This is a genomic window from Rhodococcus sp. B50, from assembly GCF_013602415.1.
Lineage (GTDB): Bacteria > Actinomycetota > Actinomycetes > Mycobacteriales > Mycobacteriaceae > Rhodococcus.
On sequence record NZ_WPAG02000002.1, the window covers coordinates 3848331 to 3905072 of the forward strand.

54 protein-coding genes and 2 pseudogenes (2 of these 56 running past the window's edge) are annotated in these 56742 nt (G+C 66.8%); 29 read left to right on the forward strand and 27 right to left on the reverse strand.

All coding sequences use genetic code 11. The annotated features are described in order from the left end of the window. From GON09_RS18120 to GON09_RS18135, 4 genes are all read right to left on the reverse strand, one after another. A protein-coding gene (locus tag GON09_RS18120; RefSeq protein WP_213933001.1) for an SRPBCC family protein crosses the window boundary here: on the reverse strand, positions 1-1265 show its 5' portion. 76 nt of this gene lie to the left of the window's left edge; the window shows 1265 of its 1341 coding nt (coding positions 1-1265); the start codon lies at positions 1263-1265; its stop codon lies beyond the left edge, outside the window. A gap of 5 nt (positions 1266-1270) precedes the next feature. Then, a complete protein-coding gene (locus tag GON09_RS18125; RefSeq protein WP_213933002.1) occupies positions 1271-1966 on the reverse strand; it encodes a hypothetical protein in 696 nt (231 codons plus the stop codon). 296 nt (positions 1967-2262) lie between these two features. Continuing rightward, positions 2263-2790 (reverse strand): TIGR04338 family metallohydrolase, encoded by a 528-nt coding sequence (locus GON09_RS18130; protein ID WP_213933003.1) that lies wholly within the window; start codon positions 2788-2790, stop codon positions 2263-2265. Then, a complete protein-coding gene (locus GON09_RS18135) occupies positions 2787-3596 on the reverse strand; it encodes a DUF2786 domain-containing protein (RefSeq protein WP_213933004.1) in 810 nt (269 codons plus the stop codon). Before GON09_RS18135 ends, GON09_RS18130 begins: the two co-directional genes overlap by 4 nt. Positions 3597-3693: 97 nt before the next feature. Here GON09_RS18135 and GON09_RS18140 point away from each other — a divergent pair, with 97 nt between their 5' ends. From GON09_RS18140 to GON09_RS18170, 7 genes are all read left to right on the forward strand, one after another. Further along, positions 3694-5145 carry an alanine/glycine:cation symporter family protein gene (locus GON09_RS18140; RefSeq protein WP_213933005.1) on the forward strand — a complete coding sequence of 484 codons (1452 nt, stop codon included), beginning with the start codon at positions 3694-3696 and terminating at the stop codon, positions 5143-5145. 47 nt (positions 5146-5192) lie between these two features. Beyond that, positions 5193-6266, forward strand: a complete 1074-nt coding sequence (locus tag GON09_RS18145; RefSeq protein WP_213933006.1) for an ABC transporter ATP-binding protein — start codon at positions 5193-5195, stop codon at positions 6264-6266. 157 nt (positions 6267-6423) lie between these two features. Further along, positions 6424-7707, forward strand: coding sequence for an ABC transporter substrate-binding protein (locus GON09_RS18150; RefSeq protein WP_213933007.1), 1284 nt, complete (start codon positions 6424-6426; stop codon positions 7705-7707). Positions 7708-7724: 17 nt separating this feature from the next. Then, entirely contained in the window at positions 7725-8798 is a 1074-nt protein-coding gene (locus tag GON09_RS18155; RefSeq protein WP_213933008.1) for a carbohydrate ABC transporter permease, read from the forward strand. Further along, on the forward strand, positions 8795-9703 hold the full coding sequence (locus tag GON09_RS18160) for a carbohydrate ABC transporter permease (RefSeq protein WP_244865554.1): 909 nt from the start codon (positions 8795-8797) through the stop codon (positions 9701-9703). The genes GON09_RS18155 and GON09_RS18160 overlap by 4 nt, the downstream gene beginning before the upstream one ends. Further along, a complete protein-coding gene (locus GON09_RS18165; RefSeq protein WP_213933009.1) occupies positions 9700-9891 on the forward strand; it encodes a hypothetical protein in 192 nt (63 codons plus the stop codon). The genes GON09_RS18160 and GON09_RS18165 overlap by 4 nt, the downstream gene beginning before the upstream one ends. Positions 9892-9990: 99 nt before the next feature. Further along, positions 9991-12147 carry a transglycosylase domain-containing protein gene (locus tag GON09_RS18170; RefSeq protein ID WP_244865555.1) on the forward strand — a complete coding sequence of 719 codons (2157 nt, stop codon included), beginning with the start codon at positions 9991-9993 and terminating at the stop codon, positions 12145-12147. A 99-nt stretch (positions 12148-12246) separates the two neighbouring features. Here the strand turns inward: GON09_RS18170 and GON09_RS18175 are convergent, their stop codons facing one another. Continuing rightward, positions 12247-12834 (reverse strand): TetR/AcrR family transcriptional regulator, encoded by a 588-nt coding sequence (locus GON09_RS18175; protein ID WP_307854408.1) that lies wholly within the window; start codon positions 12832-12834, stop codon positions 12247-12249. Between the two features lie 79 nt (positions 12835-12913). Between GON09_RS18175 and GON09_RS18180 the strand changes: the two genes are divergently transcribed. From GON09_RS18180 to GON09_RS18190, 3 genes are read left to right on the forward strand one after another with little or no spacing between them, the layout of a single operon-like run. Then, the gene (locus GON09_RS18180; RefSeq protein ID WP_213933011.1) at positions 12914-14146 is read left to right on the forward strand and encodes an acyl-CoA dehydrogenase family protein; all 1233 of its coding nucleotides are present in this window, start codon (positions 12914-12916) and stop codon (positions 14144-14146) included. 17 nt (positions 14147-14163) lie between these two features. Next, positions 14164-15237 carry a phosphotransferase family protein gene (locus GON09_RS18185; RefSeq protein ID WP_213933012.1) on the forward strand — a complete coding sequence of 358 codons (1074 nt, stop codon included), beginning with the start codon at positions 14164-14166 and terminating at the stop codon, positions 15235-15237. Continuing rightward, complete coding sequence (locus GON09_RS18190; RefSeq protein WP_213933013.1) at positions 15234-15992, forward strand: SDR family oxidoreductase; 759 nt, start codon at positions 15234-15236, stop codon at positions 15990-15992. The genes GON09_RS18185 and GON09_RS18190 overlap by 4 nt, the downstream gene beginning before the upstream one ends. 86 nt (positions 15993-16078) lie before the next feature. Here GON09_RS18190 and GON09_RS18195 read toward each other — a convergent pair whose 3' ends face one another. Together GON09_RS18195 and GON09_RS18200 are read right to left on the reverse strand one after the other, a co-directional pair. Beyond that, on the reverse strand, positions 16079-17179 hold the full coding sequence (locus GON09_RS18195) for an inositol-3-phosphate synthase (RefSeq protein ID WP_213933014.1): 1101 nt from the start codon (positions 17177-17179) through the stop codon (positions 16079-16081). Then, a complete protein-coding gene (locus GON09_RS18200) occupies positions 17172-17729 on the reverse strand; it encodes a PadR family transcriptional regulator (RefSeq protein WP_016932952.1) in 558 nt (185 codons plus the stop codon). Before GON09_RS18200 ends, GON09_RS18195 begins: the two co-directional genes overlap by 8 nt. Positions 17730-17937: 208 nt before the next feature. Here GON09_RS18200 and GON09_RS18205 point away from each other — a divergent pair, with 208 nt between their 5' ends. The 4 genes from GON09_RS18205 to GON09_RS18220 all read left to right on the forward strand — a co-directional run bounded on the left by GON09_RS18205 (position 17938) and on the right by GON09_RS18220 (position 23741). Continuing rightward, positions 17938-18360: a DUF5318 domain-containing protein gene (locus GON09_RS18205; protein WP_213933015.1), complete on the forward strand. Its 423-nt coding sequence runs from the start codon at positions 17938-17940 to the stop codon at positions 18358-18360. 607 nt (positions 18361-18967) lie between these two features. Then, complete coding sequence (locus GON09_RS18210; protein ID WP_213933016.1) at positions 18968-21628, forward strand: transglycosylase domain-containing protein; 2661 nt, start codon at positions 18968-18970, stop codon at positions 21626-21628. A gap of 9 nt (positions 21629-21637) precedes the next feature. Continuing rightward, positions 21638-23230: a glycosyltransferase family 87 protein gene (locus GON09_RS18215; protein ID WP_213933017.1), complete on the forward strand. Its 1593-nt coding sequence runs from the start codon at positions 21638-21640 to the stop codon at positions 23228-23230. 28 nt (positions 23231-23258) lie between these two features. Continuing rightward, positions 23259-23741, forward strand: coding sequence for an RNA polymerase subunit sigma-24 (locus tag GON09_RS18220; protein WP_213933018.1), 483 nt, complete (start codon positions 23259-23261; stop codon positions 23739-23741). A gap of 155 nt (positions 23742-23896) precedes the next feature. Here GON09_RS18220 and GON09_RS18225 read toward each other — a convergent pair whose 3' ends face one another. After that, positions 23897-24178: a LuxR C-terminal-related transcriptional regulator gene (locus GON09_RS18225; protein WP_213933019.1), complete on the reverse strand. Its 282-nt coding sequence runs from the start codon at positions 24176-24178 to the stop codon at positions 23897-23899. Positions 24179-24352: 174 nt separating this feature from the next. Here GON09_RS18225 and GON09_RS18230 point away from each other — a divergent pair, with 174 nt between their 5' ends. Together GON09_RS18230 and GON09_RS18235 are read left to right on the forward strand one after the other, a co-directional pair. Beyond that, entirely contained in the window at positions 24353-28177 is a 3825-nt protein-coding gene (locus tag GON09_RS18230; protein ID WP_244865556.1) for an nSTAND1 domain-containing NTPase, read from the forward strand. Between the two features lie 126 nt (positions 28178-28303). Continuing rightward, positions 28304-28840 (forward strand): hypothetical protein, encoded by a 537-nt coding sequence (locus tag GON09_RS18235; protein WP_213933020.1) that lies wholly within the window; start codon positions 28304-28306, stop codon positions 28838-28840. 3 nt (positions 28841-28843) lie between these two features. Here GON09_RS18235 and GON09_RS18240 read toward each other — a convergent pair whose 3' ends face one another. The 3 genes from GON09_RS18240 to GON09_RS18250 are packed head-to-tail and all read right to left on the reverse strand — an operon-like array spanning position 28844 to position 31178. Beyond that, complete coding sequence (locus GON09_RS18240) at positions 28844-29224, reverse strand: DUF2752 domain-containing protein (protein ID WP_374195398.1); 381 nt, start codon at positions 29222-29224, stop codon at positions 28844-28846. Between the two features lie 26 nt (positions 29225-29250). Next, positions 29251-29838, reverse strand: coding sequence for a GNAT family N-acetyltransferase (locus GON09_RS18245; protein WP_213933022.1), 588 nt, complete (start codon positions 29836-29838; stop codon positions 29251-29253). Beyond that, entirely contained in the window at positions 29835-31178 is a 1344-nt protein-coding gene (locus GON09_RS18250; protein WP_213933023.1) for a glycosyltransferase 87 family protein, read from the reverse strand. Before GON09_RS18250 ends, GON09_RS18245 begins: the two co-directional genes overlap by 4 nt. Positions 31179-31332: 154 nt before the next feature. On the opposite strand from GON09_RS18250, the gene rpsF reads away from it, so the two are divergent. From rpsF to GON09_RS18280, 6 genes are all read left to right on the forward strand, one after another. Then, positions 31333-31620, forward strand: a complete 288-nt coding sequence (gene rpsF / locus GON09_RS18255; RefSeq protein ID WP_016931707.1) for a 30S ribosomal protein S6 — start codon at positions 31333-31335, stop codon at positions 31618-31620. 64 nt (positions 31621-31684) lie between these two features. Continuing rightward, a complete protein-coding gene (locus GON09_RS18260) occupies positions 31685-32203 on the forward strand; it encodes a single-stranded DNA-binding protein (protein ID WP_064062336.1) in 519 nt (172 codons plus the stop codon). Positions 32204-32244: 41 nt separating this feature from the next. Beyond that, the gene (gene rpsR / locus GON09_RS18265) at positions 32245-32487 is read left to right on the forward strand and encodes a 30S ribosomal protein S18 (protein ID WP_006550800.1); all 243 of its coding nucleotides are present in this window, start codon (positions 32245-32247) and stop codon (positions 32485-32487) included. 17 nt (positions 32488-32504) lie between these two features. Next, a complete protein-coding gene (gene rplI / locus GON09_RS18270) occupies positions 32505-32960 on the forward strand; it encodes a 50S ribosomal protein L9 (RefSeq protein WP_213933024.1) in 456 nt (151 codons plus the stop codon). A 491-nt stretch (positions 32961-33451) separates the two neighbouring features. Then, a complete protein-coding gene (dnaB, locus tag GON09_RS18275; RefSeq protein ID WP_213933025.1) occupies positions 33452-36652 on the forward strand; it encodes a replicative DNA helicase in 3201 nt (1066 codons plus the stop codon). A 43-nt stretch (positions 36653-36695) separates the two neighbouring features. Further along, positions 36696-37301 carry a phosphoribosylanthranilate isomerase gene (locus GON09_RS18280; RefSeq protein ID WP_213933026.1) on the forward strand — a complete coding sequence of 202 codons (606 nt, stop codon included), beginning with the start codon at positions 36696-36698 and terminating at the stop codon, positions 37299-37301. Between the two features lie 24 nt (positions 37302-37325). On the opposite strand, the gene GON09_RS18285 is transcribed toward GON09_RS18280, so the two are convergent. The 3 genes from GON09_RS18285 to GON09_RS18295 all read right to left on the reverse strand — a co-directional run bounded on the left by GON09_RS18285 (position 37326) and on the right by GON09_RS18295 (position 39592). After that, entirely contained in the window at positions 37326-38276 is a 951-nt protein-coding gene (locus tag GON09_RS18285; protein WP_213933027.1) for a DUF808 domain-containing protein, read from the reverse strand. A 163-nt stretch (positions 38277-38439) separates the two neighbouring features. Further along, entirely contained in the window at positions 38440-39006 is a 567-nt protein-coding gene (locus GON09_RS18290; protein ID WP_213933028.1) for an NADPH-dependent FMN reductase, read from the reverse strand. Positions 39007-39235: 229 nt separating this feature from the next. Then, positions 39236-39592: an Rv2640c family ArsR-like transcriptional regulator gene (locus GON09_RS18295; protein ID WP_213933029.1), complete on the reverse strand. Its 357-nt coding sequence runs from the start codon at positions 39590-39592 to the stop codon at positions 39236-39238. 95 nt (positions 39593-39687) lie between these two features. On the opposite strand from GON09_RS18295, the gene GON09_RS18300 reads away from it, so the two are divergent. After that, positions 39688-40173: an ArsI/CadI family heavy metal resistance metalloenzyme gene (locus tag GON09_RS18300; RefSeq protein WP_213933030.1), complete on the forward strand. Its 486-nt coding sequence runs from the start codon at positions 39688-39690 to the stop codon at positions 40171-40173. 89 nt (positions 40174-40262) lie between these two features. Here the strand turns inward: GON09_RS18300 and GON09_RS18305 are convergent. The 3 genes and pseudogenes from GON09_RS18305 to GON09_RS18315 all read right to left on the reverse strand — a co-directional run. Next, positions 40263-40466: pseudogene (locus GON09_RS18305) on the reverse strand (heat-shock protein HtpX); the annotation flags it as partial. A 56-nt stretch (positions 40467-40522) separates the two neighbouring features. Further along, positions 40523-41605 (reverse strand): ACR3 family arsenite efflux transporter, encoded by a 1083-nt coding sequence (arsB, locus tag GON09_RS18310; protein ID WP_280521632.1) that lies wholly within the window; start codon positions 41603-41605, stop codon positions 40523-40525. After that, positions 41602-41955, reverse strand: a pseudogene (locus GON09_RS18315) (ArsR/SmtB family transcription factor). Before GON09_RS18315 ends, arsB begins: the two are co-directional and overlap by 4 nt. Positions 41956-42061: 106 nt before the next feature. Between GON09_RS18315 and GON09_RS18320 the strand changes: the two are divergent. Together GON09_RS18320 and GON09_RS18325 are read left to right on the forward strand one after the other, a co-directional pair. Next, positions 42062-42820, forward strand: a complete 759-nt coding sequence (locus tag GON09_RS18320; RefSeq protein ID WP_213933032.1) for an IclR family transcriptional regulator — start codon at positions 42062-42064, stop codon at positions 42818-42820. 103 nt (positions 42821-42923) lie between these two features. After that, positions 42924-44120, forward strand: coding sequence for a 4-hydroxybenzoate 3-monooxygenase (locus GON09_RS18325; RefSeq protein WP_213933033.1), 1197 nt, complete (start codon positions 42924-42926; stop codon positions 44118-44120). Between the two features lie 3 nt (positions 44121-44123). Here the strand turns inward: GON09_RS18325 and GON09_RS18330 are convergent, their stop codons facing one another. Both GON09_RS18330 and GON09_RS18335 read right to left on the reverse strand, forming a co-directional pair. Beyond that, the gene (locus GON09_RS18330) at positions 44124-45341 is read right to left on the reverse strand and encodes an alpha/beta hydrolase (RefSeq protein ID WP_213933034.1); all 1218 of its coding nucleotides are present in this window, start codon (positions 45339-45341) and stop codon (positions 44124-44126) included. A 134-nt stretch (positions 45342-45475) separates the two neighbouring features. Further along, positions 45476-46465 carry a bile acid:sodium symporter family protein gene (locus GON09_RS18335; RefSeq protein WP_213933035.1) on the reverse strand — a complete coding sequence of 330 codons (990 nt, stop codon included), beginning with the start codon at positions 46463-46465 and terminating at the stop codon, positions 45476-45478. 84 nt (positions 46466-46549) lie between these two features. Between GON09_RS18335 and GON09_RS18340 the strand changes: the two genes are divergently transcribed. Further along, complete coding sequence (locus GON09_RS18340) at positions 46550-47407, forward strand: LysR family transcriptional regulator (protein ID WP_213933036.1); 858 nt, start codon at positions 46550-46552, stop codon at positions 47405-47407. A 70-nt stretch (positions 47408-47477) separates the two neighbouring features. Further along, positions 47478-47972: a hemerythrin domain-containing protein gene (locus GON09_RS18345; protein WP_213933037.1), complete on the forward strand. Its 495-nt coding sequence runs from the start codon at positions 47478-47480 to the stop codon at positions 47970-47972. On the opposite strand, the gene GON09_RS18350 is transcribed toward GON09_RS18345, so the two are convergent. Further along, positions 47965-48648 (reverse strand): phosphodiesterase, encoded by a 684-nt coding sequence (locus tag GON09_RS18350; protein ID WP_213933038.1) that lies wholly within the window; start codon positions 48646-48648, stop codon positions 47965-47967. The two genes, GON09_RS18345 and GON09_RS18350, sit on opposite strands and share 8 nt — an antisense overlap. Before the next feature lie 87 nt (positions 48649-48735). Between GON09_RS18350 and GON09_RS18355 the strand changes: the two genes are divergently transcribed. Continuing rightward, complete coding sequence (locus GON09_RS18355; protein WP_213933039.1) at positions 48736-50004, forward strand: glutaminase; 1269 nt, start codon at positions 48736-48738, stop codon at positions 50002-50004. A gap of 217 nt (positions 50005-50221) precedes the next feature. Further along, positions 50222-51088, forward strand: a complete 867-nt coding sequence (locus GON09_RS18360; RefSeq protein WP_244865557.1) for an alpha/beta fold hydrolase — start codon at positions 50222-50224, stop codon at positions 51086-51088. A gap of 239 nt (positions 51089-51327) precedes the next feature. On the opposite strand, the gene GON09_RS18365 is transcribed toward GON09_RS18360, so the two are convergent. The 7 genes from GON09_RS18365 to GON09_RS18395 all read right to left on the reverse strand — a co-directional run. Beyond that, positions 51328-51792: a hypothetical protein gene (locus tag GON09_RS18365; protein ID WP_213933041.1), complete on the reverse strand. Its 465-nt coding sequence runs from the start codon at positions 51790-51792 to the stop codon at positions 51328-51330. 105 nt (positions 51793-51897) lie between these two features. Continuing rightward, positions 51898-52572: an ABC transporter permease gene (locus tag GON09_RS18370; RefSeq protein ID WP_213933042.1), complete on the reverse strand. Its 675-nt coding sequence runs from the start codon at positions 52570-52572 to the stop codon at positions 51898-51900. Continuing rightward, on the reverse strand, positions 52569-53213 hold the full coding sequence (locus GON09_RS18375) for an ABC transporter permease (protein WP_213933043.1): 645 nt from the start codon (positions 53211-53213) through the stop codon (positions 52569-52571). Before GON09_RS18375 ends, GON09_RS18370 begins: the two co-directional genes overlap by 4 nt. After that, a complete protein-coding gene (locus GON09_RS18380) occupies positions 53210-54337 on the reverse strand; it encodes an ABC transporter ATP-binding protein (RefSeq protein WP_213933044.1) in 1128 nt (375 codons plus the stop codon). The genes GON09_RS18375 and GON09_RS18380 overlap by 4 nt, the downstream gene beginning before the upstream one ends. Before the next feature lie 16 nt (positions 54338-54353). Next, entirely contained in the window at positions 54354-55265 is a 912-nt protein-coding gene (locus GON09_RS18385) for an ABC transporter substrate-binding protein (RefSeq protein ID WP_213933045.1), read from the reverse strand. Between the two features lie 85 nt (positions 55266-55350). Then, positions 55351-55848, reverse strand: a complete 498-nt coding sequence (locus GON09_RS18390; RefSeq protein ID WP_213933046.1) for a cysteine dioxygenase — start codon at positions 55846-55848, stop codon at positions 55351-55353. Between the two features lie 207 nt (positions 55849-56055). Continuing rightward, positions 56056-56742, reverse strand: partial view of an amidohydrolase family protein gene (locus GON09_RS18395; protein WP_213933047.1) — the 3' portion only. The gene runs 216 nt beyond the window's last position; only the last 687 of its 903 coding nucleotides appear in the window; its start codon lies off the right edge, out of view; its stop codon occupies positions 56056-56058.

The following is a 56742-nucleotide window of genomic DNA, read 5'->3' on the forward strand; positions in this document are numbered from 1 at the left end:
CGTTTCCGAGGCGGCTCGGGTTCGTCCTCTTCTTCGTCGGGCTCTTCGTCGGTCGCCTCGTCCTCCTCATCGGGATATTCGTCCTCGAGGTCCTCCTCGTCCTCCTCCTCGTCCCGGAGGTCCTCGTCGTCCGGTGACTCCTCGTCCTCTTCCTCGCCTTCACCCTCCTCGAAATCTTCGTCCTCGTCGCGCATTCCGTCCTCGTCGCCGGAGGTGTCGGCGTCCTCTTCTTCACCGGTTCCGGCGGTGTCCTCCTCGGTGTCCTCGCCGAAGTCCTCCTCGGTGTCCTCGCCGGTCTCCTCCTGTTCCCGTTCCTCTTCCTCTCTGCGTGCCGTCTCGTCGTCCTTGACGACTTCGCTGTCGCGAATCTCTCCGTGCCAGCCCATGATGTCGTCGGGATGCAGCACGGCTTCGGTCATGACGTGGCGCCGGAAGTGCTTCAGTTCCAGGCGGGACCGGCGACCCACCGCCCGCCACAGGTTCGCGGTGCGCTCGAACAGGCCCCTTGGGTGATACTCGAGCACCAGGAGGATCCGGGTGAGATCCGGTGTGAGTTCGTGGAAGGTCACCGCGCCGTCGATGTAACCCTTGCCGCCCTTGGAACGCCACACGATCCGTTCGAACGGCACCTGCTCGAGGATTGTGGATTCCCAGTTGCGACGCGACCAGAAGACCTTGCCGGTCCATTGGAGTTTCTCGTCCTGGACCTGTTCGACCTGTTCGACCTTCTTCATGAACTTCGGCCAGTCGGCGAACTGGGTCCACAGATCGTAGGCGAGGTCGATCGGCACTCCCACGTCGATGCTCTCGACGATGTTGGTGAGCTTGAGCTTCTTGCCGCCCCCGCCCTTGCCTCCGCCCCCGCCGGTGACGGCCTCCTTCACGTCCTGGAACTTGTCCTTCGCGGTGTTCTTCAGGTTCTCGAACCCCGAACTCGCCGCCGCCTTCAGCGGCGAATCGCCCTGAGCAAGCTTGTCGACACCCGTCAGCGCACTGGCCAGATTTCCGCCCTTGCCCTCGGAGTAATCCTGTAATCGTCCCGCCGTGCCGGTGACCCTGTCCGACAGACTCGACAACGCATTCTGCGCGACGGTTCCCGCGAGGCCCTGCAACGATTGCTGCAGACCACCGGTCAGTCCGCCCGTGGCCTTCCCCGCCGTGTCCGTGGCGGTGCGGCCGGCCTTACCGGCGGTATCGGTCGCGGTCTTCCCGGCCTTGCCTACCGCGTCGGTGATTCCGCCGGACACATCACTCAACCTGGCCATCGCTCTCACCGCTTCGTTCGACGTACGGGCGCACGACCGGAGGACGACGCACTGCTACGCGCTGCGCGTTTGCGCGGCTTGGGGGTGGCCTCTTCCGAATCGTCCGACTCTTCGCTGTCGGATGTCTTCTTACTGCGAGAGGCCCGCGGACGGGATGTGGCGCGGCGCCGCGGAGCGGGGCGCTCGGGTTCCGATTCCTCCTCGTCGCCCGAATCCTCCGCATCCTCCGCGCCCGAGTCCTCCTCGTCGGCACCCTCTTCGTCCGTCTCGTCGTAATCCGGTTCCTCGTCGCGAGTTCTGCTGCGGCGACTCCTGCCGCCGCGACTTTCTTCCCCATCGCGTGATTCGTCGTATTCGTCTTCGTATTCCGCGTCCTCGGGTTCCTCGTCCGCTCCGCCCCCGGCGCCGCTGGAGCGCGCCTGCAGACGCTCGTTGAGGGCATCGATGCGGTGGCTGGCCGCGGTCACGGCTGCGGCACGCGCGGCGTGCATGAGTTCTCCGCGAACGGATTCGGTGATCTTGTTGATCTCGGGAGACGAACCGAGCATCGAGGCGCTTCGCTGCAGGAGTTCCTGCGGGTTGCTGGGTAGTTTGCCGGTGACTCCGGCACCAGCGAGCATCATGGCCAACCGCATCTTCTTGGTTCGGCCCAGGAAATATCCGATGCCCACACCGAGGGCGACTCGTGCTCCGGGTTTCATCACCGTTCTCCTTCATCTGCCGCGCGTCGTGTAGGCGTGCTCGGAAGGTGGCCGGAAGGTCTCGGTACGGTACGCAGCCGACGCGTGTATTTATGTGATGCAAACCACAGTACGTCACTCGGGACCGTGATTCGCACGCTTCACCGCCATGTGGATCCGGGCAGGTGACGAGGGCCGGTAAAGTACCAATCAGTATGTTCTGCAGCAGGATACGACTGTTGCTACATATTCGGCTCGCGCAGTGTGCTGTTCCAAAAGAACAGTTCTCGTACCGGCAATGAATTCGGAAACGGGATCTATCGGCCCGGCCCGGCCGGAGCGGTGATTCCCGTGGCCTGTAACGCGAATGCCGCTTCCGGGCCGATGATTTCGCCGACGAGGGTGAGGAAGCGGTCGACGAAGGCCGGACCGTGGGCGCCCTCGGTGGCGTCGTCCGGATCCTGTGGATCGAGATGGTGCGCGAGTTCGTGCAGCACGACCATCTCGCGGAACGCCCACGCGGTGTTCACGCGGTGCTCGGGAAGGGCGATCGTCGCGCAATCGCGTTCGTAGTGCGCCGCCGCGTTGCCGGCCCGGGCCCGCACGCGCACGGGCACGGCGGCGCGCTCCCACCGCATGCGCACCCAGTCGAGGCCGAGCACGGCATCGATGTAGTCCTGGACCGAGGCGATGGAGGCGAATCGTCTCTCGACCGGAAGTGTGACGTGGGAGCCGGCGATCTCGACGGTCCTCAGGCCTCGTTCGTCGGCGCGATCGAGCATCTTTCGTACGATCGACTCCGATTCGTACACAGCGGTTCTGCGGGTATCGCGCACCTTGGTCACCGTTCCAGTTTCCTCGAAGCCGACGGCAGTTCGGGTGCCGTTCCCAGTCGTGCCGCCCGTCCGGCGCGGTCGCCCGCGCGCTGAGCGTCGGCCGAGCGCGCCGACGGTGCCCGGTTGCCCCGCCAACTGCCCCGCGCCTGCGACGTGCTGCTGTAGAAGTCGTGGAGTTCCAGACTCTTCCCACGCAACACCAACGCCGTGCCCGGCGCGGATGTTTCCGCCTCGCGTTCGATCTCCTGCTTCGCCTCGGTCAGCCTGGCGCCGATCCGGGCAGCGAACGCCGACTGGAAGTTCAGCCGGGCGGTCACCGCGGCAACGGGTTTGCGCACGCGTGTGCGCACACGTCGGCCGCCGCGCTCCTCGACGACGGTGCGCACCGTGCTCTCCGCCCGGTAGGTGCCCTCACGCAGATACGCGTCGGACGCCCGGACCATCTGCACCAGGAGGGAGGAGTACAGGGCCTCGCAGACGTCGATGTCGTCGGCGAAGCCGTAGGCGTAGATGACAGTGGAGTTCGCGGTGATGTCGCACTGCACATCGTTGGCCGCGGCGATCGCGATGAACAACTGTGCGTAGGTACGCAGTCCCTTCTTACCCGTCTCACCGATGGTGATCAGTCGCTGGACGGGGGTTGCACGGCGTTCCTTCGCCGCGGTGTGGCTGCGCGCGACCGCCAGATCGATCGAGGCGGACGTCGCGAGTCGCTGTGCTGCGGCGAGGAAGGCGTCGGCCTCGTGAGGGTTGTCGGTGGACTCCGCCTGGCGGAGCAACCCGCCGATACGGCTCAACATCTTGTCCGAACTCACCCAGCGAGCGTAGAGCCTGGCACCGACTCCGCCCACGAGACCGGGAACACGGGCGAAATTCCTGCGAAACCACCCATGACCGACCAAGATCGTGCAGATGGACTCTGCGGTCGATTTCGTCACCGATGTCAACGACACCTTCTGGTACGCGGTGATCGCACTGCTCGTCGGCTCCGGCCTGTACTACACGGTGCGCTCACGGTTCATCCAGATTCGCCTCGTGCCGGACATGGTGCGCTCCGTGGCCGAGAAACCGACGACGATGCCCGACGGTGAGAAGGGAATCTCGCCCTTCCGGGCGTTCTCGGTGTCTGCGGCCTCGCGTGTGGGCACCGGCAACGTGGCGGGTGTCGCGATCGCCATCAGCCTCGGCGGACCGGGCGCGGTGTTCTGGATGTGGGCGATGGCGTTGATCGGCGCGGCCACCGCATTCCTCGAGTCCACCCTCGCCCAGTTGTACAAGGTGCGCGACAAGGATTCCTTCCGCGGCGGGCCCGCCTACTACATGCAGTACGGGCTCGGGAAGCGATGGATGGGCATGATCTTCGCGGTGATCATCACGATCACCTACGGCTTCGTGTTCAACGCGGTGCAGACCAATTCCATCGTCGATGCGGTGTCGAGTTCCGTGGGAGAGAAGTCCATGGGGTTGCAGGTGGGTGTCGGTCTCGTCGTCGCGGTCCTCGTGGCCGTGGTGATCTTCGGCGGAATCCGCCGCATCTCCGGGGTGTCGCAGGTGCTGGTGCCGATCCTGGCGATCGCCTATCTCGTGATCGGCGTCATCGTCGTGATCCTCAACATCGGAGAGGTTCCCGCGATGTTCCGGTTGATCGTCGAGAACGCGTTCGGTCTCGAGGAGATCGTCGGTGGAGGCTTCGCCGCAGCCTTCATGAACGGCATCCGCCGCGGGTTGTTCTCCAACGAGGCGGGCATGGGTTCGGCGCCGAATGCCGGTGCCACCGCAGCTGTTTCGCACCCGGTGAAGCAGGGTCTGGTCCAGAGCCTCGGTGTCTACTTCGACACCCTGCTCGTGTGTTCGATCACCGCGTTCATCATCCTGCTGTCCGATCCCGAGTTCGGCAGCGGTCTCGAGGGCGCGGCCCTGACGCAGAACGCGCTCGCCCTGCAACTCGGCGACTGGACGGTCCACTTCCTCGCGGTGCTGATCTTCTTCCTCGCGTTCACCTCGGTGATCGGCAACTACTACTACAGCGAATCCAACATGGAGTTCCTCACCGGATCGCGCCGCATCCTCCCCTATCTCCGGTCGGCGGTCGTGGTGTGCGTCTTCCTCGGGGCCATCGGATCGCTCCCCCTCGTGTGGGCACTGGCCGACCTCGCCATGGGGATCATGGCCACCGTGAACCTCATCGCGCTGATCCCGCTGTCGGGTATCGCGTACGCGCTGTTCCACCACTACTCCGCGCAGCGCAAGCAGGGACGCGACCCGGTCTTCCACGCGGGCGACGTACCCGGGGTGCGCGGAATCCAGGTGTGGACGGACGAGGACCTCGCGCCGGTCGACCGTGATGCGGGCAGAACACGGTAGATTCCCCTACCGCACGAGCGTGTTCCGCTTCGGAAAGGATCTGCGAGATGGCGTCGGTGACCTTCGACAAGGCCACATGCCTGTTCCCCGGCTCGAGTACGCCCGCGGTCGACGCGCTCGACCTCGAGATCGAGGACGGTGAGTTCCTCGTCCTGGTCGGGCCGTCGGGCTGCGGCAAGTCGACCTCGCTGCGCATGCTCGCCGGCCTCGAGGAGGTGCACAGCGGGCGCATCCTCATCGGCGACAACGACGTCACCGGGCAGGATCCGAAGGAACGCGACATCGCGATGGTGTTCCAGAACTACGCGCTGTACCCGCACATGTCGGTCGCCGAGAACATGGGCTTCGCGCTCAAGCTCGCCAAGACGCCCAAGAACGAGATCCGCGAGCGGGTCGTCGAGGTCGCGAAGATGCTCGACCTCGAGCAGTTCCTCGACCGCAAGCCCAAGGCGCTGTCCGGTGGTCAGCGTCAGCGCGTGGCGATGGGTCGTGCCATCGTCCGCCAGCCGCAGGTCTTCCTCATGGACGAACCGCTGTCGAACCTCGACGCCAAGCTCCGCGTCCAGACCCGCACGCAGATCGCGCAGCTGCAGCGCCGGCTCGGCACCACCACCGTCTACGTCACCCACGACCAGGTCGAGGCCAAGACGATGGGCGATCGCGTCGCGGTGCTCGAGAAGGGCATCCTGCAGCAGTGCGCGTCACCGCGCGTGCTCTACAACAAGCCCGCGAACGTCTTCGTCGCCGGTTTCATGGGCTCGCCCGCCATGAACCTCTTCCGCCTCCCCGTGTTCGACCGTGGCGCGCTGCTCGGCGACACGCACGTCCCGATCCCGCGCGACGTGGTCGGACAGGTCACCGAGAAGGAGGTCGTGCTCGGCATCCGCCCCGAACACCTCGAGATCTCGAACGAGGGTCTGGCCATGGACGTCGACGTCGTCGAGGAACTCGGCTCGGAGGCCTATGTCTACGGCCGGGCCGACGTCGGCGGAATCGTGCAGCAGATCGTCGCGCGCAGCGACTGGCGTAATCCCCCACAGAAGGGCGACCGGCTGTACCTGCGCTTCGACCCCGAGCAGGTACACGTCTTCGGAACGTCGGACGGGAAGCGGATCGGCTGATCACCGCTCCGGAATCGGTCGATGGAGTCGACACTCGACCGATTCAGGATGGGCGGAATGCCGACTTTTACCGGTGGTGCGTGCCACAGTAGTGGCCGGTGTCGGTGCACCTGGGTCACCGACGTGTGTTTTTCGACCTCGAAATGGGGAGTTGTTGATGGTTCTGAATACGAAGGCGATGCGGAGGGCTGCGATCGCCGCAACGGCCGCGACCGCGCTCGTTCTCGCCGGTTGCTCGTCGGACAACGGTGGCGACGACACCTCGACCGGCGGCGAGGGCACCGCTGCTTCCGGTGAGGGCCGCGGCCCGATCACGATCGTCGAGGGGCAGGATCCCCTGAACACGGCGCTCGAGAGCATCATCGCCGACTGGAACGCCGAGCATCCCGACGAGCAGGTGACGTTCAAGCCGCTCGCCAAGGAGGCCAACGACCAGTACGCCGACATCGCCCAGCGGATGCAGGCCAAGAGCGACGAGTACGACCTCATCGCCGTCGACGTCACCAACACGGCGGAGTTCGCTGCGAACGGCTGGCTGCTCCCCCTCGAGGACGACCTGGCGATCGACACCGAGGGCGTGCTGCCCGCCACCGTCGAGTCGGGCACCTACAACGGCACCCTGTACGCCGCGCCGAAGAACACCAACGGCGCGTTCCTCTACTACCGCACCGATCTTGTCGACCAGGCACCCGCGACCTGGGACGACCTGAAGGCCGAGTGCCCGAAGGCCGAGGAGGCGGGCATCGCCTGCTACATCGGTCAGTTCAAGAACTACGAGGGCCTGACGGTCAACGTCACCGAGATCGTCAATGCCTTCGGCGGCTCCTTCGTCTCCGAGGACGGCCTGACCCCGGCCGTCGACGACAAGACGGCCGAGGGCCTGCAGTTCATCGTCGACAACTTCGAGGACGGCATCATTCCGGCCGCCGCCCAGACCTACACCGAGGGTGAGTCGCAGACCGCCTTCGGTAACGGTGAGGCGCTGTTCCTGCGCACGTGGCCCGGCTTCTACACCGACGGTGAGACGTCGTCGGTCGCCGGTAACTACGGCATCGCCGTCCTGCCCGGCGTCGACGGCCCCGGCGTCTCGACGCTCGGGGGGTACAACGTCGGCATCAGCGCGTTCTCGGATGCTCCCGCCACCGCGCGCGACTTCCTCGAATTCATGCAGACCCGCCAGTCGCAGATGTACTACGCGGAGGCGGGTGGCGCCCCGGTTCTCGCCGAGGTCTACGACGACGCGTCGATCCTCGAGCAGTACCCCTACTTCTCGACGCTGAAGGAAGCCCTCGAGGCGGCCGAGCCGCGTCCGGCGTCGCCGTACTACTCGGCCGTGTCGAAGGCGATCGCCGACAACGCCTACGCTGCGATCCGTGGCGAGAAGACCGTCCAGCAGGCGCTGGACGACACCGAGGCCGGCATCGAGACCGCCGGCAACTGATGCTCTAGGAGCAGTACATGGCTGACCCGCAGGTCGACAATCCCGCGGATCCGCCACACGCCTCCGCGGTCGGGACCGTGTCCGGTCCCGACCGCGGACGTGTCGGCGGACGTCACCGCGTGCCCGCACCTCCCGCCGCGGAGGTGAAGACGCGTCGCAAGATCCCGGTCTGGATGTTCGTCGCACCGTCGATGCTCGTCCTCGCCGTGATCATCCTGTACCCGCTCGGCCGAGCGGTGTGGATGTCGCTGCACGGTGACGCGAAGCGGCTCGATCCCGAAACCGGGCGGTTCGTCACCGGCGGCTTCGTCGGGATCGAGAACTACACGCGCTGGATCACCCAGACCTGCGGTACCGCCACCGGTTCGATTCCCTGCCCTCCGGGCACCCTCGGCTCGCAGTTCTGGCAGTCGATCTTCAACACCTTCTTCTTCACCGTCGTGACGGTCTCGCTCGAGACGGTGATCGGTTTCGCGATGGCGGTCGTGATGGCCAAGTCGTTCCGGGGTCGCGGTCTGCTGCGCGCCTCGGTGCTCGTACCGTGGGCGATCCCCACCGCCGTCACCGCCAAGCTGTGGTTCTTCATCTTCGCCAACGACGGTGCCGCCAACAAGCTGCTCGGCACCGACTACCTGTGGACCGCCGATCCGTGGCCCGCCCGGTTCGCGATCATCGTCGCCGACGTCTGGAAGACGGCGCCCTTCATGGCGCTGCTCATCCTCGCCGGACTGCAGATGATCCCGCAGGACGTCTACGAGGCGGCGAAGGTCGACGGCGCCAACGCCTGGCAGCGGTTCAAGATGATCACCCTTCCGCTGGTGAAGCCCGCCCTCATGGTGGCGATCCTGTTCCGCACCATGGACGCGCTGCGCATGTACGACCTGCCCGCGATCATGATGGGTTCGAATCCCGCGACGTCGACGATCTCGGTGCTCGTCGTCGACCAGATGCGTCAGGGCGCGAACTCCGCTTCCGCCCTGTCCACGATCACCTTCCTGCTCATCTTCGCCGTCGCCTTCGTGCTGGTGCGGTTCCTCGGTGCCAATGCGGTGAGTACGCAGGAGAAGCAGCGCAAGGGGGAAGTCGTATGACCGTCACCACCGAGATACCCCGCAGCCGACCCGAACCGGAGCCGGCGCCGGTACAGACCCGCACGGTGCCGCTCAAGCGCAGGCTGAGCACGGTCGGCACCTATGTGGGTGTCGCGCTGATCGTCGTGTGGGGCCTGGCTCCCTGCTACTGGATGGTCGTCACGGCACTGCGCGACCCGTCGGAGACGTTCAGCACGACCCTGTGGCCGTCGAACCCGACCCTGCAGAACTTCGCCGACGCGCTCGACCCCGACGCGAAGGTCAACTTCTCCCGGGCGCTGCTCAACAGCGTGATCATCGCCGGCGCCACCACGGCGGTCGCGCTGCTGCTGGGCGTGTTCACCGCCTACGCACTGTCGCGGTTCGACTTCCGGGGCAAGTACTTCGTCACCGGCATCATCCTCGGTGCGTCGATGTTCCCCGTCGTCGCGCTCGTGACGCCGCTGTTCCAGTTGTTCACCGACATCGGCTGGATCGGCAAGTACCAGGCGCTGATCATCCCGAACATCTCGTTCGTGCTGCCGCTGACCATCTACACGCTCACCTCGTTCTTCTCGGAACTGCCGTGGGAACTCGAGGAGGCCGCCCGGATGGACGGTGCGACGCGGGGGCAGGCCTTCCGTCTGGTCATGCTGCCGCTCGCCGCCCCCGCCCTGTTCACCACAGCGATCCTCGCCTTCATCGCGACCGTCAACGAGTATCTGCTGATGTCGCAGCTGTCGAGCGAGAGCACGGCTCCGGTGACGGTCGCGATGGCACGATTCACCGGCACCGATCCGTACGTCACCCCGTACGCGTCGATCATGGCCGGCGGCACCCTCGTCATGGTGCCGCTCGTGGTGATGGTGCTGATCTTCCAGCGGCGCATCATCTCGGGTCTGACCGCGGGTGGCGTCAAGTCGTGAGGAAGGTTCCGCGCCGGAACCGACTCGAGATGCTGCTCGGCCTCCTCACGGTGTTCACGGTGATGGCCGTGATCGCAGCAGTCGCCGAGCTGACGTCGCCGCAACCCGGCGTCGTGCCGTCTCTCGTGCTGCTCGCATTCGTCGTGATGTGGGGGTTCGTGTTCCGCGCGTGGCGCCGATCGGGATGATCACTCGGGTGACGTGAGAAGGAGCACCGAACCGGTGTTCCGGAGGCGTCCTGCGGTCGTTTCCGTACCATACGGTGGGCGGGAGACCTTCCCGCTCGGATGTCCGGTACGGAGAAAGTGGAACGAGTGACGAGCCCCAAAAGGTCGACCTCCTCGCGTGCCGCTGCGGCCGCAGCGAAGAAGAGCAGGGGACGCATCGTCCGCTACGCCGTACTCGTCGCGTTCGTTCTCGCCGTGCTCGTACCGCTCGGCGTCTTCGCCGGCGCGTACTACTCGGCGGACGTGCCGACTCCATCGGACATGAAGACGAACCAGCTCGCTCGGGTCTACGCGGCCGACGACGCCACCGAGATCACCCGGGTGGTCCCGCCGGAGGGCAACCGTCTCGAGGTCGGGATCGCGCAGATCCCCGAACATGTCCGCAACGCCGTGCTGTCGGCGGAGGACCGCAACTTCTACAGCAACCCGGGCTTCTCGATCACCGGTTTCGCTCGTGCGGCCCGCGACAACGTCATGGGCAAGGACACCGCCGGTGGTGGTTCCACGATCACCCAGCAGTACGTCAAGAACGTGCTCGTCGGCGCTGATCGCACGCTCGAACGCAAGATGCGCGAACTTGTCATCTCCACCAAGATGGCGCGGCAGTGGTCGAAGGACGAAATCCTCGAGGCGTATCTCAACACCATCTACTTCGGACGCGGCGCCTACGGCATCGGCGCGGCGTCCCAGGCCTACTTCGGCAAACCGGTCGAGGAACTGACGGTCTCCGAGGGTGCCGTCCTGGCCGGGGTCATCCGGACGCCGTCCTCGCTCGACCCCGAGTACAACCTCCCGGCGATCGAAGAGCGCTGGAACTACGTGCTCGACGGCATGGTCGACATGGACGTCCTCGACCCGTCCGAGCGGTCGGCCCAGGTGTTCCCCCCGACGGTGCCGGCGAACACTCTCGTGCTGGCCACCGAGGCGACGGGACCGGAAGGCCACATCCGCACTCAGGTGCTGCGCGAGCTGTCGGCGGCGGGGATCAGCGAACAGACTCTCAACACCGAGGGCCTGCGCATCACCACCACCATCGACCCGAGGGCACAGCAGGCGGCGATCGACGCAGCCCGGTCCACACTGTCCGGGGAACCCGGGGAATTGCGCACCGCGGTGGTCTCGGTCGACCCCCGCTCGGGGGCCGTGCGCGCCTATTACGGCGGTGAGGACGGCGCCGGCTTCGACTTCGCGCAGGCACCCGTCCAGACCGGTTCGGCGTTCAAGGTGTTCGGCCTGCTCGCCGCGCTCGACGACGGGATCGGCCTGAACGCGCGCTTCGACAGTTCGCCGCTGACGGTGGGCAACGTCCGCATCGGCAATGTCGAAGGCGAGTCGTGCGGGCGATGCACGATCGCCGAGGCGCTCAAGCGGTCGCTGAACACGAGCTTCTACCGGCTCATGATGTCGATGTCGAACGGCCCGCAGAAGATCGCCGACGCCGCGCACGCGGCGGGTATTCCGAAGACGATTCCCGGCGTCGAGGGGCAGACCTTGAGCGAGAACGGTGGGTCTCCCGAAGGAGGCATCGTCCTCGGTCAGTACCAGTCCCGGGTGATCGACATGGCGTCGGCGTACGCGACGATCGCCGCGTCCGGTGTCTTCCACGAGCCGTACTTCGTGCAGAAGGTCGTGACGGCCGACGGGGTCGTGCTCCTCGAACGCCCGCCCTCACCCGGTGAGCAGCGTTTCGACGCCGCGGTCGCGGACAACGCGACCCAGGCCATGATGCCGATCGCCGCGTATTCGCGCGGGCATGCGCTCGCCGGTGGCCGGCCGTCGGCCGCGAAGACCGGCACCACGCAGCTCGGCGACACCGGTCTGAACAAGGACGCCTGGATGGTCGGGTACACGCCGTCGCTGTCGACGGCCGTGTGGATGGGCACCCCCGATGCCGGGCCGATCACCAACAGCTGGGGTGGGTCGATCTACGGCTCCGGTCTGCCCTCGGACATCTGGAAGGGAACGATGGACGGCGCCCTCGAGGGCACGCCGGTCGAGAGTTTCCCGTGGCCGGCGCCGATCGGTGGTCAGGCGGGCGTCCCGAAGGACACCGGTGTCGAGATCACCACTCCGCCACCGCCGCCGACCTTCCAGCTCCCCGACCTGTCGAACCTGCCGCCGATCACGATTCCTGCGCCGCCGGTCGATCTCCCCGTCCCGGTGCCGTCGCAGATCGAGGTGTTCCCCGGCGTCACGATCCAGATCCCCGGTTTGTAGACAAGTACTTCACCCGTTCACCGAGGGGGAGGATGTGTGCGCTTTCCCGGCCGGGGACGCACACAACCTCCCCTTCGTTCTCGACGAGCTACTCCGGGACTACGGCCCGGCCAGCACCGTCGGTAACAGCGCGGCCGAATAGTCCACGATCTCGTCGACGCTCGGGGTCCCGTCGCGGAACCGGTCGATCGCCAGCGACTCCACGAGCGCCCACCACGCCCGCAGTCGCATGCGGGTCACGGGGGTGTCGTCGCAGGCCAGCGCCGTGACGACCCGCTCGACCATGGTGTCGCGCATGGAGTCGTGGATATCGCGGATCTGGGGGTCGGATCCGACACCGCTGTGGAAGAAGGCTTGATAGTTGTCGCCGTGGCGGTCGATGAACGAGACGAACGGGTGCAGCACGGCCCGGAGCGGATCCTGCTCGTCCGGGTCGGGATCCGCTGCGCGGAGCAGCCGGCGTGACGCGGCGCCGACGACGGCGACGTAGAAGTCCTGCTTGGTAGGGAAGTAACGGAACAGCAGGCCGCGGGAGATGCCGGCGATCTCGGCGACGCGGTCGATGGACAGGGCGTGGATGGGCCGGGTCGACAGTTCCTGCAGTCCGATCGCCACGAGTTGCCGGCGACGTTCCTCCGGCGGCAGACGACGCCGACCTTTGGGTGCCTCTTGTCGCGGAGTACTCACACCGATAGCCTAACTGAGCATCGCTCAGTTACGACCGCCCGACCGGGCAGTTCCCGGTCGACTCGACGGAAGGCACCCGATGGATTTCGCACAGTCCGAACGCAGTCGCGACTATCTCGACCGCCTGCGGGCGTTCATCGCCACCGAGGTCGCTCCTGTCGAGGAGCGACTGCGGGCAGCGCGACGCGCGGCGGGTGAAGGACGACGTGATATCGACGCCGCCGAGAGGTGGGCCGTCTCACCCGAATTCCGTGAGCTGCAGCGCAAGGCCCGCGCCGAAGGCCTGTGGAACCTTTTCCTGCCCGACGCCGAACTCGGCGCCGGATTGTCGAACGTCGAATACGCCCCGCTCGCCGAGGAAATGGGCCGCTCGCAGTTCGCCTCCGCGGTGTTCAACTGCGACGCGCCCGACACCGGCAACATGGAGGTGCTCTACCACTACGGCAGCGCCGCGCAGAAGGAGCAGTGGCTCCGGCCCCTGCTCGACGGCGAGATCCGCTCGGCCTTCTGCATGACCGAACCGGAGGTCGCCTCGTCGGACGCGACGAACATGGCCGCGACCGCCGTGGTCGAGGGTGACGAGATCGTGCTCGACGGACGCAAGTGGTGGAGCACCGGCGTCGGCCACCCCGACTGCAAGGTCCTCATCTTCATGGGTCTGACCGATCCGGAAGCTCACAAGTACCAACGACATTCGATGGTTCTGGTGCCCATCGACACGCCGGGTGTCAAGGTCGAGCGCATGCTCCCGACAATGGGCTTCTTCGACGAGCCCAGCGGCCACGGCGAGGTGTCCTTCACCGGCGTGCGGTTGCCTGTCGATGCCGTCATCGCCGGTCCCGGAAGGGGATTCGAGATCGCTCAGGGACGGCTCGGACCCGGACGCATCCATCACTGTATGCGCCTGGTCGGACTCGCCGAACACACTCTCGAACTCGCGTGCCGCCGCGGTCTCGAACGCACCGCCTTCGGCAAGCCGATCATCAACCTCGGTGGCAACCGTGAACGCATCGCCGACGCCCGTATCGCGATCAACCAGCTGCGACTGCTGGTCCTGCACGCGGCATGGCTGCTCGACACGAAGGGTCTGGCCGGGGCGCGCTCGGCGGTCTCGGAGATCAAGGTGGCCGCACCGCGCGTCACCCAGCAGATCGTCGATTTCGCCATCCAGATCCACGGCGGCGGCGGGCTCTCCGACGACTTCCCCCTGGCCGGTGCGTGGACGGCGGCGCGAGCGTTGCGTCTCGCCGACGGGCCCGACGAGGTGCACCAGGGGCTCGTCGCCCGGTTCGAGCTCGGCAAGTACGCGTGAGACGGGAGATTCCGACGATGACCGCACTTCCCGACAACGCCCGCGCCGTGCGCGACGAGGACGCCTTCGACGTCGACGCGGTCGCTGCCTGGCTCGATGCGAAGGCCGTCATCCGAGGAGTACCGGAAGTTCGCCAGTTCTCCGGCGGCGCATCCAATCTCACCTATCTGCTGCGTTATCCGGACCGCGATCTCGTGCTGCGTCGCCCGCCGGCGGGGGCGAAGCCGTCGTCGGGGCACGACATGGCACGCGAGTACCGCATCCAGGCGATGCTCGCACCGGTCTACCCGTACGTGCCCACCATGGTGGGCCTGTGCACCGATCACGGTGTGCTCGGCAGCGACTTCTACGTCATGGACCGGGTTCCCGGCACCATCCTGCGGACGAATCCGCCCACGAACCTCGACCTCACCGAAGCGGACACCCGCACACTGTGCCTGCGCATCGTCGACCTGCTCGTCGAACTGCACGGCATCGATCCGGAGTCCGCGGGACTGTCCGAACTGGGTCGCGGTTCCGGTTACGTCGCACGGCAGGTCGCAGGCTGGACCGGCCGTTACGCCAAGGCCCGCACCGACAACGTCCCCGACTTCGCCCGTGTCACCGAATGGTTGGCGGCGCGGCAGCCCGAGGACGTCGCGCAGACCGTGATCCACGGCGACTTCCGGCTCGACAACATCGTTCTCGACGAGAACGACCCGCTGAAGCCGGTCGCGGTGCTCGACTGGGAACTGGCCACCATCGGCGACCCCCTGATGGATCTCGGATCGTCGCTCGCCTACTGGGTGCAGGCCGACGACGACGACATGCTGCTGCTGACGAAGCGGCAGCCGTCCGACCTGCCGGGCATGCTCACCCGGCAGGAGATCGTCGAATATTATTCCGAGCGAACCGGATTGCCGGTGGACGGCTGGGGCTTCTACGAGGTGTTCGGTCTGTTTCGGCTCGCCGTCATCGCCCAGCAGATCTACTACCGCTATCATCACGGCCATACCACCAATCCCGCCTTCAAGGACTTCTGGATCGTGGTCGGCTATCTCGAATCCCGTTGCAGTGCATTGATCGATCGTCACGAAAAGGAGAGCCGATGAGTCGCCCGCAGCGACGGAACATCCTCATCACCGGTGCGAGTTCCGGACTCGGTGCCGGTATGGCGCGTGAATTCGCCGCACGGGGACGCAATCTGGCGCTCGCCGCCCGGCGCGTCGAGCGACTCGCGGAACTACGCTCGGAACTGCTCGCCGCGTATCCGGGTATCACCGTGAGTGTGCGTGCCCTCGACGTCGACCGGCACGACGACGTGTTCACCGTCTTCCGCGAGTTCGACGACGAGCTCGGCGGTCTCGACCGGGTGATCGTCAATGCCGGTCTCGGCAAGGGGCAGCCCCTCGGTACCGGTTACTTCCGTGCCAATGCGCAGACCGCGAACACCAACTTCCTCGGTGCATTGGCGCAAAGCGAAGCGGCCCTCGAGCTCATGCGACCCCGTGGGCGTGGGCACGTCGTCCTCATCTCGTCCATGAGCGCGGTGCGGGGCATGCCGCGCAACCTGACGACCTATGCCGCGTCGAAGGCCGCAGTCGCCTCGCTCGGTGAGGGAATGCGGGCCGATCTCGCGGATACCGACATCTCGGTGAGCACGATCTTCCCGGGATACATCAGGTCGGAGATCAACGAGAAGGTGAAGAAGGTCCCGTTCATCGTCGACACCGAAACCGGTTGCCGTGCACTGACTGCTGCGATCGAGAAGGAGCCCGCCAAGGCATATGTGCCGGGCTGGCCGTGGATTCCGCTCGGCTACGCCATGAAGGTGCTGCCGCTGTCGGTGATCCGGAAGATGGCCTAGACGGGTCGGAACCCGCCCGGCGACAACGACGAAGGCCGCACCCCCGGGGGTGCGGCCTTCGTCGGAAATCGTGCCGGAGAACGGCTTTACGCGTCGGCTCCGATGATGAACGCCTCGAGTTCGGCGCGCGCCGTGTCGTCGGCCATCTGGACCGGCGGGGACTTCATCAGGTAGGCCGAAGCCGGGAGGATCGGGCCACCGATGCCGCGGTCCTTGGCGATCTTCGCTGCGCGGATGGCGTCGATGATGATGCCGGCGGAGTTCGGGGAGTCCCACACCTCGAGCTTGTACTCGAGATTGAGCGGGGCGTCACCGAAGGCGCGACCCTCGAGGCGGACGTACGCCCACTTGCGGTCGTCGAGCCACTGCACGTAGTCGGAGGGACCGATGTGCACGTCGCGGTCGTGGACCTTGCCGGCCAGCGGACCGTTGAGGTTCGAGGTGACGGCCTGGGTCTTGGAAACCTTCTTGGACTCGAGACGCTCGCGTTCGAGCATGTTCTTGAAGTCCATGTTGCCGCCGACGTTGAGCTGGTACGTGCGGTCGAGCACGACGCCGCGATCCTCGAACAGCTTGGCCATCACGCGGTGGGTGATGGTGGCACCGACCTGCGACTTGATGTCGTCGCCGACGATCGGGACACCGGCGTCGGTGAACTTCTGTGCCCACTCGGGGTCGGAGGCGATGAAGACGGGGAGAGCATTGACGAAGGCGACACCGGCGTCGATGCAGCACTGCGCGTAGAACTTGTCGGCCTCTTCGGATCCGACGGGCAGGTAGGAGACGAGAACGTCGACCTGCGCGTCCTTGAGAGCCTGGACGACGTCGACGGGCTCGGCGTCGGAGACCTCGATGGTCTCGGAGTAGTACTTGCCGATGCCGTCGAGCGTGTGACCGCGCTGGACGGGCACGCCGAGCGGCGGCACGTCGGCGATCTTGATGGTGTTGTTCTCGCTCGCAAGGATCGCCTCGGAGAGGTCGAAGCCGACCTTCTTGGCATCCACATCGAACGCGGCGACGAACTTGACGTCGCGCACGTGGTAGCGACCGAATTCGACGTGCATCAGGCCGGGGACGGTGGTCTCGGCGTCCGCATCCTTGTAGTACTCGACGCCCTGGACCAGGGAGGAGGCACAGTTCCCCACGCCCACAATGGCCACGCGCACCGCGGTGCTGTTCTCACCCATGGTCGGGTTCTCCTTCTTTGTTGCGTGCTGCTGACGACTGCTCGGCGGCGATGAGTTCGTTGAGCCAGCGCACTTCGCGCTCACTCGACTCGAGGCCGAGCTGATGGAGCTGACGGGTGTAACGATCGAGAGTGCCGCTGGCCCGTCCGATCGCATCGCGGAGCGCTTCTCTGCGCTCCTCGACCTGGCGGCGCCTGCCTTCGAGAATTCGCATCCGCGCTTCGGCGGGAGTGCGACCGAAGAAGGCGAGGTGCACGCCGAATCCGTCATCGGTGTAGTTCTGCGGTCCCGTGTCGGCGACCAGCTCTGTGAAGCGTTCTCGCCCCTTGGGGGTGAGCTGGTAGACGCGACGTGCACGTCGCTTCACGGGACCGGGAGTTCCCGAATCCTCTTCGATGAGGCCGTCCGCCTGCATCCTCCGCAGGGTCGGATAGAGCGACCCGTAGGAGAAGGCACGGAAGGCACCGAGGAGCCCGGTCAGACGCTTGCGCAGCTCGTAGCCGTGCATGGGCGACTCGAGGAGGAGCCCGAGTATCGCCAGTTCCAGCACGGGTCACCTCCTGTTTCCGTCCGAACCAACCGATTGATACGACGCAGAACTATATCGCGCCGATATATACGACGATACGCCGCGGGCGATATATGTCACGCGCGGTGCCGGAGAACCGGGTATGTGTCGGATCGAACGGGCACATCGTCTGCACCCGGTGGGCCACTCCGCGCCCACCGCCGTGGCACCCGCACGTACTCTGGAAGCCGTGCGAATTCAGCGGCAGGTGGTGGACTACGCGTTGCAGCGACGCTCGCTGCTCGCGGAGGTCTACTCGGGGCGGCGCGGAGTCAGCGAGGTCTGCGACGCGAGCCCCTATCTGCTGCGGGCGGCGAAATTCCACGGACGGGGCAGCGATGTGGTGTGCCCCATCTGCCGTAAGGAGCAGTTGACCCTCGTCTCGTGGGTCTTCGGCGACAAGCTCGGTCCGGTGTCCGGGTCGGCGCGCACTCCCGAGGAGCTGGTGCGTCTGGCCGCCAGCCAGGAGGAATTCTCGGTCCACGTGGTCGAGGTGTGCCGTACCTGTAGCTGGAACCATCTGGTGCAGTCGTACGTCCTGGGCTCGCAACCTGCCCCCAAGAGCCCGCGTCGCCGGTCGACGGGATCGAGCCGTCGTACCGCCAGCGAGTGAAGGGGCACCGGCGACGTGCCCGTACGCTTTCCTGTGGAGTTCGCTCCTGGGTCCGACCCGCACGACCTGATCGTCGCGTCGTCCGCTGCGCACATCGTCGAACGGTTGCCGTCCACCGGCGTCGTCGATCGGCTATCCGTGGAGCAGTGTCGAGGCCGCGGCGTGATGCGTCGCGAGAACAGTTGGAGATGAGTACGTGAGTTCCCCCGACAACGAACCCGAGGACAACAAGGCCGTTCCGCCCCAGCGCGGTGGTCCCGCCGGACCGCAGCCCGGGCAGCAACGTTCCGGTCCTCCTGCCGGTCAGGGACAGCCGGGTCCGGGACAGCAGCGCCCTGCTCCGGGTCCGGTGCAGGGTCGTCCGTTGCCTCCTCAGCCGCGACCGCAGGGTCAGCCGGGAGCGCAGGGTCAGCCGGGAGCGCAGGGTCAGCCGGGAGCGCAGGGTCAGCCGGGTCGGCCGGGGGGTCAAGGGCAGCCGGGCGGACCCGTCGGCCGGCCTCCGTACCCGCCTCGAGCCCCAGGTCAGGGTCCGCGTCCCCAAGGTCCCGGGCAGGGACCGGGTCCCCAGCAGGGCCGGCCGGGACAGCCGTACCCGCCGCGCGGACCGATGCCCGCTCCGGGCGCGAACCAGCCGCGTAACCCCAACCAGCCGATGCCGCCGCGTCCCGGCACGTTGCCGCCCGGTGCGGTGCCCCCCGTCCAACGCTCGCCGCAGGCCGATCCGACCGTCGCGATGCGTCCCGGAGCGGATGCCCCGACACAGCGTCCCGGAGCGGACGCCCCGACACAGCGTCCCGGAGCGGACGCCCCGACACAGCGGGTCGCTGCGTCGACCCCCATCGGCGGTGCGAATCGTGCGGGGGATGCACCCACGACGCGCGTCGCCGGGGGCCCTCCTGCGGGCGGACCTCCCACCGTTCCGCCCGGTGGTGGTTCCGGCGGTGGAGCCGGTGGCGGAAAGGGCGACGGCAAGAGCAACCGCTGGCGCACGATCCGCCGGGTCGGTTACGGCGTCGTCGCCGCGGGCATCCTCGTCCCGATCCTCATGTTCATGCTGGCGTACGTCGTCCAGGACGTGCCGCGTCCGGGTGAGCTGCAGACGAACCAGGCCGCGACCATCTTCAATTCCGACGGTGAGGGCGTCATCACGAAGGTGATCCCGCCGGAGGGCAACCGCACCGAGGTCGAACTCGACGCGATTCCCGTGCACGTCCGCAACGCCGTGCTCGCCGCCGAGGACCGTGATTTCTACAGCAATCCCGGCTTCTCGGTCACCGGTTTCGCGCGTGCCGCCCGCGACAACGTGCTCGGTCGCGACAGCGCCGGTGGTGGTTCGACCATCACCCAGCAGTACGTGAAGGTCGCGGTCGTCGGCTCCGAGCGGACGTTGACGCGAAAGCTCAAGGAGCTGGTGCTGTCGACGAAGATGGCGAACCAGTGGGCCAAGGACGACATCCTCGCGGCCTACCTCAACACCATCTACTTCGGCCGCGGTGCCTACGGCATCGCAGCGGCGTCGAACGCGTACTTCGGCAAGCCTGTCGGTGAGCTCACCGTCGAGGAAGGTGCCGTGCTCGCCTCGTCGATCCAGCTGCCGTCGCTGCTCGATCCCGAGCAGAACCCCGAGGGTGCGGAAGCACGGTGGAACTACGTGCTCGACGGCATGGTCTCCGCCGGCACGCTCGATGCGGCCGAGCGGTCGGGAATGCAGTACCCGGCATATGTGCCGATCGCCGAACTCGACAACGGCGACCAGTCGTCCGGTCCCGAAGGGCTGATCAAGAACCAGGTGCTCGCCGAGTTGTCGCGCGAGGGTATCGACGAGAACCTCCTCAACACGGCCGGTCTGCAGATCACCACGACGATCGATGCGCAGGCCCAGCAGTCGGCGGTCGAGGCAGCGCAGACCAATCTCGAGGGCGAACCCGAGGAATTGCGCACCGCGGTGGTGTCGGTGGATCCCCGATCCGGGGCGATCCGCGCCTACTACGGCGGTGAGAGCGGTGTCGGTTACGACTTCGCCCAGTCCGGTCTGCAGACCGGTTCGTCGTTCAAGGTGTTCGGCCTCGCCGCCAACCTCGATCAGGGTGTGCCGCTGTCGAAGACCTACGACAGCGGTCCGCTGACGGTCAACGGCATCAAGATCGGCAACGTCGAGGGTGAGTCGTGTGGGCAGTGCACCATCGCCGAGGCCCTCAAACGGTCGCTGAACACGAGTTTCTACCGGATGATGCTCGAGATGGACAACGGCCCGCAGGCCATCGCCGACATGGCCCACAAGCTGGGTATTGCGAAGGAACTGCCGGGTGTCGGCGAGACGCTCACCGAGCCGGGTGGCATCGGCCCCAACTACGGCATCGTGCTGGGCCAGTACCAGTCGCGGGTGCTCGACATGGCGTCGGCCTATGCCACGCTCGCGGCGTCCGGCCGGCACCACGATCCGTACTTCGTGCAGAAGGTCGTGACGTCCGACGGTGAGGTCCTCCTCGACCGCGGCACTCCCGCGGGCGAGCAGGTCGTCGATGCGGCGGTGGCCGACAACACCACCTCCGCGATGACCCCGATCGCCGCGTATTCGAACGGCCACGCCTTGGCCGGAGGCCGTCCGTCCGCGTCGAAGACCGGTACCGCCCAGCTCGGCGACACCGGCTCCAACAAGGACGCGTGGATGGTCGGTTACACCCCGTCGCTGTCGACCGCGGTATGGGTCGGCACCGAGGAGGGCCTGCCCCTCGAGAACAGCTGGGGCGGCATGATCTACGGATCGGGCATCCCGTCGGACATCTGGAAGGACACGATGGACGGAGCCCTCGAGGGCACCGACGTCGAATCGTTCCCGAAGCCGGCAGCGATCGCCGGCGTCTCCGGCGTGCCTGCGTGGACCGCGACGACGACGGCCCCGGCCACCCGGGAGGAGACCACCACCTCGCGCGTCGTGCCGAGCCTGCCGGAGGTTCCCGAGATCACCACCCAGAACGTGGAGATCTTCCCCGGTGTCACGATCCCGGTTCCGGGTGTCGCCCCGCAGACGACCACCCAGAGCGTGCCCACCCGCCCCGGTACCGGCGGTCAGCAGGAGGACGGGGAGGACACCGGCGGCGGAACCGGTGGTGGTACGGGCGACGACTCGGGCGATGGCGGATCGCCTCCGCAGAACCGCATCCCGGGACTCGAGAGCCCCGCGATTCCGGGCGCACAGGGAGCCGGGCTCCAGGGTGCGCAGGACGGCAGCCCCCAGGGCGCGTTCGAATACGCTCCGGCCGGGTAGCCTCGCCGCGTGAGCGACGACCGGGAATCCGACGCCCGGCCGGTGGTGTCCGCTGCACCACCGGCCGAGGATCGTCGTTCCCTGGACTGGCGCGACACCCCCGGGCGCACCGATCCGACGGTGTCGCGCCTGACCGCGGTCATCGGCGGTCCGGTGGGCCGGCATGCCGTGCTCGGGCGCACCCGCTTCTTCACTCCACTACGGGCGATGCTGTTGCTCGCGGTCGTTTTCCTCGCCTTCGGCTGGTTCACGAAGGCGGCCTGTGTCCAGCAGGGACCCGTCGGACCCGACGGCGCGCTCGGCCTGGACTGGAGCGGCAACCGACAGTACGTGGCGATGTGTTATTCCGACATCGTTCCGCTCTACGGCGCCGAACGGCTCGCCGAGGGCGCCTTCCCGTACCGGACGTCGTGGGAGGAACCCGGTCCCGACGGGCAGATGCAGACCCGGTACATGGAGTATCCGGTGCTTGCGGGTCTCTATCAGTACGGGTCGATGCGCATCGCGAAGGCGTGGGATGCCACACCGTGGCTTCCTGACGCCCTGCAGGTCGCGATCTACTTCTCGGTCGTCGCGGTCGGTCTCGCGCTCGCCTGGCTCGCCACGGTGTGGGCCACTGCGATGTCGGCGGGCCGAAGGGTCTGGGACGCCGCCCTCGTCGCGGCGTCCCCGCTGGTCGTGGTGCACGCGTTCACGAATTTCGACGCCTTGGCCACGGCGTTCGCTGCCGGAGGCCTGCTGGCGTGGGCCCGACGTCGACCGGTTCTCGCCGGTGTCCTGCTCGGTCTCGGGGCGGCGACGAAGTTGTATCCGTTGCTGTTGCTCGGTCCGCTGCTGGTGCTGTGTCTGCGTACCGGCCACCTGCGGTCGTTCGCCCGCACCGCAGGAGCTGCCGCCGCTGCGTGGCTGGTCGTGAATCTGCCGATCATGGTGCTGTACCCGCGCGGATGGGCGGAGTTCTTCCGCCTCAACTCCGATCGCGGAGCGGATCCGGATTCGATCTACAACGTGCTGCATTCGTTCCTGGGCTGGCCGGCCTGGTCGGCCTCGACCTTCAACGGGGTCTCGCTCGCGTTGTTCGCCGCGGCCTGCGTTGCGATCGGCTGGATCGGGCTCACCGCGCCGCGGCGTCCCCGCCTGGCGCAGTTGTGTTTCCTGCTCGTCGCGGCCTTCCTGCTCACCAACAAGGTGTGGAGTCCGCAGTATTCGTTGTGGCTCGTGCCGCTCGCCGTGCTGGCCGTACCGCACCGCCGCGCGCTGTTCGCCTGGATGACGATCGATGCGCTGGTATGGGTTCCGCGCATGTACTACTACCTGGGTCCTGATCGGAAGGGGCTCCCGGAGCAGTGGTTCACCGGCACGGTCTTCCTGCGTGATGTCGCCGTGGTGGCGTTGTGTGCGGTGGTGCTGTGGCAGATCCGGCGTCCGGTGAGGGATCCCGTGCGATACGGCTTCGTCGATGATCCCGTCGGCGGGGTACTCGATCAGGCGCCCGACCGTCCGCCCCGGTGGCTGCCCCACAGATTGCGGCCCGCTCACCATCGGGTCACAAGAGAAGAATCATCCGAACGATGGATGCCGGAGGCGACGTCCTCACCCTAGGCTCGGAATCGAGCCACGAGGGGGGCGAATGACGAGCGGCGGACGGAGATTCGGCGCGGGGACGGATGTCACCGCATCGCAGTTCACGACGTGCGAGCTGGCGTGGACGGTCGCGGCCGGCGACGCCACCGCGATCCCGCGACTTCTGCGCGACCTGCATCCGCTCGTGACCGGCTACTTCCGGGCCCGCGCGAAAGCCGCCGGAGGCACCTTCGCGGAGGCCGACCGGCTCGCTCCGGCCGCCTGCCGCGCGATCCTCGCCGACCTCGCCGCGCCCACCGGGGCCGACCGACCCTTCCTGCGGCTGGCCTACACGGTGGTCTCCGGCGCGGCCGATGCCGAGTTCGTGAGTCCCGAATCGGTTCCCCTGACGCGTCTTCAGCAGGAGATCCTCATTCTGCGCACCATCGTCGGTCTCGACTCGCGGCAGACCGCGGTGGCGCTCGCCGTCGCGCCGGGGCGGGTCGGTATCGAGCAGCACGCGGCTCTGAGCTCCCTGCGCGCAGCCTGAACCCGGTGGACGAACTGCACACATCCTGGTGATTTGTCGCTAATATCCGATTCGCAACTTTTTCCACGGGACTGTCGGGGACCTGTCGACCGCGCCTTGGAGGTTCGCCGTGCCCTGCACTCCCGACGATCCCTGAGTTCCCGGGTGCCGCCGCGTCACCATTCGTCCAGCGCCGTCAATCCGTCCTGAAGCGCGCGTGCCAGCAGGCTCGCCTTCGTCGAGGCATCCCGCCCGGCTGCCGCGTACTTGAGGCGGATCCGCTGCAGGTGCGTGTTCAGCGTGCCCACCGAGATGAACAACTGCCCGGCCGCGTCGGTCTTGGAATCCGCTGCCAGCCAGGTGAGCAGAACTTCCTTCTCGCGGGCGCTGAGCAGGGGCCGTACGAGGCCTCCGACACGCGTCTCCTGAAACGAGGACGAACGGTGCTGAGCGTTCACGACGAACCGCCTCTCGGCTGACGACAGAGTGTGGGAGCCGGCGCGAATGCGCCACCCCGAATCCTCGTCACCGTCGATGCGAAGTTCTACGCCTGCACGCGATCCCATACGAACTCCGTACAGACATACATCGCTGACCTGCGGAAACGCAGACATTCCCTGAGGGGACCGTAGATGACGGAAACAACCGTGGAGGCGGGCGATCCGACCTCCATCACGTCCCGAGCCGAGTTCGGCCGGGCCTTGACGGCCCTGCGAACCCGAGCAGGCCTGTCCATCCGCGACGTCGTCGAGGCGTCCGGCGCGCTGCACGGCACCGTCGCCGGATGGTTCTCCGGACAGCATCTGCCGACGCGCGCCAGCGAACCGGCCTTCCGGGCCGTGCTGGCGGCCTGCGGGGTGACCGACGAGACCGAGGCGGAGGCGTGGGTCGCGGCCGCGCGTCGTGCCCGGCAGGCACGGACCAGGCGACGGGACACCGGCCCGATCCCCTATCGAGGTCTGTCCTACTTCGAGGAGGAGGACGCCGAGTGGTTCTTCGGTCGCCACGACATCACCGAGGACGTTCTCCGCCGGATTCGTGACGCCGTGGCCGGGCGGGGCCCGCGGGTGCTGCTCGTCGTCGGTCCGTCCGGCGCGGGCAAGTCGTCCCTCCTACGAGCCGGGGTCGCTGCGGCTGTCGGTTCCGACGAGACCGATCTCCGCGAGTGGACGCCCGTCGTGCTGACCCCGGCCTCGGCGGGAGCGGACAAGCTCGGCGGTGCCCTCGAGGTCGATCGACCGACCGTTCTCGTCGTCGACCAGTTCGAGGAACTGTGGACCACCGGGTACGAGGACGACCGCCACGAGTTCATCGAACGTCTCGCTTCGTTGTCCGACGACATCGTCGTGGTCCTCGGACTCCGAGCCGACTTCTACGGGCTCGCGGCGCGGGAACCGCGGCTCGTGCCCGTCCTGGAGTCCGGGCCGGTCGTCGTCGGACCCATGTCGGCCGCCGAACTCGAAGCCGTCATCGTGCAACCCGCGGCCAAGGCGGGGGCGACCGTCCCACCGGAACTGGTCAAGGTGCTGCTGACCGACCTCGCTCCCCGCGCGTCGCGGACGAAGGACGAACCCGGCACGCTCCCTTTGCTCTCCCACACCCTGCTGCGGTTGTGGCAGCGGGCCGAACGCCGGACGCTTACCGTCGCCGATTACACCGCCGTCGGCGGTATCCCCGGCGCGGTCCAGCAGACAGCCGAGGAGTCGTACTCGGAACTGACCCCCGAACAGCAGCGACTCACGCGCCGTGTGTTCCTGCGTCTCGTCGACGTCGACGTCGACGACGAGACCCAGACCAGGCGGCGCACTCCCCGCGGCGAACTGGCATTCGGGGATATCGACGCGGTGGACGAGATAGTCGAGCGTTTCGCCGACGCCCGGCTTCTGACGGTCGACGAGGATTCGGTCCAACTGAGTCACGAGGTTCTCCTCACCGCCTGGGACCGGCTGCGCGGATGGATCGACGCCGACCGGGCCGGACTCGCGGTTCACCGCGAACTCACCCGTGCCGCGCAGATGTGGGAGGACAGCGGTCGCGACGAGACCTCCCTGCTCGGCGGCGGCCGACTCGTCCTCCACGACGAATGGAGCCGTGCCGATGACAACGCGGACGCGCTCAACGACACCGAACGGGAATTCCTTGCTCGAAGCGTCGCGCACAGGGACGCGGCGATCGAGGCGGAGCGTCACCGCACGAGGGTGCTCAGACGGCTGGTGGGCACCCTCACCGCGACGGTGGCCGTGGCGCTCGTGCTCGTGATCGTCGCCACCGCAGCCGGAATCAGTGCGCGCACCGAACGCGCCGACGCCCAGCGGGCACGCGACGACGCCATGTCGCGCCAGATCGCGACCGTCTCGTCGCAACTTTCGTCCACCGAACCCGCAGTCGCCGCGCAGTTCGCCTTGGCCGGTTACCGCATCGCCGACACCGTGGAAGCTCGCTCGGCGCTGCTCGATGCCTCCGGCGTGCGTGCCCCCGTGCGCTCGACAGGTCCGGCCGGCCCCCTCATGGCACGCAGCACGCCGGACGCAAGTGCGGTGGTGAGTGCCGCCTCCGACGGTACGGTGCGGTTGTGGGAAGTGGGTGAGACCGGACCGTCGATCTCACCGACCGCAGAATTCGGTGCGGGAGACGGCGCCGCAGAACTCTATGCGCTCGCGGTGTCACCGGACGGCAACTCCGTCGCGGTCGGTGGGCAGGGTGGAATCTGGCTCTGGGACATCCGCGATCGCAGCGCTCCACGCCGGCGGGCGGTGCTCGCGAACTCCGAGCACACGGCCTACTCGCTCGAATTCTCCTCGGACGGAGAGCAACTCGCAGCAGGAACGGGGTCCGGCGCGGTGTTGCGATGGGGAATGGGCGGCGGCGAGGTGAAAGAACTGCTCCCACTCGATCATCCGGCCGAAGGTGCGGTGTACCCGGTCTTCTCCCCCGACAACCGTCTGCTTCTCGTGGTAGGCAGGCAGATGTCGATGCGCGTGTGGGATGCGCAGGCACAGGATCCCGACACACCTCCCCTGTTCGAGGCGATGCCGGACGACGGCACCGAACATCTGCTGTCCGTGGCGTTCTCCCCCGACGGTCGCACGGTCGCGGCCGGAACCACCGGACGACGTGTATTGCGGTGGAACCTCACCGATCCCGCGTCGCCCGCTTCTCTGGCCGCTTTCGAGGGCTTCACCAGCTACGTCAACACTGTGGCGTTCGCGTCGGACGGTCGTCGCCTGGCCGCGGGCAGTTCCGACAACACGGTCCGTATCTGGTCGGACGGAACCACCCCCGATGCCGCAGAATCGATCACGACCCTGCCCGGTTCGAACCCCGTGACATCGGTCGTCTTCACCGACGACGGTCGTGTACTGCTCACCGCGGCGCTGGACGGAACGGTGCGGTGGTGGCCGCTACCCGGTCCGGTCCTGCCCGCGAACGAAGCCGTCTACGTCACCCCCGTCGACGCGGAGGGCACCCTCGTCCTCTTCGGTCAGGGACGATCGAATGCCCTGCCGTTGTGGGACATCGGTGAACCCGGTGCGGCGGTGGAACTACCGTCCCTGAGTCCGCCGGTCGAGGACCGGCTCAGCGGTGCCGCAGCACTGTCGAAAACCGGATCCCTCGCTGCCGCCGGAACATCCGGTGGATCCGTACACCTATGGGATCTCGCGGATCCTGCGGCGCCGCAGTTCACCGGAACCGCCGAGAGCGTCGTCACCGGGGTCGTCGGAGTGGTCGACTTCGCTGTCGACCGCCCCGTCGCAGCGGTGTCCGCGACGGAGGACACGAAGGTCGCCGTGGTCGACGCATCCGATCCGAGGGCTCCTCGCATCGTCGGCACCTTCGAGGCCGACGACTATCCGTCCATGTTGTCCTGGCATCCGACGGCCGACATCCTGGCAGTGGCGAGCGCCGGCGGTCTCGTCGAACTGTGGGACCTGTCGGATCCCGCCGATCCGACGCGGATCTCCGAACTGTCCGGATTCGAAAGTCAAGCTCAGACGGTGGCTTTCGCTGGAGACGGCGCGATCCTGGCAGCGGCGAGCGCCGATCGCAGTGTGCGCCTGTGGGATGTCGCGGATCCCGCCGCTCCACGCGTGCTGGCGCGGATCACCGGACCGGCGGACGCGGTGTACTCGCTGCACTTCTCCCCCGACGGAGATCGCCTCGCGGCCGGGGTCGGCGACGGGTCGGCGTGGATCTGGGAGGTCACCCGACCGGACTCCCCCATCGCCCATGCTGTGCTCACCGCCTACGGGAGCCGGCTCTACGACGCCACCTTCGCGCACGACGGTGCGGTGCTCGTCGGAGGCGGCCCGGACCGTTCGGTGCGGTTGTGGCAACTGGATCCGGAAGCCGTGGCGGCGACACTGTGTTCCACCGTCGGTACCCCGGTGACCGAGGACGAATGGGAACGGCATCTGCCCGGTGTGCCCTACCGGCCACCGTGCGGTGATACGGCCTGAGTCGAGAGGGCGCCGGAAGATGTTTCGACCGAACCGGATTCATCCGATTGCACGATACGCGCAGGCCCCACCGTGTGAGAGCGTCCAGTCCGGAGGATGTAATGGCGTCGATCATCGGAGGAAACCATGTCTCGTATTCGTAGGTCGGGTCTGCGCGCGGTTCTGACGGCCGCCACGGTGGCGACGGTCGCATTCGTTGCGCCCGTTGCCGCCTCGGCCGCTCCCACCGGCAGTGCCGGCAGCAACGACTTGCCCGGCAGCGTGGCCGAACTGCCCGGCAGCGTGGTGGATCTGGGCGGACGCGCAATCGATCTGGGCAGCGCGATCCTGGGCAACGGGTCGTCGCTGCCGACGACACAGAACTGCAACCAGTCCCGGCAGTCCGGAGGGGAAGGGATCACCAGTACCTACCACCAGCTGGGTCGCAGCGGTCCCACGTCCTTCCTGCTGGAATGGGAGACCTACGACGTCCCCGACCGAATCCAGGTGTTCTACGGTGGTTCCCAGATCTACGACACCGGTCGTATCGGTGACCTCATCAACGAAGGCACCGGATCGGCTGTGGTGAACGTGCCGGCGGGGAGTGCAAACTCGGTTCTCGTCCGAGTGACCGGTGAGCCCGGGACGGCCTGGGACTATCTGGTCAACTGCCCGGTCCTCTGACGCTCAGATCCGTAGGGCGGTGAACGGCGCGACCGGGATGTTGCGCACGACGAACCACACCGCCGTCAGGACCAGCACGATGTGCGGGGCCCACCGGTATCGCGTCCACCGCGGCATCGGTGTGCCCCGCATCCTGCTCCACGTCCACGCTCCGAAGACCACGCCCAGCACCCCCAGCGCGACCAGGCCCATGGCGTTGTAGTGCAGCGCGGCCGGCACGTCGAGATGGACGAGAGAGTAGACCATCCGCGACGAACCGCAACCGGGACACAGGATTCCGAACAGCGAATAGGTGGGGCAGGGTGGAATGACCCCACCCGGCGTGGTCGGATCGGCCCACGCCACTGCTGCGCACACCGCGATCGCCCCCATGGCGACCGCCATGGGGGCTGCGACGGCGCGCCTCGTCCTCATCGCCTCAGACGCTCCTCGAGCCGGACGCGCACTGCCGGCCACTCGTCGTCGGTGAGGGAGAACAACGCGGTGGTCCGCCAACTTCCGTCGCGGCGTCTGCGGTGCTTGCGGAGCAGGCCCTCCTCGGTGGCGCCGAGTCGGCGCAGGGCGTCGCGCGAAGGGGTGTTGTGCTCGTCGGCGTGCCAGGTCACGCGCACGGATCCCAGATCGTCGAACGCGCGTTGCAGCAGAAGCAGTTTCGACTCGCTGTTGACGTGGGTCCGTTGAACACGCGTCGACAACCAGGTGTAGCCGATCACCAGCGTGCGGTAGGCCGGCTCGAGCAGGTAGCAGGACGTCGAGCCGACGACCGTGCCCGTCGCCCTGTCGACGATCGCATAGGGGAGGCGTCCGGGATCGTCCACGGCGTCGCGGACGAAGGCATGTGCGCTCTCGAGGTCGCGGATCTCGGTGGACGACCACCGGAAGATCGAGTCCGGATCGTCGGCGGCCTTCAGCAATCCGTCGGCGTGCGAGTCGCCGAGCGGCTCGAGCCGGATGCGTGCGCCCTCGAGGACGCGATGCTCTGTCCAACTGTCGTTCATCGCGCTCTCCCGGTCGTCGTCGGACGGCGAGCGTAGCCGGTTCGTTCCGTCGGCTGCCACGGTGTTCTGCGTGGGACGCGCAGGAAGACGAAGAACAGCACGACCAGCAGAACGGCGCGTCCCCACACCCCGATGTGGACGAGCACGAGCGGCAGGGTCATGTCCGCTTCGCCGGCGGTCGCGGCGAACCACCGGAAGATGCCGATGCCGATGGCGAGGTCGGCGAGGAGATACGCGGCGACGAGACCCCACGGCACACGCAGCAGGACCAGCAGCGGCAACAGCCACAGGGTGTACTGCGGTGAGTGCACCTTGTGGAAGAGCATGAACCCGCACAGCATCGCGGCACCGGTGCCGAGCCAGGGATAGACGCCGTCGCGGAGGTACCGGCGCCATCCGAGCCACAGCGCGAGCGCGAACGACAGTGCGATCAGCGTCGGCGACAGTTGGGCCACCAGGTCGTTGTATCGGGGGGTGTTCTCGTATCCCTGGTAGCCCCCCATCAGCGGCCGCAGCCCCCAGTACCAGATGGAGTTGCTGGTCCCGTCCGCTTCCCGGTTCTGCTGGAAGGCGAACGACGCGCGCCAGCCCTCGTAGCCGAGGAGGGCGAAGGGCAGGTTGATCGCGGCGACCGTGGCCGCCGCGGTGCCCGCGACGGCGAGGGCACCGGGGACGTCCCGCTTCCGGTCGGGATCCCGGCCGCCGGTGAGGACGTAGGCGACGAGTGGCAGTACGAAGATGCCCGGATAGAGCTTGAGGCAGAAACCCACGGCCAGCAGCACCGCCGCGACCACGCCGCGCGTCTGCAGCGACCAGCGTTCGACCGTCAGCACCGCGACGGCGGCGACGGTGACCGCCACGACCGGCAGGTCCCAGTTGAGGAAGGCGTAGAGCACGAGCGGCGGCGTGAGCGACCACGCGAGCGCCGCCCATCCCGCCATCCGGGCGAGCAACCACGCGGTGATCAGGCCGAACGGAGCGAGCAGGAGAGCCGACTGGAGGAGGAACTCCGCGTCGGTGTGGGCGCCGATCGCCCCGATCCACATGAGCACCCCGCTGAGCACGGGGTATTCGACGGTGCCCCCGGTCAGCGCTCCGGAGGAGGTGATTCCTCCGTCGACGAAGGGGAACAGATGGAGGTTGATGCCGCGGCCGATCCACAACTGCTGGATATCGGAATAGCAGACGTTCGCGTCCTTGATGTCCTCGAACCGCAGCGTGCGGCCCTCGGCGTCGAAGGTGGGGCCGGCGCACCGGGTCTTGTTCAGGTAGCCGAACCACATCATCACCGCGCACGTCAGGACGGCGACGAGCGAGACGGTCCCGGAACTCGTGCGCATGCCCTCACCCTAGGGCAAATCCCCTGCCTGCGAATGCCGGCGATTTCGCTGGTCGCCGGGCCGTCGTGTACCCTTCATGGGTTGCTGACGCAACGACCCTCCTGTCACGGAACGTCCGTGACCGTTCACAGTCCATAGGAGGTGATGAGGTCTTATGCGTCATTACGAATTGATGATCATCCTGGACCCCAGCCTGGACGAGCGCACCGTCGCTCCCTCGCTGGAGACGTTCCTCAACGTCATTCGCCAGGAAGGCGGCAAGGTCGACAAGGTCGACGTGTGGGGTAAGCGCCGTCTCGCCTACGAGATCGCCAAGAACAGCGAAGGCATCTACGCGGTGGTCGACATCAGCGCGACGCCTGCTGCCGTTGCAGAGCTGGATCGCCAGCTCGGCCTGAACGAGTCGGTGCTCCGCACCAAGGTTCTGCGCCACGGCAAGTGAGCCTGTCGGCGCCGGGCCGTAGGCTCTGGCGCATCAGGACTCCCCACACTGCAGGAGGAACCACATGGCAGGCGACACCGTCATCACCGTGGTCGGCAATCTGACCGCCGATCCCGAACTGCGTTTCACCCCCGCGGGTGCTGCGGTTGCGAACTTCACCGTCGCATCCACGCCCCGCGTGTTCGACCGTCAGTCCAATGAATGGAAGGACGGCGAGGCTCTGTTCCTGCGCTGCAACATCTGGCGTGAGGCAGCGGAGAACGTGGCCGAGAGCTTGACCCGCGGCTCGCGTGTGATCGTGCAGGGCCGGCTCAAGCAGCGCAGCTACGAGACGCGTGAAGGCGAGAAGCGCACTGTCGTGGAGCTCGAGGTCGATGAGATCGGCCCCTCGCTCCGTTACGCCACGGCCAAGGTCACCAAGGCCGGTCGCGGTGGCGGCGGCGGAGGCTTCGGTGGTTCCTCCGGTGGATCGGGCGGTGGCCGTCCCGCTCAGAACGCGAACGTCGGCGGAGACGACCCGTGGGGCGATGCCCCGCAGTCGGGTTCCTTCGGCGGTTCCGGGGACGACGAGCCTCCGTTCTGATCCGACCTCGATCGGAACATCCAAAATTACGGAGAACGACCATGCCTAAGTCGCCCGCGCGCGAGAAGGTTTTGAAGAAGAAGGTCTGCACCTTCTGCAAGGAAAAGAACGTGCAGATCGACTACAAGGACACGACGCTGCTGCGCAAGTACGTCAGCGATCGCGGCAAGATCCGCGCTCGCCGCGTCACCGGCAACTGCGTGCAGCACCAGCGCGACGTCGCTGTTGCTGTGAAGAACTCTCGTGAGGTGGCTCTGCTCCCTTACGTCTCGACGACTCGCTGAGGAAAGGGAGGGACACGATGAAGCTCATCCTTACTGCTGATGTGGACAACCTCGGTGCGCCTGGCGACACCGTTGAGGTCAAGGACGGCTACGGCCGCAACTACCTGCTGCCCCGCGGCCTGGCGATCGTTGCCACCCGCGGTGCCCAGAAGCAGGTCGAGGGCATCCGCCGTGCTCAGGAGGCTCGCGCCGTGCGTGGCCTCGAGCACGCCCAGGAGCTCAAGACCGCGATCGAGGGTCTCGAGAACGTCTCGCTGAGCGTCAAGACCTCGAGCGATTCGGGCAAGCTGTTCGGCTCGGTCACCGCTGCCGATGTCGCCGGTGCTCTCAAGGCTGCCGGTGGCCCGGTTGTCGACAAGCGCATCGTCGAGCTGCCCAAGGCTCACATCAAGGCGACCGGTAAGCACCAGATCGTCGTGAAGCTGCACCCGGACGTCACCGCGAAGTTCACTCTGAACGTCGTGGCTGCCTGATTCCGGCCCCCGAGGAGCCCCGCGCCTGCTTGGCGTGGGGCTCCTCGTCGTCTGTGCACAGCCTGGGGATAAACCGGAGGGGAAACCACACCGTTGTGAGTCCTCGGAATGTCGTTCGGGGAACGAATGGATGAACACGCCCGGCCCTGCGACACGCCGAAATTCTTTTCCTCCACAGGTGTGAGCAGCCATTTTTCTTCTCCTACCTGCGGAGATGTGAGATGTGAGATGTGTTGTCCCCAGGTTGTACACATCCGGTGCACAAGCCCGTCCTCCTCTTTCCACAATTCATCCCCAACTGTGTGCACAACCCGAGTTGTGGACGATCATCCAGATCCCTAACGTCGGGCGCACGACTCCACACACAGGATGTCGGTAGGGGCGAGTAGAACCGGACGCGAGGCCCGGGTACCGACACCGGGAGTGCGTGCAGGTATCCGCCGGTGCGCAGCGCACCGAATGGGGACATGTGGAGGAAGGCAGGCACTGCAGTGGCCGTCGTTGACGATCGTGGTAATCCCGAATATTCGGGACCTCCCGAGGAACCGAGTGGAGACTTCGGTCGGCAGCCCCCTCAGGATCTCGTGGCCGAACAATCCGTGCTCGGCGGCATGCTGCTGAGCAAGGACGCCATCGCCGATGTTCTCGAGGTCCTGAGGCCCGGCGACTTCTATCGGCCCGCTCACCAGGCCGTGTACGACGCGATCCTCGATCTCTACAGCCGTGGTGAACCCGCCGACCCGGTCACTGTGTCGGCCGAACTCGACCGGCGCGGCGAACTCAAGCGTCTCGGCGGAGCCGCCTACCTCGTCACGCTCACCCAGACCGTGCCCACCGCGGCCAACGCCGGCTACTACGCCGAGATCGTCGCCGAGAAGGCCGTCCTGCGGCGGCTCGTCGAGGCCGGCACCCGCATCGTCCAGTACGGCTACGCCGGTGCCGAAGGTCAGGATGTCGCCGAGGTCGTCGACCGCGCACAGGCCGAGGTCTTCGAGGTCGCCGAACGACGCACCACCGAAGACTTCGTGCCGCTCGAAGAACTTCTGCAGCCCACGATGGACGAGATCGACTCCATCGCCAGTCGCGGCGGCATCTCCCTCGGTGTGCCCACCGGCTTCGCCGAACTCGACGAGCTCACCAACGGGTTGCACGCGGGCCAGATGATCATCGTCGCCGCCCGACCCGGTGTAGGTAAGGCCCTCGCCCTCGACACTCCCCTGGCCACCCCTACCGGCTGGATCACCATGGGTGAGGTCGAGGTGGGCGACGAACTCCTCGGCGCCGACGGCCGGCCCACGCGCGTCCTCGCCGCAACCGAGGTGATGCACGGCCGTCCGTGCTTCGATGTCGTGTTCGCCGACGGCACCGTGATCGTCGCCGACGAGCAGCACCAGTGGCGCACCGGCGACGGCACGATCCGCACCACCGGCGAGCTCGCCGCCACCATCGAGGCGGGGCACACCGTCGCAAACACCGATGCACTGGCGCTCCCGGTAGCCGAGTTGCCCGTCTCCCCCTTCACTCTCGGTGCGTGGCTGGGCGGACCGTCGTCCGATCCCGAACTGCACATGCGGGTCGACGGCGAAGGTGGCTTCACCAGCGCCCTCGTCTCCCTCGGTGCCCACATCCCGGCCGAGTACCAGCGGGCGTCCGAACAGCAACGTCGCGAGCTCCTCGCGGGTCTGCTCGACGCCGGTGGTGAGATCGACGACGACGGCACCATCCGGTTCGCCGGTTCGTCCGAGCAGTTGGCGCAGAGCGTCGCCGAACTCCTGTCGGGCCTCGGTTACGCGCCCGCTCTCGACGGCACCGAGATCTCCTTCAGTGCCGACGACGACGTCTTCGTCCTGCCCAGTAAGGCCGTGCGGCACAAGGAATACCGTGCCGAGGCGCCGCGCGAACGCCGCATCGTCGCCGTCCGTGCGGTTCCGTCGGTCCCGGTACGGTGCGTCGAGGTCGACGGTGACCACATGTACCTCGCGGGTCGCGCGATGGTGCCCACGCACAACTCCACGCTCAGCATGGACTTCATGCGTTCGTGCTCCATCAAGCACGGCATGGCCTCGGTCATCTTCTCCCTCGAGATGGGCAAGACCGAGATCGTCATGCGTCTGCTGTCCGCGGAGGCCAAGATCAAGCTCGGCGACATGCGATCCGGACGCATGACCGACGACGACTGGACGCGTCTCGCCCGCCGCATGAGCGAGATCAGCGAAGCGCCGTTGTTCATCGACGACTCCCCGAACCTCACGATGATGGAGATCCGCGCAAAAGCGCGGCGGCTCAAGCAGAAACACGACATCCGTCTCATCGTCATCGACTACCTGCAGCTCATGTCGTCCGGCAAGAAGGTCGAGTCACGTCAGCAGGAGGTCTCCGAATTCTCGCGTAGCCTCAAGCTTCTCGCGAAGGAACTCGAGGTTCCGGTCGTCGCGGTGTGCCAGCTCAACCGTGGCCCGGAGCAGCGCACCGACAAGCGTCCGCAGGTCTCCGACCTTCGAGAGTCGGGTTGCCTCCCGGCGTCCACGCGCATCATGCGCGCCGACACCGGTGCCGAGGTCACTCTCGGCGAACTGCTCGAGTCAGGAGAACAGCCCCTCGTGTGGTCGCTCGACGAGCGCATGCGGATGGTCGTCCGGCCGATGGTGAAGGTCTTCCCCAGCGGCCGTAAGGAAGTTCTCCGGTTGGAGCTGGCCTCGGGACGTCGTGTCGAAGCCACGGCGAACCACCCCTTCCTCACCATCGACGGATGGATGCCGCTCGGCGAGCTGATCTCCGGGGAGCGTGTCGCGGTACCGCGTGCGGTGCCCGCACCTCTCGACGTGATGCCCGCGTCCGACGACGAGATCGCCGCTCTCGCAGACACTGCCGTCGCCGGCCGTCTGATCCCGACCCGGGCGTTCTCGCTCCCCAAGGAGCAGGTCGCCGCGCTTGTCTGCCACATCTGGGAGGACAGCGGCGAGGTCGCATGGGACGCAGGTGCTGCTCGCGCCGTCGTCCGCTTCCGGTCGGCGGATCGTCGCCTCGCCGACGACCTCGCGCGCCTGCTCCTGCGCATCGGCGTGTTCGCTCGGATCACCGACGCGGGCGACGGTTGGGACGTGGCGGTGACCGGAGCGGAGAACCAAGCGGTCTTCCTCCACGATGTGGGCAAGCACGGAACCGCGGCACAGTGGGTGCTCGCGCAGCTCGGGCCGAAGCTCGTCAAGCACAGCCCCGATACCGTCACGCCCGAGATCGAAGCCGAGCTCGGTGAGCTTCTCGCGGTCGAGCAGCTCGCCCCGATCGGACCCGTCGCGTCCGCAACCCCGCGGACCACCTCGGGTGCACGCTCGCGGCTCGCTCGGGTCGCCGACGTTCTCGACACGGCCGACATCGACATGGTCGCCACCAACAATGTGTTCTGGGACGAGATCGTCTCGGTCACGAGCCTCGGTGAACAGGACGTCTACGACGGAACGGTGCCCGGCACACACAATTTCGTCGCCGACGGCATCGCGGTGCACAACAGCCTCGAGCAGGACGCCGACATGGTCATCCTGCTGCACCGTCCCGACGCCTTCGAGCGCGACGACCCGCGTGGTGGCGAGGCCGACCTCATCGTGGGCAAGCACCGTAACGGTCCGACCGCGACGATTACGGTCGCCCACCAGCTGCACCTGTCGCGATTCGTCGACATGGCGCGAGGCTGAAAGCTTCGACTCGTACGTTCGGAACGGCGAGGAAGGGTAGACGATGACGTTCATCAAGATGTGCGGACTGCAGGACGAGGCCACGGTCGATCTCGCCGTCGAACTGGGCGTCGACGCGGTCGGTTTCGTCCTCGCCGAGAGTCCTCGCCGTGTCTCCCCCGACCGGGCCACGATGCTCCGCGCCCGCGTGCCGGCCGGCACACTCGCCGTCGGCGTCTACGTGAAGATGTCGCTCGACGAGATCGTCGCCACCGCGGAAGCAGCTGGTCTCGATCACGTTCAGGTGCACGACCTGCGGTCGACCGACGACGTGCGCGTGCTGCACGACGCCGGGTTGACGGTGATCCGCGCCGTGAACACCGGGGGAGCCGAAGCTCTGTCCGAGGATTTCGGGGCCGACCTGCTGCTCGTCGACGGGGCGGTCGCGGGTGCCGGGAAGACGTGGGACTGGCAGGATCGCAGTGCTCTGCCGTCCGGCCGGTGGATTCTTGCGGGCGGGTTGAATCCGGACAATGTGGAGACGGCGATCACCACGTCCGGTGCGTGGGGTGTCGACGTGTCCAGCGGTATCGAGGTCGAGCGCGGCGTCAAGGATCACGGTCTCATGAGGGCGTTCGCGCAAGCGGTTCGTAAGAACGCCCGGCAGTGACCTCTCCGGGGTGATCCGGCGCCGTCAGTGCGCTGCGTGGGCCTTCTTCCGTCGCGGGACCAGGTGCATGATCAGGACGACGATCGCACCGACGGCAAGTCCCACCAGAGCCGAGGCCACTGTCCCCGCGGTCCACGACAGAACGCCGCCGAACCCTCCGTGCACCAGTTCGCCGGCCCAATGTTCGAGGTCGTGGAGGCGGTCGGCGGGCCAGTGGAATCCGGCCTCGCCGACGTTGACGAGCAGGATGTGGCCACCCACCCACAGCATGGCGGCGATCCCGACCACGGTGAGAACCGTCATCAACTTGGGCATCGCTGCTACGAGACCACGGCCGACACGCTGAGCGAACGTCGACTGCCGTTGCGCGAGAGCCAGACCGACGTCGTCCATCTTCACGATCAGGGCGACCACGCCGTACACCAGGACGGTGATGAGGACGGCGACGACGATGAGAACGAGGAGGCGGGTGACGAACGGCTCGCTCTCCACCGATGACAACGAGATCACCATGATCTCGGCCGACAGGATCAAGTCGGTACGGATCGCGCCGCTGACCATCGCCTTCTCGAACTCGGGGCCCTTCTGCGCCGCGGTGGCCTCTTCCTCGTGGTGGCCTCCGCTGAGCGCTTCGTAGACCTTCTCGGCGCCCTCGTAGCAGAGGAAGAGACCACCGGCGATGAGCAGATAGGGCAGGGCCTGGGGGAGGAACTGACTCAGGAGCATCGCCACGGGCAGGATGATCAGGAGCTTGTTCCGGATCGACCCGATCGCGATCCTCCGGATGATCGGCAGTTCGCGATCGGGGGAGAAACCGTGCACGTAGCGCGGCGTGACGGCGGTGTCGTCGACGACCACACCCGCTGCCTTGACGCTGGCCTTGCCGGCCGCTGCGCCGATGTCGTCTATCGATGCCGCAGCTGCCTTCGCCAGCACTGCAACATCGTCCAACAGGGCGACAAGACCACCAGCCACGGGAACCTCCCATAGTTCGGCTGCGCCGAGCCGATCGACCGACGCGCGTGTGCGAGCAGCCTCGAACGTTACCGGGCCTGCGATGACGCGCAACGCGGTGATCGGTCCGTGTCGGCGAGGCGACTTCCTCTCCTTCGTCCGCGCCGAGTGAACGGTTCGACGCTCAGCGCGGCAGAACTGTGAGTACCCGGTGGATGTGGTTCCCGAACTCGGTCATGTAATTGCGGAGAAATTCTTCGGTGGACTCGTTGTGCACTGTGCCGTCCTCACCGAAGACCTCCGGCGTGAAGTGGATGTAGGCCTCGGGTGCAGTCATCTGCCGGGCATTGCAGAAGCTCAGTACTGCCCGGAGGCTCTGTTGCCCTACCGCGGTGCCGATCGATCCGATCGACGCGCCGATCACGGCCGCGGGGATGTGGTCGAACGAGTTCTGTCCCCATGGCCGCGACGCCCAATCGATCGCGTTCTTCAGCGCGCCGGGGATGGACCGGTTGTATTCGGGCGAAACGAACAGTACGGCGTCGACGCCGGCGATCGCTTCCTTGAGTGCCGTACCTTCGGGCGGATACTGAGCGTCGTAGTCGGGGCTGTACAACGGCAGGTTGCGGATCGGGATCTCGACGAAATCGAGATTGTCGGGAGCGACTCGGAGGAGGGCCTTCGCGAGGACCCGATTGATGGACGTCGAGGAGAGACTGCCGACGAAATATCCGACCGTGTACGTACTCATAGGGTTCCCGCTTCTCTCTACGAACTGCCGGAAAACTCCGGCCGCTGTGGAAGGGACAATTCGATCGTAGACAGTCGCCCCGAGCGCGGGAGTGCTTCGGAAGGATCCGACGCGAGCAAGACCGATCGGGCAAACCCGGCGCATCCGTGAGGTTTTCGGATTCCTCCCGTCCTGGTTCGGTGGACGTCGCGCGTGCCGGCCCCGTCGGGACCGTGCCGGAACGGGGCGGTCAGCAGCAGGTGGGGTCGAGCACGGCACGTAGTGCTTCGAGTGCCTCGGTGCGCACCCGGTAGAAGACGTTCATTCCTCGGCGCCGGGGTTCCACCATGCCGGCCTTCCTGAGTTGCCCGAGGTGGTGGCTGGTGGTCGATTCCGCGAGCCCGACTCCTTCGGCGAGATCGCACGTGCACAGTTCGCCGTCGTCCGCGGTGAGCAGGATCGACACGAGTTTGATGCGGACGGGATCGGCGAGAGCCTTCAACCGGAGGGCGACCTGTAGCGCGGCGTCGTCGCTCATCGGTGCGGCGGAGACCGGTGCGCAGCAGATCGGCTCGGTGACGTCGACGACCGGGAGTGCTTTCGGCATGTCCCGACTCTACGCACTCTCTTGACATATGTCGAAAAGGTGGGATCCTGGCAGCATCAGTAATTCGATATATGTCACAGAGGTTGGAGCCCGTCATGGCACGCACTCAGCTCGCTCTCAACGTGGACGACCTGCAGGAGTCCGTCATGTTCTATTCGAAGCTCTTCGCTGCCGAACCTGCGAAGCTGAAGCCCGGTTACGCGAACTTCGCGATCGCCGACCCACCCTTGAAGCTGGTGCTCATCGAGAATCCGGGGAAGGGTGGAACGATCAACCATCTCGGGGTCGAGGTGGCGACGAGTGAGAAGGTTCGTTCCGAGATCGCTCGCCTGACCGGTGAAGGGCTGTTCACCGACGAGGAGATCGGCACGACATGCTGTTTCGCCACTCAGGACAAGGTATGGGTCACGGGACCCGCCGGCGAAAAATGGGAGGTCTACACGGTGCTTGCGGATTCCGAGACATTCGGAACGAGCCCGCAGAGCATCGACGTCGCGCCCGAAGGGCGGGAGCAGGTGTGTTGCGGAACTTCCCGTGAGGACACCACGCCGAACGCGGCGTCCGAAAGCTCTTGCTGCTGAATACCGACCGCATAACGGACCGAAGTCGAGGTTGCTCACGGTGGCCTTCGTGGTGTGTCCCACGAAGGCCACCGTGCGGACTATTTCTGCTACCGAGGTGCGGCACGCGAGGACAGTTCCGCGATCAAAGCCTCGACCTTGACCCGGATCTCGTCTCGAATCGGGCGTACTGCCTCGAGGCCCTGCCCGGCGGGATCTTCCAGTACCCAGTCACGGTAGGACTTTCCGCGGAAGACGGGGCAGGTGTCGCCGCATCCCATCGTGATGACCACATCCGAAGCCTGCACCGCTTCCATAACGGTTGGCATGGGGGACCCTTTCGTGAGCGGTCGGTGCCGGAGGTCGAGCGTTACGACGTGGCCGAGGGAGCCGATCGCGTGAAACGCGTGCGCAAGGCGAGGGAGACGTAGACGAGGGCTACGAGGACCGGCACCTCGATGAGGGGCCCGACGACTCCGGCCAGAGCCTGACCGGACGTCACCCCGAAGGTTGCGATGGCCACCGCGATGGCGAGTTCGAAGTTGTTGCCCGCAGCGGTGAACGCCAAGGTGGTGGTGCGCTCGTATCCGAGTCCGGCTGCGGCGCCGAGCAGGTACCCTCCGCCCCACATGATCGCGAAGTACGCCAGCAGCGGCACGGCGATACGCACGACATCGAGCGGCCGGGAGGTGATCTGCTCACCTTGCAGGGCGAACAGGATCACGATGGTGAACAGCAGGCCGTACAGTGCCCACGGTCCGATCCTCGGCAGGAAGGTGTCCTCGTACCAGGCACGGCCCTTGGCCTTTTCACCGAAACGGCGGGTGAGGAAACCGGCCACGAGGGGGATGCCGAGGAAGATCATCACGGATTTCGCGATCTGCCAGGGGGAGACGTCGAGGGACGTCTGTTCGAGCCCGAGCCGGCCGGGAAGTACCGACAGATAGAACCAGCCGAGAACGGCGAACATGATGACCTGAAAAACGGAATTGATCGCGACCAGCACGGCGGCGGCTTCGCGGTCGCCGCACGCGAGGTCGTTCCAGATGATCACCATCGCGATGCAGCGGGCGAGACCGACGATGATCAGGCCCGTGCGGTATTCGGGCAGATCCGGAAGCATCAGCCACGCGAGCGCGAACATCAGGGCGGGGCCGAGGACCCAGTTGAGGATCAGCGACGAGATCAGCAATGTGCGGTCGCCGGTGACGGTGTCCAGGCGGTCGTAGCGCACCTTCGCCAGCACCGGATACATCATGATCAGCAGACCCACGGCGATCGGCAGCGAGATGCCGTCGATCTCGATGAAACTCAGGGCCTCGCCGAGGCCGGGAATCATCCGGCCCAGCAGCAGTCCGGCAACGATGGCAGCGCCGATCCACACCGGAAGGAAGCGGTCGAGGGTCGACATCTTCCTCATGACGGCCGTGTCCACAGCGGTGTTCCCGCTCATGCCGACACCTCTGCCGGTGCGGTCACGAGCACAGTCGAGAGTTGCTGCAGTGCAGTCGGAACCACCTAGTAGTACACCCAGGTTCCCCGACGCTCGCAGTCGAGCAGGCCGGCATCGCGCAGCACCTCGAGATGGTGTGAGATCGTCGGTTGCGACAGGTCGAACGACCCCGAGATGTCGCACACGCATGCTTCGCCTCCGGCGTGGCTCGCGACGAGCGACAGCAACCGCAGGCGGACGGGGTCGCCGAGAGCCTTGAACATCCGGGCCAGATCGACGGCTCGCTCACCCGTCAAGGGCTCGCGTACGAGCGGAGAGCAGCAGTCGTCGGAGGGTTCTTGATTCGACACTCGTCTATATTGACAGATATCGAATCAACTGTCGATTCGAGTGTCGCCCCTCCCCGCTCCGCGTGGGCCGAGCCCACCCCGATCCGACTCGCGGAACAATGGCCCCATGGCCAACTCGCCGTCCGGTGACTCGATGCTCGATCGCGTCGTGCGCATCCTCGAGTCGTTCGACGACACCCAACCCCGCCTGACGGTCGGTGCGCTCGCCCGTCGAGCCGGCATCCCGCAAGCCACCGCGTATCGGCTGGTCGGGGAACTCGTGCAGCACGGTCTGCTCACCCGGGACGACGACGGCCGGGTGCGGATCGGGCTACGCCTGTGGGAACTCGTCGCTCGCAGCGCGCCCGCGCGCGATCTTCGGGAGGCGGCGCTGCCCTTCCTGCAGGACGTGCAGTCGGTGGTGCGGCAGCACACCCAGCTCGCGGTCCTGCAGGACGACGAGGTCCTCGTCCTCGAGCGCCTGTCGGCGTCGGAATCGGTGGTCAACCAGGCATCGGTCGCCCGTCGGCTGCCGGTGCACGACACGTCGATGGGCATGTCGATGCTCGCGTTCTCCCCACCGGGAGTGCAGGAGTCCTATCTGCGACGACATCCCGAGGTGGAGACGCGATTCGCCGCGACGACGCGAGATTTCCGTCGCGCACTCGCCGAGATCCGCCGGCGGGGCTATGCGCGTTTCGACGGTGTGCTCGACGAGGGCACCACGGGTATCTCGGTGCCGGTCCTCACGCGGGCGGGGCGCGCATTGGCGGCGCTCGGTGTGGTGGTGCCCACGGGTGCGTCCCGGCAGCAGGCAGTGGTGCCGGTCCTCATGGCCGCTGCGCGCGGCATCGCCCGTGGGGTGGGGGAGCGGCCGCCGGACTGACCGGATCGTTTTCTCATTGAACAAGAAGCGAGATCGAACAGCAGGAGGCGCGAACCACACTCGACGACACGCGGATCGGACACGCAAACTTAGGGAAGAACTCATGAACACAACCCGCACGGTCGTCACCACCCAGGTCGGCATCGTCGGCGGTGGCCCGGCAGGTCTCATGCTCTCCCACCTCCTCGCGAAGGCAGGGATCGACAACATCGTCGTAGAGAAGCGCGACCACGAGACCATCCGGACCACCCATCGGGCGGGCATCCTCGAACACGGCTCGGTGTCCCTGCTCACCGAGAGCGGAGTAGACACCCGTGTCCTCACCGAAGGCCACCGCCACGACGGCATCGACCTGCGGTTCGGGGGCGAGAGTCATCGTCTCGATTTCAAGGACCTCGTCGACGAATCGGTGTGGTTGTACCCGCAGAACGAGGTCTTCGTCGATCTGGCCGCGTCTCGCGAACGCGACGGCGGGGACGTGCGCTACAGCGTCTGCGACACAGAGGTTCTCGACATCACCACAGAAACGCCGAAGATCCGGTTCACCGAGTCCGGCGGCACGCCGGTCGAGATCCGGTGCCGCATCCTCGTCGGTGCCGACGGGTCGCAGAGCATCTGCCGCAAGGCGATCCCGGCGGATGTACGAACAGACCACTTCATCGAGTACCCCTTCGCGTGGTTCGGGATCCTCACAGAGGCGCCCCCGAGCGCGCCCGAATTGATCTACGCACGTTCCGATCACGGATTCGCTCTCATCAGTCAGCGCAACGAGTCGGTACAGCGGATGTACTTCCAGTGCGACCCCACGGAGGACGCGTCGGCCTGGAGCGAGGAGCAGATCTGGGAGGAATTGCAGAGGCGTGTCGACGGTCCCGACGGTTTCGTGTTGAAGCGCGGTCGCATCTTCGAGCAGATGGTCCTGCCGTTCCGCTCCTACGTGTGCGAGCCGATGCGGTACGGAAATCTCTTCCTGGCCGGCGATGCCGGACATACCGTACCGCCCACAGGGGCCAAGGGACTCAATCTCGCACTGGCGGACGTCCGGGTGCTCTTCCGCGCGCTCGACTCGTTCTTCTCCGCCGGCTCGTCCGATCTCCTCGACGCCTACAGCGATACGGCTCTGCAACGGGTGTGGAAGGCGCAGAACTTCTCGTACTGGATGACCTCCATGCTCCACACTCGTCAGGACGCGACGTCGTTCGAGAACAGGCGCGCGCTGGGCGAACTCGCTGCGGTCGTCGGTTCCCGGTACGGGCAGCAATACCTCGCGGAAGCCTACACGGGCTGGCCCGATCGCTGATCGTCATCGCTCGTGCGACAGGACTTCGTCCAGCCGATCGAGCACCCGACGGTTGAGCAGACTGCGGTTGGTCATCTCGCAATGCTCACCCGCACCCTCGGCGGTGGTGAACCTGAGGAGGGTCACCATGTCGCCCAGTCGATCACCGAAGATTCCCGCACCGCGTGCAAGGGCATCGTTCTCGGCGGCTGTCACCACGACCGGGCACGAGATGCGTTCGCCGACCTCGTCGAGCGTGTACTCGTTCAACGCCGCGAACAGTTCCCGGATGTCCGACGCACCGTTGACCCAGAATCCGCGGGAGACGAGTTTCCAGCGCAGTGACGGATCCGACTGCACCGCAGACATGATCGCGTCGGCGTCCTGCGCGCTCATCGAGAGGGGATCGTCGAGGACCTCGGGGGACACACCGAAGGCTGCGCCGAGAGCTCGGGTGCCGGCGGCGACGCTCCACTGACCGGGATCGGCAACCACCGCGGCCAGGCGATGCTCACCGGAGGCCGCACGCGGCGCGAGATACCCACCGAGACTCCACCCGCTCAGGACGATGCGCTCGGGGTCGACTATCGGAGAGGTCACCGCATGATCGACCACCGCGCGCACGACCACTTCCCAGTCCGGGCGCATCGGCATGTTCTGCTTGTAGAGCATCTCGCCCTGACCCGGTCCGTCGAACAGGAGACAGTGGTAGCCGCGTCGAAGCGCTGCGACGGCAGACGCGAAGAACATGTCGGTGATCGTGGCGTCGTATCCGTTGGTGAAGACGATGAGTGGCCGCACACTGTTCTCATGGCCGGGTGCGGGAATCAGGTAACCCGGAAGCGTGGTGTTCTCGAACGGAATCCTGCCGGGCGTCACGGGCGCGTCCCCGATCGCCAGCCCGGCATCGAAGGCAGCCGTCTGCTTGTCGAATGCCGAGATCAGACGCGGGTCGACCGGAGAGCCGTACAGAGGGTGATATGCGGTCGCGTAGTAGGCGCTGGCGCGCAGGAAGAGTTCGCGAGCCGAGTCGTCGTGCCCGGCGGACGCACAGGACTCCGCCTCGGTGACGAGACGGTCCCCGGCCTCGATCCACGCCGTGTAGAAGTCTCCGTCGTCACCGTCCCCCACTCGCCGGGCCACTGCGGCAATCTCGCCGAAGTCGGCACCGCCGTACGGGATGTAGGCCAGCGGCCAGGTTCCGAACTCGTCGTGCAGATGGTCGTGGAACAGCAGACCCATGCCGGTACTCCCTCGAGTTGTGGTTCGTCTGTGCACGCTTCCTTGCACGGTGACTGCAACACGAAGGAACCGCGCCCCGAATCGGTGGATTTCACCCTCGACTTCGCCGAACCGGAGCTCCGGCATTGCTCCTGCTACGCGGCCACGAGCCCTTCCGGCGCCTTCTTCGCCAGCCGCCCGGCGAGCGCTGCGCACACCAGAAGCTGCATCTGATGGAACAGCATGAGCGGCAGCACGATCAGGCCGATGGGCTGACCGGGGAAGAGCACGATCGCCATGGGCAGTCCGGTGGCGAGGGACTTCGTGGAGCCGCAGAAGAGGATTGCGACGCGGTCCCGGTAGTCGAAACCGAGTCCGCGGGACGAGTACCAGGTGAGTGCGAGCACGATCGCGAGCAACACGGCGCACACACCGACGAGGGCGAGCAGTCGGCCGATCGAGATCATCGACCAGATGCCCTCGTTCATGCCGCGGCTGAACGCCACGTACACGACCAGCATGATGGATCCGCGGTCGACGAGCTTGAGAGGCTTGCCATGGGCCTTCACCCAGGAGCCGATCCAGCGCCGCAGGAGCTGACCGGCGACGAACGGCACGAGCAGCATCAGCACGATGTCGAGAACGGCTGATCCGCTGAACGTGACGCCCTGCGTGGACATCGTCAGCGCGACCAGCAGCGGCGTCGCGAAGATGCCGATGAGGCTCGAGGCGCTGGCGGACACGATCGCGCCGGGGATGTTTCCGCGCGCCACCGAGACCAGCGCGATGGCCGACTGCACGGTGGACGGCAGAAGGCACAGGTACAGCACCCCGAGATAGAGCGGGTCGGTCAGAATCGACGGCACGAGCACCTTCGCGGCCAGACCGAGCAGCGGGAAGACTACGAAGGTCGTCGCAAGGATGGTCACGTGCAGACGCCAGTGCTTGAGACCTTCGATTGCCTCCTGTGTGGACAGACGCGCGCCGTACAGGAAGAACAGCAACCCGATGGCGATCTTCGCGGCCCAGTTCGCGCCGTCGAGTACCACGCCGTCGGCAGGCAGCAGGGCAGCGACGGTGACGGTGGCGAGGATGGCGAGCAGGAACGGGTCGAGTCGTCCGAGCACGGGGATCTTGGAGAGCACGAATCGACGGTACGGCAGCGACGGATGATTACAGAAGACGGTCACCACGTTTTCTGCAATCGCGATTCATGATTAAGTGAAGCGGTGTTCGATCCGGTGCACCTTCGGAGCTTCCTCGCTGTCGAGCGGGAGCGTGGTTTCACCGCGGCCGCTCAGCGGCTCGGTCTGCGGCAATCGACGGTCAGTCAGCACGTCGCCCGACTCGAGAAGGAGATCGGACGTCGGCTGTTCGTGCGGGATACGCACAACGTCGAACTGACGGCGGACGGTGCCGACATGGTCGCGTTCGCCCGGGAGATCCTCGACCGGCACGATGCCGCTCGCAGGCACTTCTCGGAGTCGCCGCTCAGCGGCCGGCTGCGTTTCGGGGTCTCCGAGGATCTGGTGCTCTACGAACTGCCGTCGATCCTCGCCGAATTCCGGCGCAGTCATCCCCGCATCGATCTCGAGCTCACCGTCGACCTGAGCGAGGACCTGCAACGTCGACTCGACGACAACGAACTCGATCTGGTGTTCGGCAAGCGTCGGCGCGGTAGCCGACACGGGGAGATGATCTTCCGTGAGCGTCTCGTCTTCCTCTCCGCCCCGGACTACGTCCTCGATCCCGACGAGCCGACACCGCTGGTGTCCTATCCGCCCCCGGCGCTGACCCGCGACATCGCCCTCGAGGCCCTTCAGCGTAGTGGACGTGGCGTCCGCGTCGCGTGCACGACCGACAGTCTCAACGGTCTGCGCGCCGCCGCGCTCGCCGGACTGGGTGTGGTGCTGCACGCCGAGCGGCTCCCTCCGCCCGGCCTCGTCCCGGTGCGCGATCCCCAGCGGCTGCTCCCCGACGCCGGCGACATCGAATTCGTGCTCATCGCACGCCGGTCCGTCCTCACCGGTCCGGAGGCGGCCCTGCGGTCGGCGATCCTGGCGAATGCGGATCGCGTGCGCGTGTGACGGTGTCCCGGATGGGTATTCCTGTGCCACGCCCGCTGGGGGCGGCAGTTCTCACGCCGCAGGAGGAACCGTGTCCACAGACGCGATCGTGTTGCTGAAGGAAGATCACAAGGAAATCAAGAAGCTCTTCCGCGACTTCCGGAAAGCCGAGGGGGAGAAGGAGAAGGGCGAGATCGTCGGCAAGATCATCGAAGCTCTCACCGTGCACACCTATCTCGAGAACGAGTGCATGTACCCCGAAGTGCGCTCCCTGCTCCCCGATCTCGAAGACGACATCCTGGAGTCCTACGAGGAGCACCATGTCGCCGATGTGCTCGTCGTCGAACTGGCCGGGATGAAGCCCGACGCAGAACGTTTCGATGCGAAGACGACGGTCCTGATCGAGAACGTCGAGCATCACATCGACGAGGAGGAGGACGAGTGGTTCCCCAAGGTGCGTGAGGCGCTGGGACGTAAGCAGTTGCAGGACATCGGTGCCCGCATGCTCGAGATGAAGGATGACGCCCCGCGGTCGCCGGCGCAGCCGTCCGCGTTGAAGAAGACGATCGATGCGGTGATCAGCTGAGGGTGTGCTGCGGCCGGGCGAGGGAGGCGCCTCGTCCGGCCCGGCTCGCCCGGTAGGCGTCGCGCCGCGTCTCGACGAGCCATCCCGGCCACGGATCGACGAACCCGGGGCAGTGGATGGTTGGATCGAAAGACGGTTGCTCGGAATCCTTCTCGGGCAGGCGACGGTTCAGAGTCAGACGGCCTGCCGGTTCCAGGGAGCCGCGGGCCGAACCCACCAGGAGTGAGAACTCGAGCGGAACTCCGAGTGCTTCGACGGAGGTGGTCGAGGACGAATGTCGTCCTCGCGGAACGGCAGTGATCCACCGCGGTGTGGGGTCGGCATCGGTCCGGTAGGCCATGAGCGTGCTGTAGCGGGCGCTCGACCACGAGCGGGCCGGCAGCAGAGCCACCCGGGCGGGCAGGTAGGCCGAGGCGAGCAGGACGTCCCACGGGCCGGTCTTCAGGGGAAAACGCAGCGCCAGGCCGAGCACGTCCGGCATTCCGTCGGGCGTGCCGATGCCCCGCGACACCCGCGCGATCACCAGGGCGGGGCGGGGGATCTGCCGGGGCCACCAGGACGACTCGAACTCGGCGACCCCTTCGAAGGTCGCGCCGCGTGGGTGGAACACACGTGCTCCGCGCAGCGCGGATCCCACTCGGAACGGCACGGACAGCGCCGACGACAGGGCAGTCATGACGGTCGCATACCCGTCTGCCGGTCGGTTCAATCGCGTTCGTCACTCCGCGCTCGGGCAGGACCCGATTCGGTCACGATGGAGGACATGCGTTCACCGTTGCCGGACTACCTGACCGAAGTGCTCCGAGGATGTGCCGACAGTTCGGGCGCACTCGCCGATTACATCCCGGAGCTGGCGAGGGCCGACCCGGACCGGTTCGCCCTCACCCTGGTGACTGCCGAAGGCGCGATGTACTCCGTGGGTGACGACGACACCGAGTTCACGATCCAGTCCGTCTCGAAGCCCTTCGTCTACGGTCTCGCGCTGCAGGAAAGGGGATTCGACGACGTGCTCGACGTGATCGACGTCGAGCCGTCCGGTGAGGCGTTCAACGAGGTCTCGCTCGAACGCAACACGGGACGACCGCTGAATCCGATGATCAACGCGGGCGCGCTCGCCGCACATGCTCTGGTGCTCGACGGTCGGCGGCCCGAGGACTCGGTGGAGGACATCCGCTCCCTGCTGTCGTCCCTGGCCGGTCGTGAACTCGTGATCGACGAGAAGGTCGCTGCGTCGGAACTCGGCAACTCCTATCGAAATGTGGCTATCGCCAACCTGCTTCGAGGATACGAGGTATTCGAGGACGATCCCGACGAGATCGTCGAGGGATACATCCGGCAGTGCTCCGTGACGGTCACCACCAAGGATCTCGCGATGATGGCCGCGACACTTGCGGCGGGCGGCGTGCAGCCCGTGACGTGCGAGGAGGTCTTCTCCCGCGATGTCGTGCGTCAGGTGCTGTCGGTGATGGCGACCTGCGGGATGTACGACGCGGCGGGGGACTGGCTCTCCACCGTCGGCATCCCGGCCAAGAGCGGCGTGTCCGGAGGAATCATAGGAATCCTACCGGGACAGTTGGGTATTGCGGCCTACTCGCCACGGCTCGACGACCACGGGACCAGCGTGCAGGGCGTCGCGGCCTTCGGGCGTTTCTCCCGCGACATGAATCTGCATCTGATGGACGCGCCGATGGTTGCGCACTCGGTGTTACGCAGGCGGCATGTGATCGGCGAGGGTAAGGAGGCTCTCACCCTCCTGGAGTTGCAGGGCGACCTCCAGTTCACCAGCGCCGAGGGGCTCGTGACGGCGGTCGTCGACGAGCCGGTGGAAACGAAACGCGTGGTCTTCGACCTGTCGCTCGTCCGTACGGTGCTGCCCGTGGGCCGACGTCTGTTGCTGGAGATGATCGGTCGGCTCCATCGCGACGGAGTGGAGGTCGTCGTCGTGGACCCCGAGGGGCATCTGCCCGAGCCCGACACCGGTTACGGCTTCCGTCCACAGGTCCACGCCTCGTGGGAGGACCTGGAGACATAGGGATGAAAGGGCATTCGGCACGAAAGTGACCCGAGTGGCTCCTGTGGAATTTCCAGGAACCACGGGTGGCGTTCCTGCGGAGGACTGGGCTACGGTGTCCTGCGGTGTGCCGGAGGCTGGTCGGCGAAAGACGGTCGTACCCCAGGAAAGAAGATCCACTCATGCCGTTCACCCGTGAATCCCTCGTCGTCCCCGGAAACGTCCGGGTAGGAGGATGATGGCGTTGCTCACACGCTCGCCCTACCGCTGTCCCGGAGACGGCAGCGTGATCCATCACGCCTGCGCAGGACTGCTGACCTACTGGGAGCGTCCCGTCGAGGAGCACGTCGCCCGTACCTCGCTGGGTGAGACGTACGTGCTCACCACGGGTCCCGCGACGGCACCGCCGATCGTGGTGCTCGCAGGTGGCGACCTTCCGGCGGCGGGACTGCGTCTGCTGGCCGAGCAGTTCGGTGAGCGGCACCGAGTCGTGCTCGTGGACGTCCCGGGCCTGCCCGGGGCGAGTGCGGGCAGCCGGCCCGACAACCGCATCCACACCGTCTACGGCCACTGGCTCGTCGAGGTACTCGACGCACTCGGGGTCGAGCGGGTTCCCGTGCTCGGTCTCGGCTGGTCCGCGTCGGTGGCGGCCGCGGTGGAGGATCTCGACCGGGTCGAGAAGCTGGTGATCGCCGCGCCGCTGGGACTCGTCCCGCGCGTCCGATGGAACCGCGCCCTCATTCCCGGCCTGCAGTGGCGCAACGAGCCCAACCTCGAGAACACCGAGCGGTACCTCCGGGCACTCGCGGGCTGCGATTACCGCCCCGACGAGCAGACGCTGCGGTGGTCCTGCCGCGTGGGTGCGTACTGCACGTCGCTGACGAACGTGCCCCGTATCGATCGATCCGTACTGCGCCGCTGGCGCGGGCATGCTGTCGAGGTGGTCGTGGGAGTCAAGGATCCCCTCGTGCAGGTCGACGCGCTGAACAAGCTGGCCGACGACATGGGAGCGCAGTTCGTGGCGATCCCCGAGGCGGGTCATCTCCTCGCGGTCGAGGCGCCGGCGGCTCTGGCCGCGATGACCGCTGCCGCATCGGCGGACTGAGACGAAAGTGGCGACGCCGGGCTGCCCCCGACGGGCGTAGTTATCAGTCCGGCATCGCCACTTCCGGTCACCTCCCAGTGGGACCCGAGCAGCCGGGTACCCATGCCAGGGCTGCGATAGTCCCCAAATATTACGGTTTGGTCACGGTGACGCCTACGACGGTACCACCTGAACGCGGAATCGGTGCAGATGCATGTGTCGGCGCGTCACACATCTGCGATCGCACGGACTCGGCCGCGTCACGCGACAGCGGGGCTCCAATCGACCACGACCGACCTCGCGCCGATATATTCCAGCAGGTCGCGAACCGGTCCGCCGAAACGGAGCTGACGGTCGACCTCCAGCTCGTCGAGATCGTCGTCCTCCGTGCCGACGAGGATCCCGTGCACCACGCTGCGGGCCGCGGACAGGACGAGCATCTCCTCCGCGGCCACCCGTACCGGCACGTCGGTCTCACCCGCCACCGCACCGACCGTCACGGCCACATAGTCCCTGTCCTCGTCTGCGTCGTGATACGCGACCAGACGGCCGTGCAGCAGGGACTCGGGCAGGAGCCGGTCGAGCGTCACACCCGAGGGAACGCGCTCGTCGTCGGAAGGGACGCTCGGACCGGGTGCGGCCGGGGTAGCCGGGAGCTGCGCGGCTGCGTACAGGGGTACGCGCCGAGACGTCCAGCCGAAGTAGGTTTCGCGTTGCGCGTACATCGCACCTGCGCCTCCTCGATAGGACTTCGTCTCTACTCGTAGTGTGCTCCAGGCCACCGACAGGTTTCCGCGCCGCACAGGAGGCTTCCACGAGGGTGCACGAGGCTAGTCCTGTGAGGCGCGGACGCCGGGCGAGACCAGCAGCCGACCGAGGACGGCGAAGATCGCGAGCACCAGCAGCGAGCAGATCCCGGCGAGAGCGGCACCGCCCACGACCAACGCGTAGTCGCTGCGGGCAAGACCGTCCACGATCGGTCTTCCCACTCCGCCGAAACTCACCGCCGCAGCGATGGTCGCGGTCGCGACGATCTGGACCGCGGCGGTACGCATGCCGACGAGTACCAGCGGCAGTGCGACCGGCAGTTGGGCCCGCAGGAGGATCTGGGACGAGGTCATCCCCATTCCTCGGGCGGAGTCGGTCAGCGCCGGATCGACCCCGCGGATCCCTTCGTAGGAGTTCAGCAGGATGGGCGGAATCGCGAGTGCCACGAGCGGCACGAGCACCGGTACCAGTCCGATCCCGTACAGCACCACCAGCAGCACGAGCAGGCCGTAGGTGGGGAGGGCGCGTGCGGCGTTCGCCGTGAGGGACACGAGCACACCGCCGCGCCCCGTGTGCCCGGTCCACAGACCGAGAGGCAACGCGAGGAGAACGGAGATCGCGAACGCGACCAGCGTGTACCCGAAGTGCTGGGCGAGTCGCGTCGGGATCCCGGAAGCACCCGACCAGTTCGCGGCATCACCGAAGTACTCGGCGAGGTAGTGCAGCAGTGTCGTCATCGGCGCGCTCTCGAGGTACTACGCATCCACGGCGTGGTGAGACGCTGGACGAGTACGAGCACCGCGTCGACGACCAGCGCCATCACGACGGTCGCGACGATGCCGATGATCGCCAGATCGAGCCGATCGAGCTGGACCGACGCGGTGAACAGCGCCCCGAACGCTCCCATGCCGATCAGCGCCCCGACGCTCACCATGCTGATGTTCGCCACCGTGGCCACACGGAGCCCGGCGATGACCGCCGGGATCGCCAGCGGCAGGTCGACGGTGAGCAGCCGGCGCGGTGTCGAGAACCCCATCGCCACCGCAGACTGGCGCACACTGTCCGGTACGGCGCGCAGCCCGTCGACGACGTTGGGGACGAGTCCCGCCAGCGCGTAGACGGCCAGCGGAAGGATCACCGTGGTCCGGCTGATCCCGGTGAAGGCGATGAGCAACACGAAGAAGGCAAGCGACGGAATGGAATACAGAACGCTGCAGACCGCGAGCACCGGTGCATACACCCGCGGCCACCGCACACACGCCAAGCCCAGGGGTAACGCGATGACCAGGCCGAGCAACGAGGCACCGAGCGCCATGAGGAGATGATCGCCGAGCAGTTCCCAGAACGTCCCGAGATAACCGGGAATACGCAGGCTCACTGCGACTTCCGCATCTCGAGCCGAGGCGGGGTACCGGTCTGCCGGCCGTCGTGGGCTGCGCGGGCTGCCGCCGCCACCTCCTCACCGCTGATCACCCCGAGCACGCGGCCGTCGTCGTCCACGGCCACGGCATGACCCGACGGTGAGAGCACCGCCGCGTCGAGCACGACGCGCAGCGGATCACGTCCCGGAACGAAAGGTCTTCCCACCGGGACGAATTTCGTATCCGGGTTGCCGTCACGGGGGCTGCCGTCGCGCCACCCCGCTGGGCGCCTCTCGTCGTCGACGACGAGAACCCAGCGGCCGTCACCGGCGACGAGTTCGGCGTCGTCCCGGGTGACGATCGGAGCCGTGCGCAAGGGCAGTTCGGCGGACGAGAAGAACGACATGAGCCGCACACCGCGGTCGACGCCGAGGAAGCCGGCGACGAAGTCGTCGGCGGGAGCGGTGAGAAGTTCCTCCGGCGTCGCGTACTGGGCGAGCATCCCGCCGGGCCGCAGGACGGCCACGCGGTCGCCGAGCTTGATCGCCTCGTCGATGTCGTGGGTGACGAGCACGATCGTCTTGGCCAGCACCGACTGCAGGCGCAGGAGTTCGTCCTGCAGGTCCTTGCGGACCACGGGATCGACCGCGGAGAAGGGCTCGTCCATCAACAGGATCGGGGGATCGGCCGCCAGTGCGCGGGCCACGCCGACACGCTGCTGCTGCCCGCCGGAGAGCTGCGCCGGATAGCGTTGCGCCAGTTCCTTTCCGAGCCCGACCCGCGTCAGCACGTCCATCGCGGTCGCGCGGGCCTCCTTGCGGTTCGCGCCGAGCAATCGGGGCACGGTGGCGACGTTGTCGACCACTGTCCGATGGGGAAAGAGCCCGGCGTGCTGGATGACGTATCCGATGCCGCGGCGCAGGATCCGGGGATCTTCGTCGAGGACGTCGCGACCCTCGACGAGCACACGCCCGCCCGTGGGCTCGACCATCCGGTTGATCATGCGCAGCGAGGTGGTCTTTCCGCACCCCGACGGCCCGACGAACACCGTCAGGGTGCCCGTCGGGACCTCGAGCGAGAGTCCGTCGACCGCGACGGTCCCGTCGGGATAACGCTTCTCGACATTGTCGAATGTGATCACGCGGCACCGATTTCCGTCAGTTCAGGTCGTTCTGCTGCAGCCACTCCTCGGCGACGGCGTCGATGTCGCGGCCGTCGGTGACCACCTGTCCGACCAGTACGACGAGGGTGTCGGTGGTGAGCTTCTCGGACACGGCATCGATCTTCGCGACGTCGTCGTCGTCGAGATCGGTGCGATGCACCAGCGGAGTGACGTTCTGGGCTCCGAACACTGATTCCGGGTCCTCCAGCGCCACAAACGGTTCGGTGCTCAGAGACGGGTCGGTGGTGAAGATGTTCGCGGCCTGCACCGTGCCGTCCGAGAGTGCCCGGATGGTGATGGGACCGCCCGTATCGGTGGGCACGAACTCGCGGAACTCGACTCCGTACACTTCGCGCAGGCCCACGACGCCCTGCTGCCGGGTCTCGAACTCCGGGGGACCGCCGAGGGCGAGCTCGCCCGCAACCGGTGCGAGATCGGCGATGCTCGTCAGGTTGTACCGCTGCGCCGTCTCCTCGGTGACGACCAGGGCATCCTTGTTCTCACCGGGAGCGGAGGTCAGGATCTCGAGCCCGTCCGGAAGAGCTTCGGACAGTGCCGCATTGACATCCTCGGTCGTGGCGGCGGTGCTGTCGGGATCGACCCTCGCGAGGAGTGCGCCGTTGTACTCCGGGACGAGCGTGATGGCACCCGATGCGACCTGGTCGTAGTAGATCTCACGGCTGCCGATGTTGAACTGCCGGGTGACCTCGGACCCTGCGCTCTCGAGCGCCTGCGAGTAGATCTCCGCGAGCAGGACGTTCTCGGGGAAGTTCGCCGAACCGACGATGATCGCGCCACCGTCCGCCGAATCCCCGGCGAGAGGATCGTCGTCCCCGCCGCCGGAACAGGCCGCCAGGGCGAATGCGGACACGGCGAGAAGTGCTGTGGTGCGTGCGAAGCGTTTCACGGGTTGCTCCCTCGGATACGGCACGGTCGAGTGTCGACTCTATCCCGCCGGATACCCACCGTGCCGGATTTGTCGCACGAGTGGCTCACCAGTCGTCGCCCGCACGCTCCGAGGTGGCGAGGGTGAGGATGCCGTTCACGAGCCGGTACCGGCTCATCGAGTCGAGTGCGGGGGCATAGGCGTGCACGGTCACCGCAGGAACGGGACCGTCGTTGACGACCTCGTGCACGTGCCGGCTGTCGAAGCGCCGTGTGGCGCCGGCGGCCAGGTGGGTGCTGGAGAGTGTCACGCGTTGCCCGGGAAGGCCTTCCGACCACGGCTGATCGACGGTGTCCTCCCGGACACCTCCCTGGGCGACGGCGAACGCACCGGCGCTTCCCCCGTGATCGTGGATTCCGGTGCGCTGCCCGGGAAGCCAGCTCAGCAACCACACCTCGTAGTCGTCGGTGACGTCGAGTCGGGTGTACCAGCGCTCGGTCTCGCCGAATCGGACGAGCGGACGCCAGCGCGCGTCGTCCGAGGCGATGTCGAGGACGATCTCGGCGAGATCGACGCGCACGGAGGTGGAGAGAAGAGCAGGCATCGTGGTTCCTCGAGCAGAAGCCGAACGGGACCGAACGGGACCGAACGGTGATCCGGGCAGAAGAAAACAGGTCGGGCCGGGGTCAACGACAGGCGCGACAACCACAGAAACCACCGGCGATGCGGACGTAGTCCACGTGAAGCCTGCGATGCCGCAGGGTCGCCGGAAGATGCATGACGACCACTTCATCGGCCGGACACGGTCATGTCAAGGTTTACGTTCGTGTGACGTGGCGAACAGTCGGGACGGGTTACGTCGGCGTACGAGCCCGTCCCGTTCGTCGTCGAACAGCAAAGGGGGAGCGTACGGACGGTCCGAACCGAGCACGATGCGCTCCCAGCCGAGTCCTGAGGCTACGGCCTCGACGATCTCGGGACCGTACGAGGAGGTGTCGACGAACACTCCGGCGGACGGGATCGTCGCAGGTCCGCCGCGTGCCGCCATCCGGTCGGCGTGCAGCGGCGCGAGGCCGGCGAGCATGGCGAAACCCACGCGCAACCGGGGGAGACGAGGTGCTCCGTATTCGTGCCAGGCGAACCACGCGGTGTGCATCTGCGACACGTAGGACACCATCGCCGGCCACCATGGAGGAGCCGAGGGATCGGCCGTGGCGGGCCCGGGATGCACGAACAGGGGTGCGCCGCGGCGGTCGAGTTCGTCGAGGAGTGGGGCACACCGCGCGTAACCGTCGGCGTCCGCCAACGCGGTGGCGGGAAGTTGCAACCCGACGCAGCCCGCCGCAAGGACTTCGCGCAGAGCCGCGGGATCAGGAGCGTCGACCGAGGCCGACGCCCATCCCCCGAACGGCTGCGGCAGCGCCAGCACTCCCTCGTGGTAGGCGTCGAGCAGACCGGCCGCGTCGGCTGCGGGCAGCGATTCGATCCCCAGTGGGCT

What these genes read in the sequence shown, in the direction of transcription:
- GON09_RS18325 (WP_213933033.1), top strand. Translation starts at nt 42,924, where the DNA reads ATGAACACAACCCGCACGGTCGTCACCACCCAGGTCGGCATCGTCGGC.
- GON09_RS18390 (WP_213933046.1), bottom strand. Translation starts at nt 55,848, where the DNA reads ATGCCTGCTCTTCTCTCCACCTCCGTGCGCGTCGATCTCGCCGAGATC.
- GON09_RS18180 (WP_213933011.1), top strand. Translation starts at nt 12,914, where the DNA reads ATGGATTTCGCACAGTCCGAACGCAGTCGCGACTATCTCGACCGCCTG.
- GON09_RS18210 (WP_213933016.1), top strand. Translation starts at nt 18,968, where the DNA reads ATGCCCGCTCCGGGCGCGAACCAGCCGCGTAACCCCAACCAGCCGATG.
- GON09_RS18155 (WP_213933008.1), top strand. Translation starts at nt 7,725, where the DNA reads ATGGCTGACCCGCAGGTCGACAATCCCGCGGATCCGCCACACGCCTCC.
- GON09_RS18365 (WP_213933041.1), bottom strand. Translation starts at nt 51,792, where the DNA reads ATGTACGCGCAACGCGAAACCTACTTCGGCTGGACGTCTCGGCGCGTA.
- GON09_RS18290 (WP_213933028.1), bottom strand. Translation starts at nt 39,006, where the DNA reads ATGAGTACGTACACGGTCGGATATTTCGTCGGCAGTCTCTCCTCGACG.
- GON09_RS18185 (WP_213933012.1), top strand. Translation starts at nt 14,164, where the DNA reads ATGACCGCACTTCCCGACAACGCCCGCGCCGTGCGCGACGAGGACGCC.
- GON09_RS18300 (WP_213933030.1), top strand. Translation starts at nt 39,688, where the DNA reads ATGGCACGCACTCAGCTCGCTCTCAACGTGGACGACCTGCAGGAGTCC.
- GON09_RS18140 (WP_213933005.1), top strand. Translation starts at nt 3,694, where the DNA reads ATGGACTCTGCGGTCGATTTCGTCACCGATGTCAACGACACCTTCTGG.
- GON09_RS18220 (WP_213933018.1), top strand. Translation starts at nt 23,259, where the DNA reads ATGACGAGCGGCGGACGGAGATTCGGCGCGGGGACGGATGTCACCGCA.
- GON09_RS18250 (WP_213933023.1), bottom strand. Translation starts at nt 31,178, where the DNA reads ATGCGCACGAGTTCCGGGACCGTCTCGCTCGTCGCCGTCCTGACGTGC.
- GON09_RS18150 (WP_213933007.1), top strand. Translation starts at nt 6,424, where the DNA reads ATGGTTCTGAATACGAAGGCGATGCGGAGGGCTGCGATCGCCGCAACG.
- GON09_RS18145 (WP_213933006.1), top strand. Translation starts at nt 5,193, where the DNA reads ATGGCGTCGGTGACCTTCGACAAGGCCACATGCCTGTTCCCCGGCTCG.
- GON09_RS18355 (WP_213933039.1), top strand. Translation starts at nt 48,736, where the DNA reads ATGCGTTCACCGTTGCCGGACTACCTGACCGAAGTGCTCCGAGGATGT.
- GON09_RS18350 (WP_213933038.1), bottom strand. Translation starts at nt 48,648, where the DNA reads ATGACTGCCCTGTCGTCGGCGCTGTCCGTGCCGTTCCGAGTGGGATCC.
- GON09_RS18240 (WP_374195398.1), bottom strand. Translation starts at nt 29,224, where the DNA reads ATGGCGGTCGCCATGGGGGCGATCGCGGTGTGCGCAGCAGTGGCGTGG.
- GON09_RS18320 (WP_213933032.1), top strand. Translation starts at nt 42,062, where the DNA reads ATGGCCAACTCGCCGTCCGGTGACTCGATGCTCGATCGCGTCGTGCGC.
- rpsR (WP_006550800.1), top strand. Translation starts at nt 32,245, where the DNA reads ATGCCTAAGTCGCCCGCGCGCGAGAAGGTTTTGAAGAAGAAGGTCTGC.
- GON09_RS18230 (WP_244865556.1), top strand. Translation starts at nt 24,353, where the DNA reads ATGACGGAAACAACCGTGGAGGCGGGCGATCCGACCTCCATCACGTCC.
- GON09_RS18170 (WP_244865555.1), top strand. Translation starts at nt 9,991, where the DNA reads ATGTCCGGTACGGAGAAAGTGGAACGAGTGACGAGCCCCAAAAGGTCG.
- GON09_RS18235 (WP_213933020.1), top strand. Translation starts at nt 28,304, where the DNA reads ATGTCTCGTATTCGTAGGTCGGGTCTGCGCGCGGTTCTGACGGCCGCC.
- arsB (WP_280521632.1), bottom strand. Translation starts at nt 41,605, where the DNA reads ATGAGCGGGAACACCGCTGTGGACACGGCCGTCATGAGGAAGATGTCG.
- rplI (WP_213933024.1), top strand. Translation starts at nt 32,505, where the DNA reads ATGAAGCTCATCCTTACTGCTGATGTGGACAACCTCGGTGCGCCTGGC.
- GON09_RS18360 (WP_244865557.1), top strand. Translation starts at nt 50,222, where the DNA reads ATGGCGTTGCTCACACGCTCGCCCTACCGCTGTCCCGGAGACGGCAGC.
- GON09_RS18245 (WP_213933022.1), bottom strand. Translation starts at nt 29,838, where the DNA reads ATGAACGACAGTTGGACAGAGCATCGCGTCCTCGAGGGCGCACGCATC.
- GON09_RS18295 (WP_213933029.1), bottom strand. Translation starts at nt 39,592, where the DNA reads ATGCCGAAAGCACTCCCGGTCGTCGACGTCACCGAGCCGATCTGCTGC.
- GON09_RS18280 (WP_213933026.1), top strand. Translation starts at nt 36,696, where the DNA reads ATGACGTTCATCAAGATGTGCGGACTGCAGGACGAGGCCACGGTCGAT.
- GON09_RS18260 (WP_064062336.1), top strand. Translation starts at nt 31,685, where the DNA reads ATGGCAGGCGACACCGTCATCACCGTGGTCGGCAATCTGACCGCCGAT.
- GON09_RS18125 (WP_213933002.1), bottom strand. Translation starts at nt 1,966, where the DNA reads ATGAAACCCGGAGCACGAGTCGCCCTCGGTGTGGGCATCGGATATTTC.
- GON09_RS18330 (WP_213933034.1), bottom strand. Translation starts at nt 45,341, where the DNA reads ATGGGTCTGCTGTTCCACGACCATCTGCACGACGAGTTCGGAACCTGG.
- GON09_RS18370 (WP_213933042.1), bottom strand. Translation starts at nt 52,572, where the DNA reads ATGACGACACTGCTGCACTACCTCGCCGAGTACTTCGGTGATGCCGCG.
- GON09_RS18190 (WP_213933013.1), top strand. Translation starts at nt 15,234, where the DNA reads ATGAGTCGCCCGCAGCGACGGAACATCCTCATCACCGGTGCGAGTTCC.
- GON09_RS18195 (WP_213933014.1), bottom strand. Translation starts at nt 17,179, where the DNA reads ATGGGTGAGAACAGCACCGCGGTGCGCGTGGCCATTGTGGGCGTGGGG.
- GON09_RS18160 (WP_244865554.1), top strand. Translation starts at nt 8,795, where the DNA reads ATGACCGTCACCACCGAGATACCCCGCAGCCGACCCGAACCGGAGCCG.
- rpsF (WP_016931707.1), top strand. Translation starts at nt 31,333, where the DNA reads ATGCGTCATTACGAATTGATGATCATCCTGGACCCCAGCCTGGACGAG.